Consider the following 55,158-nt stretch of genomic DNA (forward strand, 5'->3'; position numbering starts at 1 on the left):
GAAGGCCGTCGTCGATCCGACAGGAAGCGAGAACTACGGCTTGGCGATCCTGACCGGAAAGGCGAAAGGAGCAGATGCAACCGTTAGTCACATCTGCGTTTACGACAAGAAGACCAAGGCCGTGGAGCTCGGCAGCGAATTGTCGGCCGATTCCGTCAAGGTCGAGCTTCCTGGCTCCACCAAGCCCTGACAGCCTGTTCAAGACTTTTCGCTCGTCTAACGAACAGAGTGAATTCAAGAAGCGGAGCGCTGCTTACGTAAAGCACGTAAGCAATGGCGATCATTGGATAGAACTTTAGATTTACACTCTAGGCGTTCTGTCCGCCTCGCCCAATGGTCGCTGCATGAGAACGATGTCCAGCCAGTGGCCGTGCTTCCAGCCGACGGATTTCAGGGTTCCCACCATCTCGAACCCAGTGGCGCGGTGAACGCCGATAGAAGCGGCGTTCTCGGAATCGCCGACAACCGCCACCATCTGGCGAAAACCCCTTGCCGCCGCCTCTTCGATCAGTGCAAGCAGCAGGGTCTTGCCGATCCCCAAGCCCTTTCTGTTCGGATCGACATAGATGGAGTCTTCCACCGTTGCTCCATAGGCCGGGCGGGCACGATGGGGTCCGGCATAGGCGTAGCCGACAACCGCACCTTCCATTTCCGCGACGATATAGGGGAAGCCGCCGGCAAGGAGCGTTCTCCAGCGCTCCCGCATAGCATCAGCCGTCGGCGGCTCGATTTCGAAGCTGGCGCTGCCATAGAGAACGGCGTCGCGGTAGATTTCAACGATCGCAGGGATATCCCCCTCTTCGCAGGGGCGGATGATCATGGCGGTTCTTGTGGCGGAAGTCATTGCAGAAAATCCTGAAGGGGTATGCGGGTCGCTGCAATCTGCACCAGACACATATCAAAATAAAGATTATAGATCTTATGCAGAGCATAAGGGATTCTTTGATATGGATTTCGACCTCCGACAGTTGAAGAGCTTCATTGATGTCGCGGATCTCGGTAGTTTCTCCGCGGCGGCGGAGAAGGTTGGACTGACACAGCCCGCCATCAGCCTCCACATTCGGTTGCTTGAAAAGCAGCTTGGCGTTCGGCTCATCGAGCGCGTAGGGAGACGGGCGCAGCCAACGCCCGCAGGACGCGATCTTCTGGTGCATGCACGGCGCATTGCCGACGAAGTGTCTCAGGCCATCGAGACCGTCGCGCCGCATCGGGGCGGCCAGAGCGGACGCTTGCGCATCGGTACCGGTGCGACAGCCCTCATCTACTTTCTGCCGACGATCTTGCGAGAGATCCGTCGGCACATGCCCGGAATCGAAATCCGTGTGGAGACCGGCAACACGCCGGATATCGTCCGCCTCCTGGAAAACAATGAGATCGATGCCGCGATCGTCACGCTTCCCGTCACCGGTCGCAGCCTCGATCTGCGCGAACTTCACCGCGAAGAACTGGTCGCGGTCTTCCCACCGGACGTGTCTGCCATCCCGGAAGACATTGACGCCGATTATCTCTGCGGCCAGCCCTTGCTCCTCTATCAGGGTGGCAATACCCGAAAGCTTGTTGATGGGTGGCTGAAAGACAGCAGCAGACGAGTCCAGCCCGTCATGGAGCTTGGCAGCGTGGAGGCGCTCAAGACATTGGTCGAGTCAGGCCTTGGTGTCGCCATTGTACCCGCCATGGCCGTTCGTGACGCGGCTTCGAAAGGGCTACAAACGCGCTCGCTCATGCCGAAACTGGAACGTCATCTGGTGCTGGCAATGAGGCGCGACAAGCACATGACGGCGCCGCTGCGCGCACTTGTCGCTGCCCTTAACCGCCAGTGAGAAGTGTGAGTGCGATTAGCCACATGACAAGCGCAATGACGCCTTCCAGGATGCGCCACGCCGCCGGATTGGCGAAGACGGGGCGCAACCAGCGGGCTCCATAGCCGAGCGAGAAGAAGAAGACACATGACGCCGTGGCGGCACCTGCACCGAAGACCGCTTCCTTGCCCGGAAACTGCGTCGAGATCGTGCCGATCAAAACGACGGTGTCGAGATAGACATGCGGGTTCAGCCATGTCAGCGCCAGACAGGTAAGAAGTGTGGGAGCAAAGGGCGTGACCGTGCCGGATGCAGCGGCCAAGGCCTCTGAGGACCGAAGTGCCGACTGCAGGCTCTTTGCGCCATACCACACCAAAAACGCGGCACCCGCATAGCGCATGGCGGGTTCGATCGCCGGCATGACCATGGCTATCTGCCGGAAGGCAGTCACGCCGATGGTGATCAGGATCGCATCCGAAAGCGCGCAGGCCAGGCAGACGGCGAAGACATGATCGCCGCGAAGGCCCTGGCGCAACACGAACGCATTTTGCGCGCCGATGGCCATGATAAGCGTCAGCCCCATAGTGAAGCCTGTGAGATATACTGAAAATTCCATACGATGCCCCTTAAGCCCTTGCACCGAATAGGTGGCGGCAACGGTTTAATCCAGTTAAAGATGCTTATCTCGATTAAGCAGGGCTAACCCTATGGATTACGCAGGGCTTCGCGCGGTGGCGATGGTGGTGCAGACCGGCAGTTTTGAAAAGGCGGCACTGGCGCTACACGTCACGCCGTCGGCCATCTCTCAACGGGTCAAACAACTCGAGGAACGGCTGGGTGCCGTTCTCATCCTGCGTGGCAATCCCTGTACGGCGACGGAAAAAGGCGAATGGGTCTGCCGCCACATGGAGCATGTGGGCATGCTGGAGTCTGAGCTTTTCAGCCAGCTTCCCGCTCTTCTATCTTCCGACGAGGTCAGCAGCCGCGTGACGCTGCACATCGCAACCAATGCCGACAGTCTCGGCACATGGTTCCTAAAGGCAGTTTCCGCTTTCACACATCAGTCGGGCTTTCTCCTGAATGTGGCGGTGGATGACCAGGATCACACGGCGGAATGGCTGCAGCGCGGACGCGTCCTCGCGGCGGTGACCAGTCTTGAAAAGCCGGTTCAGGGCTGCCGTGTCACGCCGCTCGGCCTTCTGCGCTACCACGCAACAGCAAGCCCCGCTTTTATCGACCGATACTTTCCCAAGGGCGTGACGGAAACCGAACTTGCACAAGCTCCTGCCCTCACCTTCAACCAGAAAGACCGGCTCCAGCAGCAATGGATCAGCCAGGTTTTCGGCGCGTCCATCGTCCACCCGACCCACTGGCTACCATCTACCCAAAGCTTTGTGGATGCCGCGCTGCTTGGCATGGGTTGGGGCATGAACCCGGCACTTCTGGTGCGCAATCATCTGGCGGAGGGGCGATTGGTGGAGCTTGTGGCGAGAACGCCGTTCGACGTCCCGCTGTTCTGGCAGGTCAACCGGCTGGCTGCGGATCGGCTAAAGTCGCTGACGGATGCGGTGATAGAGGTGGCGCGTCATGAGTTGGTGCAGATCAAGAGCGAATAGAACTCCCTGGGACACCGTAATCATGCGACATCCACAAGGAGTTCCAATGTCGTCTTTTTACTCAGCCGACACCGTCGATTTGGCCCAGTCCATGTAAAGGTCCAGCGCCTTGCGCGCCACAGGGCCGGCCTGGAGTTCGCGTTCGTCGAGCTTGATGACTGGGGAAACCTTGGAATAGTTCCCGGAGCAGAAGATTTCGTCGGCGTTGCGGAAGTCTTCGACGGAGAGCGTTGCCTCACGCACATCGAAACCAGCCTGGCGCAGCAACATCATGACGCGAGAGCGGGTGATGCCTGCCAGAAAGGTGCGGTTCGGCATCGGCGTATAGACGATGCCATCCTTGACCATGAAGACATTGGAGGATGCGGACTCGGCCACATTGCCGTTCATGTCGCGCATCAGCGCGTTGTCGAAGCCGCGCGAGCGGGCTTCAATGATGGCACGACCGCTATTGGGATAGAGGCTACCAGCCTTGGCATCGGTCATGGCCGTTTCCGGCGATGGACGGCGCAGCGGCGAGACGGTCAGCGTCAGTGGCACGCCAGCATCCATCGGTGCCTCGAACAGGCAAAGCGCGAAGCGGGTGGACTCCGCGTCCGGAGCGACGACGGAGCCACGCATGCCATGCTCGGCCCAGTACATCGGCTTGATGTAGATCGCCATATTGCCATCGAACTTCTTCACGCCTTCCAGCGCCAGTTGCTCGATCTCCTCAGGCGTCATGGTCGGCTTCATGCCCATGTTGACGGCAGAGCGGTTGACGCGCTGGCAGTGCAGATCGAGATCGGGTGCCAGGCCATCGAACCAGCGTGCGCCATCGAAGACGGTCGAAGCGAGCCACATGGCGTGGGAGGTGGGGCCGATCAAGGGAGGATTGCCGGGAAGCCATTGACCATCGACGTAGGTCCAGGTTGTGGAACGGGGTGCGGTATCGACGGACATGGCATTCTCCTTCTTGAATGCAGCGGAATGAATGCCCGCTCGGCCATGAGGTCAAGATGAAATTCCCCGCGACGATCAAAAGGAAGGAATATTGCCCGAGGATTGCCGTGAAAAGCGCATTTATTGCGTGCAGCCAAGAATATGGTCCCCGCGTTGCTACGCCAATCGAGGTGATCTGGCAGTCGTGAGGACGCTGTGGCATCTTCAATAAGACATAAGCGCAGGGAGGCCTGAAATGGCATGGTCGGCACAGCAATATCTGAAATTCGAGGACGAGCGGACGCGGCCAGCGCGTGACCTTCTGGCACAGGTCCCACTGGAGCGGGTCATGAAGGGCTTCGACCTTGGCTGTGGCCCCGGAAACTCCACCGAGCTTCTGACGGAGCGCTATGGTGTCAACGTCATTACCGGCGTCGATAGCGATGAGAATATGCTGGAAGAAGCCGCACTCAGGTTGCCGACGACCGAATTCGTGCAAGCCGATCTATCATCCTGGATACCGGATGCGCCTGCCGATCTGTTATATGCCAATGCGGTATTCCAATGGTTGCCGAACCACATCGACCTTCTCGACAGGCTGATGGACCATCTGACCCCCGGTGGCGTCCTTGCTATCCAGATGCCGGACAACCTCAATGAGCCGGGTCACTTGTTGATGGAGGAAACGAGCCGCTCCGGTCCATGGCGTCAGAACTTCGAAGGGCGACAACTGCGTCGCAAGCCGCTGCCTTCCCCCGCTGACTACATCGATCGCCTGTCGCCGAAAGCGCTCCGCGTCGATGTATGGCACAGCATTTACAATCACCCCATGGCGGATGCCGGGGCGATCGTGGAGTGGGTGAAGGGCACAGGTCTTCGTCCTTATCTGGCAGTTGCTGGCGCTGAACATCAAGAGGCGTTTCTGGAGGATTACCGACAGCGTATCGACGCCGCCTATCCGCGACTTGCGGATGGACGGCGCCTTTTGCGATTTCCACGACTGTTCATCGTCGCAGTGCGCGGCTGATCGTGAAGGGACAGACATGGCTCGATGCCTGTCCGTTCAACGCGTCGAGACGTCAGCCGTGAAAGGCGTAGACGCGCAGCCGGTAACCATCCGGATCTGCCGCCAGGAATGTGCGGCCGAAGTCCATGACGGTTGGCTCCTGCAGGATCGGCAGGCCCTTGTCGGTCCACGCGCGATGGCAGGCATCGACCTCACCGTCCGTCTCTTTGATGAAGGCGATCTCGGCGGCGTTGCCGTCGGAAGACAGTGGCGGCTGAACGGTGTGGCGGGACCAGAGACCAAGGCGCATGCCGCTTTGCAAATTGAATAGAGCGAAGGTGTCGGAGAGTTCGACAGGCTCTGCGCCGAGCAAATCGCTATAGAATGCAGCGCTATGGCGCGGGTCGTTGACAAAGAGAATGACGAAGTTCGGGTGGTTCATGTTGGTCTCCTTTTGTTGATGAGGAGACCTTAGCCAGGCGTAGTGTCAGTTTCTGTCAGCAGTCTCCTGGCGTGCCTTCATCATCTGCCGCCAACCTTTCAGCAGGACTTCGCGGCGTTTGGGATAGCGCGCGTCCAAGAGCGTGAAGCAAGAAATGCGATCGGCGCGAAAGCTGCGGTAGTCCTGTCTCAACTCACACCATGCCAGCAGCACACGAACCTGATCGAAAAACGCCAGCGCAAAGGGCCAGACAATCCGGCGAGTGTCGCGCCCGCGCTCGTCGGCATAGTCGATCTCGATTTTCGCCTGACTTCTGATGGCGCTGCGAATATTGCTAAGATCGATATGCGGCATATCGATCACCTTTCCGGGTCCCACGAGAAGTGTGGAATTGTCCAGTTCCTCCGCCAGCGTCTTTGGCAGAACTGCGGCGATCTTCGCAAGCCCGGCGCGCGCGGCATCGGCCAACGCGCCATCCGCCCTGCCCGCCACCCAGCGGGAGCCCAGAACCAAAGCCTCGATTTCCGCTTCGGAAAACATCAGAGGCGGCAGAAGATAACCCGGTCGCAGCACGTAGCCGACGCCGGCCTCGCCTTCGATATTGGCGCCTTGCGCCTGGAGGGTCCCGATGTCGCGGTAGAGCGTACGCAGACTGACACCTGTCGCGGCAGCCAATTCTGCGCCACCCACCGGATTGCGATAGCTTCGTAACAATTGAAGCAAATCAAGCAGGCGTTGCGCGCGTGACATGCATTTCCCCAGGCAACAGGCCCGCCCTATGAGTTTTAATCATCTATTTATACGTGTTGTGTAAAACCTTAGCGATTAAAGCCACCTGTTATTATTCATTTTAAGCCATCTATTCTCGATATCAGGTCGCGACAAAGCTTCATAAGATTTTTCAGAGGCACCAATGCTTAATTTTTGGCGAGACAAAGGCGGCAATTTTGCCATTCTGACTGCACTCCTGGCCGTACCGCTGTTTGGAGCGGCAGGCCTAGCGTTAGACTTCAGCCAGGCGCTCGCCGTCAAGGAAGATCTGCAGCAGACGGCGGACGCCACCGCACTCGGCGCCGTCTCCAAAGATTCACCATATGTGGCGGAGGCACGCAAGATGAGCGGAGATGGCCCCATCACCGTTCCTGGTCATTCCGGCCTGGATTTCGGCAAGAAGGGGGACGGCAAGAAGAACGACTTCGAGATCGAGAACGCCACCCTGCTTGTCAAGAAGACCGGAAATATCGTTGAATCGTCCTTGGAATTGAAGGCCACGGTCAATACCACGCTCTCAGCGATTTTGGGTAAGGACTTCTTTACCGTAAGCATTAAATCCACGGGTCGATATCAAACAGAGAAGTACATGAACTTCTATCTGTTGCTGGATAACACACCATCCATGGGTGTGGGTGCAACGCCCCAGGATGTCGCAACCATGGTGACGAATACACGCGATCAATGTGCCTTCGCGTGTCACGATGTTCAGAGTGGCAAAAATAGTTACTACGAGCTTGCGAAAAAACTGAAAGTGACCACGCGCATCAATGTGGTGGGGAAAGCAACGGCCTCCCTCATGGACACCGCAGCGGGCACCCAGACCGTCTCAGACCAATTTAGAATGGCAGTCTATACCTTTGGTGAAAAAGCCGAGGACACAAAACTTCTCGAAGTTGTACCACTCACGTCCAATCTCTCCGACGTAAAAAACAGGTCGAACAAGATCGACCTCATGTCCATTCCGTATCAGGGCTACGATAACGACCAGCAGACAGATATCGACCGCGCCTTGACGCAGATTGCCACGAAGATGGGCCCGCAGGGGAACGGCAACAGCTCGGCCACGCCGGAAAAAGTCCTCTATTTCGTATCCGATGGTGTCGGGGACAGCTACAAGCCGACAAGCTGCACCAAAAAAACCACGAATGGCCGCTGTCAGGAGCCGATCGACACCCGGCTGTGTACCGCCTTGAAGAGCCAGGGCTACCGTATCGCCGTCCTTTACACGACTTATCTGCCACTTCCGACGAACGGTTGGTATAATGACTGGATCCGCCCCTTCCAGTCCGAAATCTCCACCCGTATGCAAGACTGCGCTTCTCAAGGTCTGTTCTTCGAGGTGAGCCCGACGCAGGGCATCAGCGATGCCATGTCGGCACTGTTCAAGCGGGTGGTTTCCTCTCCTCGCCTGTCGAGCTGATCAACTCGGTTCGATTCTTTCAACGAGGAAATCGATAAAGGCGCGGATGCGGGCAGCCAGATGCTCGTGTCCGGCGTAAACCGCATGGACGAGTTCTGTGTCGCCGCCGTTATAATCCTCCAGGATCGGGACAAGCTGGCCCGCCTCGATATCGGGGCGGACATGAAATTCCCCAATCCGACCGATGCCGACTCCCAGCAGGCAGAGTTGCCGTTTGATCGAGCCGCTCGATACCTGAATGTTGCCGGTGATGGCCTTGATATATGCGCTATCGGAACCGGGATCGCGAAACGGCCATTCGTCGAGGCTTCGCCGGAAGTTAAAGCCGATGCAGTTGTGCTGGTCGAGGTCTTCCGGAGTCTTCGGCGTTCCATGCTTCTTCAGGTAGTCAGGCGAGGCGACGATGACGCGGCGACTGGAAAACAGGCGCCTCGCCATCAGTGAGGAATCCCGCATCGGTCCGACGCGGATTGCGATATCGGTACGCTCCCCAATGAGGTCGATTACGCCATCGGTCAGTGTCAGATCGAGCCGCACCTTGGGATGACGTTCGGCGAACTCCCCCAACAGCGGCAGGATGCACCGCTCGCCAAAGCCGACCGAGGAGTTGACGCGAAGCAACCCCCTCGCCTCCTCACGGCCGCCGGCGACCAGTTCTTCCGTCTCGTCGATCTCTTTGAGAATACGGCGGGCGCGACGAAGATAGATGTCACCTTCGGGCGTGAGTTCCAGTGTTCGCGTCGAGCGCACCAGCAGCCGCGTACCAAGCCTCTCCTCCACTCTCGAGACAAGCTTGCTGACAGCGGAGGGCGACAGCTTCAAGCGTCGTCCTGCCGCGGAAAAGCTTTTCAACTCGGCGGCCAGAACGAAGACTTCCATTTCGCCGGCGCGATTGTTCATAACGTCACCTATGACTTCAATTCAAAGATGATTATCGATTAATCGGGATTATCAAACAAGTGCCAGGTGCCGATATTCAGGCTCGAAACATCAACACCTTCGGGACGGCCATTAGAGTGGCCGGAAAGGCACAACCATGCCCCTTGCTCTCTTTGCCTTGACGATTGCAGCCTATGCAATCGGCACCACGGAATTCGTCATCGTGGGTCTTTTGCCCACCGTCGCCAACGATCTTCACATCACGCTGCCGCTTGCCGGCCTCATCGTGTCCGTCTACGCACTCGGCGTTACCTTCGGTGCGCCCATCCTTACCGCACTGACGGGCCGCATCGAGCGCAAGCCGCTCATGCTCGGCCTGATGGGTCTCTTCATCCTTGGCAATAGCGCCGCAGCGCTCAGCCCCGGTTACGAGATGCTGCTGGTCGCGCGGGTTATTTCCGCCTTTGCCCACGGCGTGTTCTTCTCAGTCGGCGCAACCATTGCCGCGGGTCTGGTGGCAGAGGATCGCAGAGCTTCGGCCATTGCCATGATGTTCATGGGACTGACGGTTGCTATCGTCACCGGCGTTCCGCTCGGCACGCTCATCGGTCAGATTTTCGGCTGGCGCGCCACCTTCTTCGCTGTCGCCGCACTCGGGGTCATTGCCTTCATCGGCATTGCAGCACTGCTGCCAGCGACGCTTCAAAAGGCGCCGGCCGCCGGTCTCATGGAGCAGGTTCGTGTTCTCGGCTCTGGCCGTCTTCTGCTGGCCTTTGGCATGACGGCGCTCGGTTATGGTGGCACCTTCGTGACCTTCACCTTTCTCGCCTCGATCCTGCAGGATCTGACCGGCTTTGCTGAAAGCACCGTCAGCCTTGTTCTGGTCCTCTATGGTCTGGCGATCGCTGCCGGCAACCTCGCCGGAGGACGGATTGCCGACCGCAATCCAGCGAAGGCTCTCGGTTGGCTTTTCGGGCTCCAGGCGCTCGTTCTGGTGATCTTCACCTTCACCGCTCCGTCCGCCCCGGCTGCTCTGGTAACGCTCGTTGCACTCGGCTTTCTGTCCTTCGCCAATGTACCGGGCCTCCAGCTTTACGTGGTGCAGCTTGCAAAGCGCTTCAGGCCAAACGCGATCGATGTCGCCTCGGCGCTCAACATTGCCGCCTTCAATCTTGGCATCGCCGTCGGCGCCTGGATTGGCGGTCTGGTCGTCGCCTCGCCGCTCGGTCTTGGTGCAACACCATGGGTCGGGGCGCTGCTGGTTTCGGGAGCACTGGTTCTGACGCTGGTCAGCAGCAGTCTCGACCGCCGCCAGGCAGATCTTGCCCAGACCGTGTGAACCAAATCACGTCCTCAGCACTTAGGGTGAGGACCGTTCTGCCCCGCGGACTTGCGGGGCTATCATCCGCAATGGAGACAAACACGATGCAAACAGTCAACGCCAACGGCGCAAACATTCCTGCTCTCGGCTTCGGCACATTCCGCATGCCGGAAGAGGACGTCCACCGCATCCTGCCGCAGGCGCTGAAGCTGGGGTTCCGCCATGTGGACACGGCGCAGGTCTATAAGAACGAGGCGGCAGTCGGCGATGCTATCGCAAAGTCCGGCGTCTCGCGCGGCGACATCTTTCTCACCACCAAGGTGTGGGTCGATCAGTACAAGCATGATGACTTCATCCGCTCCGTGGATGAGAGCCTGACGAAGCTGAAGACGGACTATGTCGATCTGCTTCTTCTGCACTGGCCGAAAAGCGATGTGCCGCTGGCGGAGCGGATTGGCGCGCTGAACGAACTGCACAAGGCGGGCAAGGTGCGCAACATCGGCATCTCCAACTTCAACGTGGCGCTGATGGATGAATCGGTCCGACTCTCCGACGCTCCGATTGCCAACAACCAGATCGAGTACCACCCCTATCTCGACCAGACGAAGGTGATCGAGGCTGCCCGCAAGCACGGCATTTCGATCACCGCCTACTATCTGATGGCAGATGGCAAAGTGCCGAAGGATGAGGTGCTTCGTGATATCGGCGCCAAGCACGGCAAGACCGCTGCCCAGGTCGCGCTTCGCTGGGCCGTGCAGCAGCCGGACGTGATCGCCTTGTCCAAGACGGCGACGGAGAGCCGCCTTCCCGAGAACTTCGATATCTTCGACTTCGACCTGTCCGACGAGGAGATGAAGGCGATCTTCGCGTTGGCAAAGAAGGATGGACGCATCGTCAATCCCGGCCATCTGGCGCCGGAATGGGATGATTAAAGCGCCGGGCGTCCTAGTGGACGCACAAGGGACGCACCCTTTCTGAATCGACGCATCGGCTGAAAATCGAGTCCGGTTTTTGGGCCGATGCTGCAAGCCACTCAGCGCTGCACGAAGGCCAGTTTCAGGCCAAGTGCAACAAAGGCTGCGGCAAAACTGCGCCGCAGCCAGACAAGTACGGAAGGCCGCGACACGATCTCGCGCCTGACAGAAGCGGCAAAGCAGCCATAGACCGCAAAAACTACAAATGTCATCGCCATGAAGACGAGACCGAGAGCGGTCATTTCGCGGGTCGATGATGAGGAGTCTGCCGCAACGAACTGCGGCAGGAAGGCAAAGAAGAAGATCGACAGCTTTGGATTCAACAGGTTGATGAGGACAGCCTCGATCACAATGCGGCCAGGCGTTCTTGCAGGCTGCGTCTCGTCGACGCGCAGAGCGCCATTTTCTTTCAGTGTGTTCCAAGCCATGTACAGCAGATAGGCCACCCCGGCATATTTGATGAGGGTGAATGCCGTCGCACTCGCATGAAGGATTGCAGCAAGCCCTGTGATCGCTGCCAGCAGATGCGGGACGATGCCGAGTGTGCAGCCAAAGGCGGCGATCAAGCTTGCGCGCGCGCCCTGCGTCAGACCGGCTGCCAGCGTGTAGACCACGCCTGTGCCAGGAGATGCCACGACGATGGCCGATGTGAGGAGAAATTCGAGTGTCATGAGGGCCTTCCTTGAAAGAAGGCGTCACTCTGCTGCGATTGGACGGATCGGTCTTGGACGAAATTGCACGTTTCGATCAGGAGAGCGCGCGGCTGTAGAGGGCGGGTGTCGTGCCGAAGTGCCTTACAAACACACGGTTTAAGTGGCTTTGATCGCAAAAGCCAGACGCGTAGGCCGCTTCGGCGGCGGGAATGCCTTTTGCCAATGCTTGCCGCGCCAGATGCAGGCGGCGCTGCATCAGATAGCTGTGCGGCGTCAGCCCCGTAACCGAGGAGAAAGCACGCAGAAAGCGGAAGCGGCTCATTCCCGCTTCTGCCGAGAGTTCGGCGAGACCGAGGGGCGTCTGTGGTGCCTCGTCCATCATCTGCCTGACGCGATACAGACCAGCGGTGGATGCGGCCTGATGACGCACAGCGCGGGGGCGCTCCAGCGTTTGCGACAACAGCAGAAGAAGGGCTTCCTCCCCCGGCAAAGCCGCCCGTTGCGATGTGATGGCTTGAAAGAGTGCGCGAAAGCGATCGGCGAGCGGTCTCGGATCGACGGGATAGACGAACTCGAAATCGCGGCTATCGCGTTCGCGAATATCCGACAATGCGGCATGCACGACTTCGGGATCGAAATAGAGCATCGTCCAGGCCCGCCCGCTTTCGCCAAGCGCTATACCGTCATGCACCTCACCCGGATTAACGGTGATGACGCGCCCTGCCCCGGCCTCCACGATGCCACGTCCGCTCGCCGATTTCTGCGCGCCACGTTCGATAACGCCAATGCCGAATTGATCATGCATGTGACGGGGAAAGCTGCGGTCGCTGTCAGCGATCACCGCAGCCACGCCCGGCATCGTCGTTTTCGGCATCGTGAACTGGTGTTTGCCCATAGACCCTGCGCCCCTATCAGGAGCGCAAGCCTATCACGGTCGATCCGGTTCAGGAATGCAGGCTGTTCACCATGCCGAAGACCTGATCGAAATTGCCGTTCTCGGCGGCAAATCGCAATGGCTTGCAGCGCTCCACGATCACTTCCGTTGCATCGGGTCTGTTGGTCAGGATATCCATGACTTCCGTGATGAAGGCATCCAGTGGCATGGCGCGCTCGTCCTTCGCCTGCTTTTCACCCTGAAGCGTTGTCTGCACATAGGGCGGCGCAATCTCGATCACCTCGACAGAGGTGTCCTTCAACTGCTCGCGCAGCGCCATCGAATAGGCGTGAATGGCGGACTTGGTAGCGCTGTAGGTCGGCGTTGCTACCATGGGCACGAAAGCAAGGCCGGATGACACGGTGAGGACGGCAGCATTTTCTTTTTTGAGAAAATGCGGAAGCAGGGCCGCGGTCAATCGGATCGGGGCAAGCAGATTGGTGGCAATCGTTTCCTCCGCGATCTCCAGATAGTCCGGGGCCGCGGTGATGTCCTCGTTCTTCATGATGCCGGCGTTGTTGATGACGACATTGAGATCCGGATAATCGCGCGTCAGCGTTTCGGCAAAGGTCCGAATGTTCTCCGCCTTTGTCGCATCGAGCACGGCCGATACCATGCCGGGGTTGGCGCTGGTCACTTCGTCCAGCGCGGACTGGCGTCTACCGGAAATGATGACCTTGTTGCCAAGTGCATGGAAGGCTTCGGCAAGCGCGCGGCCGATACCGGAACCACCACCGGTGATGAGTACTGTGTTTCCTGTCATCTTCATCTGGTTATCCTCTCTTGTTGGATGAAACCAAGTTAGCTACGATACTCTCCAATCGAAAGTAGGCACCCGAAAGATTTATACTTACCCAAAGGAGAGTGTCGGAATGAAAAGGCATCTGGCAGATCCCGTCATCGAAGAGAAGCGCGTTCACCCGCCGCCGGAAGAGACCGATCCCGTCATTGAGGCGCTGGTTCAGGACATCATCGCCAAGGTGGCGGACAAGTGGACGATGTTGATCCTTGAGGCTCTGGAGGAGCACGGGACGATGCGCTTTACGCAAATCGGCAAGGTCGTCGGCGATATCAGTCAGAAGATGTTGACCAAGACGCTGAGGCAGATGGAGTGCGATGGGCTGGTGAAACGCACCGTGCACCCGGTCATCCCGCCACATGTGGATTACGGCCTGACGCATCTTGGCAAGACGCTGGGCAGCGCCTTTTGCGGCGTGTGGATATGGGCCGAGACGCATCACGCGGAAATAGAAAAGGCGCGGAAAGCCTTTGAAGAGCAATCCCCACGCCTCAAATAATGGGCCTGAAATAATGGAAGCGCTTCCCATGGGAGCGCTTCAAATTGTCTGGCCGATCAGGCGAACTGGCTGAGGCCCGGTACGGACGCGATCACCTTGTCCACGACCTCGTCGCCGGCATGCTGGCGCGCAATCGAAATGGTGGTCTTGGCAAGTGCCGAGATTTCACCCATGCCGAGGCCCTGGCTCATCAGCTGCTGGCCAAGACCCATGATGCCACCGCCACCAATGGCGCTCATCAGGCCGCCGAGCAGGCCACCGCCGCCCTGGCCTTCGCCATTGAAGCGAGCGACGAGATCCGGCCCGCCGGGGATCGATTCGATCATCTTGGCAACGGCCGCGTCATCGGCTTCGCGCTGGAGGAAACCCAGCATCATGCCGAGAGCCTTTTCCGCCTTGTCTGGCGCAATGCCCACTCTATCTGCAACCTGGGTTACGATTTCGCTCATAAACTTCCTCCTGAATGCGAAATTACGTTCACGTCAACGTAAAACAATTGAAACACAGACTCAAGACCGCGCAGCCCCTTGAAACAAAGGTTTTTCGATCCGCTCTTTTCAACCTTATCAAACAGTTGTTGAGGGCCAAAACAGTTCCTATAAGTATAGTGCGGAAATTGAAAACAGGGCGCCGCTGCCCGGATCGTTGGGAAGGATCGCCATATGCTGCAGGACGGAAAGCTTTATATCGGCACGAGCCGCAACCCGGACGACAGCCTCAACAAGGGCGAATATCTTGACCTCCGCTTCGGCAACCGTCATGGGCTGATCACCGGCGCCACGGGCACGGGCAAGACTGTTTCCCTGCAGGTGCTGGCGGAAGGTTTCGCCAAAGCCGGCGTCCCGGTTTTCTGCGCCGATATCAAGGGCGATCTTTCCGGCATTGCCAAGCCCGGCGAAGCCAAGGACTGGGTGACGAAACGGGCTGAACAGATCGGCTTTTCCGACCTCTCCTTCGAGCAGTTTCCCGTGATCTTCTGGGATCTCTATGGCGAAAAGGGCCACCGTGTCCGCGCCACCATCGCCGAGATGGGCCCTCTGCTTCTCGCCCGGTTGATGGATGCCTCGGAAGCGCAGGAAGGCGTTCTCAACATCGCCTTCAAGATCGCCGACCAGGGCGGCCTGCCGCTGCTCGATCTGAAGGATCTGCAGTCACTGCTGAATTATATGGGCGAGCACGCAAGCGAACTCTCCAGCCAGTTCGGGCTGATTTCGAAGTCCTCGGTCGGCTCGTTGCAGCGCGGTCTGCTGGTGCTCGAACAGCAAGGCGCAGAGCACTTCTTCGGTGAGCCGGCGCTGAAAATTGCCGACATCATGCGCACCACCAGCGACGGGCGTGGGGTGATTTCGGTTCTCGCCGCCGACAAATTGATGATGAACCCGCGCCTCTACGGCACCTTCCTGTTGTGGATGCTTTCCGAACTCTTCGAAGAGCTGCCGGAAGTGGGCGATCCCGCCAAGCCGAAGCTCGTTTTCTTCTTCGATGAGGCGCATCTTCTCTTCAACGATGCGCCGCGCGTGCTGATCGAGCGCGTCGAACAGGTGGTCCGCCTCATCCGCTCCAAGGGCGTTGGCGTCTATTTCGTGACGCAGAACCCGCTCGATGTCCCGGAAACGGTTCTCGCACAGCTCGGCAACCGCGTGCAGCATGCGCTGCGCGCTTACACGCCGCGTGAGCAGAAGGCAGTAAAGACAGCCGCCGACACATTCCGCCAGAATCCGGCCTTCAGCACGGCTGAGGCGATCACCACACTCGGTACCGGCGAGGCGCTGGTCTCCACCCTTCAGGATAAGGGTGCACCCTCTATCGTGGAACGCACGCTGGTGCGTCCGCCATCCGGTCGAGTCGGCCCCGTGACCGACGATGAGCGCCGTAGCCTCATGGCCTCCAGCCCGGTGGCCGGTCTTTACGACCAGGATATCGACCGCGAATCCGCTTTCGAAATTCTGGGCGAACGCGCCCGCAAAGCCGCCGAGGCGGAAGCTGCCAAGCGTGCGGCAGAAGAGCAGGCAAGCGGGCAGCCCGACAGTGCCGCGGGACGCTGGAAACTGCCGGGCTTCGGAGACGAGGAGCCGAAGCAGGCATCGACGACCGGCGGCAGCAGACGCACCAGCGGTTACCAGCGCGAAACGGTGATCGAGGCCGCGATGAAGAGTGCCGCTCGCTCCGTCGCGACATCCGTCGGACGCGCCTTGGTTCGCGGCATTCTGGGAAGCCTGCGCCGCTGATTTCGCGCTTCCCTTCCACAGACATGTGAGGAAACGCCGGGGTCCGCTTGTCCAAGCTCGCCCCGGCCACCAGATAGGCCAAGGCCTTTATTGCTTCCAAGCGGGTCGCGATCTTTCAGATTCGCGCCTTACACTTCAGTTTGTTTTTGTAGCATGTCCTTATCGCAAAACCGCTGCACGGTTTTGCCCGCGCCATGCTCCAGGGAGACGCATGATCACGTCCATCTTGCTTCCAATGGAAACCGAGCGCCTTGTTCTTCGCCGTTTCATACCTGCCGATTTCAGCGCCTATGCCGATTATCACAGCCGTTCTGAGGTCTATCGGTTTCTCTATGCAGACGCGCCAAGCGGCGATGCGCTAAGGACGCAATTCGATACCGTCCTCTCGGCCCCGTTCGGTAAGGACGGCGATGTTCTGCGGCTGGCGGTGACGCGTCGCGACGATGGCGCGCTCCTCGGTGAAGTTCTTCTGAAGATCGCCAGCACGGAGGCGTTGCAGGCAGAGGTCGGCTATATCTTCGACCCGGCTTATGCGGGCAAAGGTTATGCCACGGAAGCGGTGCGTGCCATGATCGACCTCGGCTTTGCGGACCTCGGCTATCACCGGATTTTCGCGAGACTGGACGCACAGAACCAAGGCTCGATCGGCATTGTCGAGCGGTTGAAGATGCGCAAAGAGGCCCACCTCATTCAGAATGACCGCTTCAACGGGGTGTGGGGCGATGAATTCATCTACGCCATTCTCAAATCGGAATGGAATGGACTTGCGTCGCGATGATTGAGGCGATCCGCGTCGTCGCGGGTTAGACCTTCAGAAGTCCTGCAATCCGCGGATCGGCGGAGAAATCGTTCAAGGAAAACCCGATACGCTGGACCGGCTGCTCGCACAGCGCCTGTATGCCCATTTTCGACAGGCGAATGCGCCAGCTGGAGCGAGCCACTGGGCGCCTCGACTTGAAGCCGAGTGGCGTCAACAGCGCGATGTTCTTGCCTTTTCCAGGATCGCGCACCGAGCGATAGAGGATTGCCTGAAGGTCCGCCTCCCGCGCCGCATCTGCCAAAGCCTGGCATGGTGCGTAATCGTTGAGGTCGGTCCAGAGAGAAGCATCGCGCGATAGCGCAGGCCTGGTCAAATCGATTGCCGCACCTGTCTGAATGTCGGCGGCAAAGGCGGTATACTCCGCCGCATTGACGGGCAAGGGCGTTGCAGGTGACTCGACGTAGAACAGCAAGCGGTAGAAAGCCATTTCGGCCAGCGCTGTCTCTATTCTCTTGGCGGCGTAAAAGACGCCCTTGGTAAAGCCTGCTCGACGGAAGCGGGAGCCGTAGGGATAGGCAGAATCATAGCGGAAGGGTGTCGCCAGCAGATAATCGAGGCCTTCGCATTCCGGCGGAAAGCGCCGCTTGCTGCTTTCCAGAATGTCTTCGAGCAGAGATTGCTCATCAACGGTATCGACGAGCTTCATGGTCGATACACGGTGCTGCGCCTCGACGAGGCGCCACCAGCGTCCTGATGACGAGCGGCTTTCAGAGCGGAGCGCGTCTGGCGTCCAGGTAGGAAAGGACATCGAGCAATCCGGTGATCGAGGTAAGTTTTTCGGCAGGCACGCCCGCGAGCGCATCATTGTGGTTTTGAAGCCAGGCACGCGAGACTGTGTCATCCCCGCCGACGATGGCATCGAGCGAGCGGAAAACACGGATCAGAAGCACGGCAAGTTCGAACGGCTTGCTGCCAGGCTCCAAACAAAAATCCTGCCTCTTCATCCTCGATACCGTGGGCGCGGAAATGCCGAGAATATCTGAAAGGCGTGCTGCGGTTAGGCCAAGTCGCTCCGACGCCGCAAGAGCGGCTTTCGTGATAACCCTTCCCTCATGGGAGGCCGCCGTGGGCTTGAGCTGAATGTTCATCGCCAAATCCTTTCCTGAGAAAGAATATAACGGATCTCTTTCAGAAAACAAGAACGGCCGGTTGGGGGCAACCGGCCGCTCGAGCAAACGCCACCAGCTGAACGGTGGCAGTCAAAGCCTTTATTCAACCGAAACCGGCACTTCCGTGGAGGTGCGCAGAGCGTGCGAATATGGGCAGACGATGTGTGCCTTCTTCACGAGATCTTCCGCGGTTGCCTTGTCGAGGCCTGGGATGTTGACCTTGAGCGACACGTCGATGCCGAAACCGCCACCATCTTCGCGTGGGCCGACGCCAACGCTTGCCGTCACGGCCGTATCATCGGGCAGCTTCACCTTTTCCTTGCCAGCGACAACGCGCAGAGCGCCGAGGAAGCAGGCAGAATAACCGGTTGCGAAAAGCTGCTCTGGGTTGGTGCCGTGAGCACCGTTACCACCGAGTTCCTTTGGAACCGTCAAGGTCACGTCCAAAACACCGTCTTCGGTCTTGGAATTGCCTTCGCGTCCGCCACCGGTTGCGGTCGCCTTGGTTGTGTAAAGAATTGGCATGTCATGTACTCCCTTGGTTTGCGTTGGGTATCTTGTAGCGCGTTATTCAATTGCGCGCAATACAATTTTGCGCATTGAAAAATTTTCTTGTCTCTGCGATAAGGTTAATAAGATTGCTCGGCCTTCGCATGCAGCAGGAACCGAGTGACGGGATAAAATGTTCCCTAGAGCGCTTCCCTGCCGCGCGGAATTGCTTCGCCGGAACGGAATTTCGCAGAATGGAAAAACATCGGCAGTCGATCTCCAAGAGATGGACGCCAAGGATGCTTCTATTCTGGCGAAACTCTTTCCGATGAAGACTGTCCGAGCAGCAGGAGAGCGCTTCAACAGCGCATTTTGGAGCTCACACGAATGGACGACGGGACAATGGAAGGCCTTTTAAGGCTGGACGTGCAGATATGTTTCGCGCTTTACGGCGCAGCCCATGCGTTTACGCGGGCTTACAAGCCGTTGCTGGAGCCGCTTGGCCTCACATACCCGCAATATCTGGTAATGATGGCGCTGTGGGAGGAAGACAACGCCACGGTGAAGGCACTTGGCGAAATACTCGGCCTCGACTCAGGCACCCTATCCCCTCTCCTGAAACGGCTGGAACAGGCAGGCCTCATCACCCGCAAGCGTGGCAAGCAGGACGAACGGCAGGTCGTGATCAGCCTGACGCCGGAGGGCGCCGACATGAAGAAGAAGGCAGTGCACGTCATGCGCTCCATCGGCGAAGCGACAGGATGCAGCCTGGAAGAGCTCGGGCAAATTCGGGATCGGTTGAATTCTCTGAAGGACAATCTGGCGCGGGCGTAATGTCGATCGCGTCGCCCCTCGTCGCAGCACCTTTTCGCCATTCAAGCTGGCGAAGACGGGAACACGCCTGTGCTGTTGCAGGACCTGTTTGCACCACCCTCAAAGCCGAAGCATGAGGGTGGTGGATGATCGAAACGAGCCGGCTTATTGCCAGACGACCACACGCGCCTTGTTTGGAACGCGGTCATAAAGGTCGATAATGTCCTGGTTCATCAGGCGAACGCAGCCAGACGACACGGCCTTACCAATGGAGTTCCACTCCGGCGAGCCATGCAGACGATAGAGCGTGTCCTTGCCGTTCTGGAAAATGTAGAGCGCGCGTGCACCGAGTGGGTTTTTCAGGCCAGGCTCCATGCCGCCATTCCTTGCGGAATATTTGACCAGTTCCGGCTGACGCGCCACCATCTCATCCGGCGGCGTCCACTTCGGCCATTTCTGGCGCCACTGAATGACGCCCTCGCCCGACCAGGCAAAGCCTTCGCGACCGATGCCAACGCCATAACGCATCGCCGTACCGCCTTGCTCCACCACATAGAGGAAGCGCGAGCGCGTATCGACGACGACCGTTCCCGGACGCTCGCCTGTTGGGTCCACGACCCGCTGGCGGTAATAGCGGCGATCGATTTTCTGATACGGCACTGCCGGGATAACGAAACCGCCATCCTCAACCGTGCCATACATCACCGCCAGCTCAGCGTCCGAAATACCGGAGGAGAACATTTGGCGGAAATCATTGGCAACGCCACCGGCGAAACCGAGCGGCTGCGTGCTGTCATAGGGGCCGACACCGGATGATGCACAACCCGCCAACAGCGACGCGGAAGAAAGGCCCAGAAGGGAAAGGAAAGTCCGTCTTGAAAGATCTCTGTCGGTGCTCATCATAAGTCCGGTTTTCTCACATCGGAGGCGAAGAGGGAGGCACTGTACCGAAGCGTGCAGAGCCTGCGTTTCAATCTCGCCGTACGTCGTTTGTTCCACGATACATCAGCTATTGCTATAGTGGTTAAGACATACTGAAAACCAGTTGCAGCCTTGCAACATTCGCACCGGCGGGATGCTTTTACCGGTGGTCGTGTTCACATCACCACAATCGGTGCGCCCTGCGGCACGCGATCGTAAAGATCGATCACATCCTGATTGAGCATTCTGACGCAACCGGACGAGGTCGCCTTGCCGACCGATTGCCAGTCCGGCGTTCCATGCACACGGTAGAGCGTGTCCTTGCCGTCCTTGAAAATGTAAAGAGCCCGCGCACCGAGCGGGTTGTTCAGACCAGGAACCATGCCGCCGCGCGCCGCCGAGATCGACGCGAGCTCCGGTTGTCGCTGCACCATTTCATCGGGTGGCGTCCAGCGCGGCCACTTGGCCTTCCACTGGATGGCACCTCGCCCTGACCAGGCATAGCCCGATCGCCCAAGCCCGACACCGTAGCGAACCGCCTTGCCGCCCGGCTGCACCAGATACAGGAAATGCTGTCTCGTATCGACGACGATGGTGCCCGGCGCTTCCGCCGTCTGGTAGCTGACCTCCTGACGCAGAAACCGCGGATCGATGCGACTATAGGGAATGGCGGGCAGCGTATGGCCGTCATCCGACAGCACGTCATACATGGCGCGATGAAGAGGATTGGAGACCGGCAGGCCGTATCCCATCGTCCTGTCGCGATAGGCAGGAGATAGCGCCGGCCCAGGGCGTGCCGTCGTTGGCGGGCCGTAAAGCTGCTGGAATTGGGATCGGAAAAGATCCGGCGGCCGGCTGTTGATCGAGCCTGGCGTCTGCGGCAGCGGCTCGCGTGGGATGGAGCCGACATTGTTGTAGTTGAAGACGGGTGCCGTCTCCTTCACGAAGACATCGGCGTTCATGCGGCTGGTGTCGGTGATGAACAGGCAGCCGCTCACAAGCGGGGCTGTCATCAACACGCAGGCAAATCGACGGAGGGTCTTCAGGGCAAATACTATCATCGAACCGCTTCAAAGTAGATCACTGGCGGCACAATGACTCGCGCGGCTGGCGCCAGGCTGGATAGATGGGTGATGACGGCGTCGCGCTAACCGCGCAGGACTTCAGACGAAGTTGTTGAAGAAGCGGATGCTCTCGTCCACCGCATGCGGCACGACGCCATTATGCGTGCCGGGCAGCAGCCTGTGGCTGATTTTGGCACCCACGGCCGTTGCGCGTTCAACGAGAAGCTTGTGATCAGCGTCGAACGGTCGCTCCTCTGTGCCGCGCAGCAACAGGGTCGGGCATTTGAGGCTATGACCGAAACAGACCGAGGAGCGCATGATGAACTCCTGCTGATTGCTCTCGTCGAAACACAGTTCATCCGTATAGCGGTTGAAGTAGCGCCAGGAGTTGACACCCGCCGAGACCGGTACGGCTGCGCGGAATTTCCGCGTCATCGCTGCGAGCAAGGAGAGCGTGCCGCCATTGGAGTGACCGGCCAGGAAGAAGCGATCCTTGTCGATGCCAGGCAGGTTTTCGAGAAACTCGGCGGCCGATAGCGCGTCTGAGGTCTCGTCATAGAAGCCGGAGTAATACCCCTTCTGGCCGTTTTCGCCGCGGAAGGATGGCAGCATCACCACAAAGCCTGCCTCCCAATAGGGCTTCATCAATGCCCAGTGACCATCGCCAGTCGCGTTGCCCCCATGAAGGAAAAGAACGGCGGGCTTGAGCTTCTTCTCCGGAACATATTCCGACAACCAGGCAACAAGCTCTATGGAGCCGTTCGGGCCACCGGGATAGGTCACGCGCCGTGCACCAGGTGGTGTGCCGAGCGGCTCGGATTTTTCAGGCGCAGACATTTTGCGCAGCAGGTGCGTTTGAAATCTTTCGCGCGCCCTGGCGTAGTCCTCATTCTCCAGCGGCAGGACTGGCGGCAGATCCACTTCAGAATGCGCGCCTTTCGGCATCAGAGCCGCTGCACCCAACCCGAATGTACCCGCCAGCAAGGCGCGGCGTGTGGGGGAAAAAGGAAAAATCTTATCCATGCGCTTGTCTGTCATGTGGGAATCCGATCAGCGTTGCACAGCACAATTTCAGCACCGGAATGTCCAATTGTCTACTTAATGTTTCTCTTTAATAACATCATCTGCATTCAAGCCTCCCGTTCATCGACCATCGCCATCAGAGTGACCAACCGATCGGCTTCGGAGGGAAGTTTGTCTGCACGCAACCGTGCGATTCGTGGAAAGCGCATCGCCACGCCGGATTTATGGCGAGCCGAGCGATTGATGCCCTCAAACGCAACTTCCAGAACGAAACCGAAGGATGGCGTGGCGCGCACGGCGCGCACCGGACCAAAGCGTTCTACCGTGTTGTCGCGGACGAACTTGTCGAGAACCTCAAGCTCCGCATCGGTGAAGCCGAAATAGGCCTTGCCGACCGGCACGAGCTGTTCGCCGTCTTCACCATCTGCCCAGACGCCGAAAGTGAAATCCGAATAGTAGCTTGAGCGCTTTCCGTGGCCGCGCTGCGCGTACATCATCACCGCATCGATATTGAAGGGGTCGCGCTTCCATTTGAACCACGGACCCTTGGCGCGTCCCGCCTGATAGACGCTGTCCTTGCGCTTGATCATCACGCCTTCGATCACGGGGTCAGGTGGCGCTTTGCGCAGATCGTCAAGTTCCTGCCAGCTGGTGAAGGGTACCAATGGTGAGAGATCGAAGCGGTCGTGAGGGGCGGTTTCGATGAGATCGGTCAGGTGCTGGCGTCGCTCGAGATAGGTCTCGCCGCGGATGTCCTCCTCGCCTTTGAAGAGCAGGTCATAGGCGCGGATGAAGGCGGGATACTCCTCCATCATCCGACCGGTGACCGTCTTGCGGTTCAGCCGCTGCTGAAGGTCTGAGAAGGTTCGCGTGGCGCTGTTGGAGCGCGCCGTTCCACCGATCAGAAGTTCGCCGTCGATCACGCCGTCGAAATTCGCAGCTTCGAGAATATCCGGGAAGGCGCCTGAAATGTCGTCCCCGGATCGCGAGTAGAGTTTGCGCGTGTCGCCAGCGCGGGAGAGTTGGACGCGGATACCGTCCCATTTCCACTCCGCCGCGAAATCCTGAGGATCGAGATTGGCAAGATCATTGTCGCCGACCGGTGTGGACAGCATGACGGAATGAAAGATGGCAGGCGTTGCCAGAAGTGGCCTGTCGGTCTTTCCCTCAAGCCAGGCGAAGAGCGGTTCGTAAGGCGGCTCCAGACCATGCCAGAGCGTTTCGATCTCGGTAATGTCCTTGCCGGCGAAGTCCGCAAGCGCCTGCCGGGCAAGACGCGCAGACACCCCGATGCGCAAACCGCCAGTGACGAGCTTCAAAAAGGCGAAGCGCGAGGATGTATCCAGCCGATCCAGAAGCTCTCGCACTGCGCCGCGCACTTCCGTCTTGCCGAGCGCGTTGATCTTGCGCACGACTTCGCCGAGGCTCGGATCGTTTGCCTGGGGCAGATCGGCGTTCTGACTGGTATCCCAGACGAGCGAGATCGTTTCGGCCAGATCGCCGACATAGTCGTAGGAGTAGCGGAACAGCACCTCGTCCATGCGCTCCAGAACCAGTTCGCGAAGCAAGGCCGGTTTGACGCTTTTCAGGTCGAGGGTGCCTGCAATCGCTGCGAGCCCGTATCCGCGATCAGGATCGGGCGTATCACGGAAGTAATCCGTCAAAAGCGTCAGTTTGCCGTTTCTGGATGGTGTGAGGACAAGACGGTCGAGAAGGGTCGCAAAAGCTTTCACGCTCAATCCCCCTCATCTTCATAGCCGACGAGATGCAGCGGACGGGCCGGAATGCCCTGAAGTTCGCACCAGCGCACAAGTGCTTCCTCACGGCCATGCGTGACCCACACTTCCGATGGCGCGACTTCCTTGATAGTTTCCAAGAGTTCGGGCCAGTCGCAGTGATCGGAAATGACCAGCGGCAATTCGACACCGCCCTGTTTGGCGCGCTGGCGCACCATCATCCAACCCGAGGCAAAGGCAATGAGCGGTTCGTTGAAACGACGCGCCCAACGTTCCTGGAACGCCGAGGGCGGTCCGACGACGATCGCACCCTTGAACTGCGCCGGGTTGCTCTTCTCCAATGTGGCAGGGCGGATGTCGCCTAGATCGATGCCTTGGGAGACGTAGTAGTCGCAGAGCTTTGCCAGCGCGCCGTGAATATAAACCGGCCCGGAATAGCCGTTGTCGCGTAGCAGTCGCAGCACGCGCTGCGCCTTGCCGAGCGAATAGGCGCCGACGAGATGCGTACGCTCCGGGAACTGGCGAATAGACGTCAGAAGCTTGGCAATCTCACGGGCTGGCGCCGGGTGATGAAACACCGGGAGCGCGAAGGTGGCCTCTGTGATGAAGACGTCGCAGGGAACCGGCTCGAAGGGTGCACAGGTGGGATCAACGCCGCGCTTGTAGTCCCCCGACGCGACGATGCGCAGACCGTCATATTCGATGGAGATCTGGGCGGAGCCGAGTACGTGTCCGGCCGGATGGAACCCGACGGTCACGCCATTGACTTGCGCGGTCTCTCCGAAGTCGATGGCCTGTTCGCTGACGGTAAAATCCTCGCCATACCGCAAGCGCATGATGTCGAGCGTCTGGCGCGTCGCCAGCACCTTCTCGTGCCCCGCCCGCGCGTGATCCGAGTGACCATGGGTGATCAACGCCTTCGGCACCGGCTTCACCGGGTCGATGTAAAAGTCACCCACCGGGCAATAAAGCCCCTTCGGTGTCGGGCTGAGCAGTTTTTCTGGTTTCATGGCGTCGGGATCGACCGAAATTTACGATGCTTCAAAACTTCTTGCGCAAGACAAAACGAACCGTGCGGAATAAGGTTCATTCTGTGCGAAACGGTTTGGCGGGGGAAGCGGTTTTGCCGACAAAAGGGGTATCGGCGCAATGAAGGGATTCTGGTCACGCATCATCTTTCGCGCCACGCTCGCAGCTGTCGGATCTCTGGCGGCGTCCCTAGTGATCGTTTCAGTCCTCGTTCCGCAGATGGGTGGCACCGTGGAAGGTGTCGGTCTCTTGATGGCAGTCATCTGCCCGATCGCCATTGCCGGACCAGCCAGCGGCGTTCAGTTCTATCAGCTGGAGCGTTTGAAACAGGCCCGCGCCGCCCTCACCCGCTCTCATCTGGAACTCGATAGTCTGCATCGCGATCTGGTTGCCGCCCATGCTGCCGCCATAGAGGCGTCCCTGCGCGATCCCATGACCGGGGCCTATAATCGTATCGGCTTCATGCAGCGCATGAGCGAATGTGCTAGCACCGAAGGCACCGTGCTCTTCATTGACGCGGACCACTTCAAGTCCATCAACGACCGTTTCGGCCATCGGACCGGGGATCAAGCCTTGCAGACGATTGCCAAGGCGCTGCGAAAAGGTCTGAGACCAGAAGACTTTCTGGGTCGGATCGGCGGCGAGGAATTCGTCATCTTCCTCGATGGCGTCACTTCGCCGGCGGAGATTGACCGCATGGCCACCGTGTTCCTGAAATCGGTGTCCTCGACACCACTTCTGACGGAGTCCGGCGCGATCGTAGAGCTCAGCATCAGCATTGGGACAGCGAGTTTTTCCGCGCTTTGCGATGCGGAGGTCCTCCTCAAGGAGGCCGACTTGCGCATGTATGAGGCCAAACGAGACGGTCGCAACCGGGCCGTCATAGGTCGGGACATATCGATACCGATGCCGCCAGATTTCAGTCTTGCGGCACCTTCTGTTCCATGCTGATCGGCAGCCGGACATTCTTCAGCATTACCGCAGCGACCAGACCGATCACCGCCGTTGCAGCCGCGACGAGGAAAAGCGGGGTGAAAGCGGCGGCATAAAGATCGGCCACGGCGTGCTGCGAGGCGGCAGGCAATTGCGCCAGCATTTTGGGTGTCAGTTCCTGAATGTTGCCAACCCCTTGAATATCGGCGCTGGTCCCCTTGAGACTTGAGGATATGACCGCACCGTAGATGGAGATGGCAAGTGCCGCACCGCCCATGCGCGTCAGGGTAACGGCCCCGCTTGCCGCACCGATATCGGCTTTGGCCGCGGAATTCTGCACGCCGATGATCGGCGCCTGCTGGCCGAGGCCGACACCAAGTCCCTGCAGCAACAACAGTGCAGCGATGATCGCCAGGGGTGTACCAACGTGGACCTGCGAGAGCGACAGCATCGCAACCACGGCAATCGACAGGCTGATGATCGAAAACGGCTTGTAGCTTCCCGTCTTCGAAATCAGCCGGCCTGCCGTCAGCGATCCCATGACGATGCCACCAGTGACGGCGATGAAGAAGAGTCCGGCTTCAGAAGGCGAAAGCCCGGTCGTCGTCTGCAGGAAGAGGGCGTAGTAATTGACCATGCCGATGCCGAGACCACCGCTGACGATCGAAATGATCATTAGCAATGGAAAGGTCGAATCCTTGAACAAGCGCAGCGGCACGATCGGCTCAGGCGCGCGCTTCTCCACCTGTACCCAAAGAGTGGCGCAGACAATGGCGAAGGCAATGATCGCAAGGCTCTGCCAGGCAATCAGCGAGCCGAAGAGTTCAGCACTGTCAGCCCAAAGCACTACGCTCGAAATTGCGGCGGCGAGAAGAACCGCACCGATGTAATCGATTTTCGGCTGACGGTCGGGTCGACGATACGGCAGGAGAAAGGCAAGACCCAGCAGCACGACAATGCCGATGGGCAGGTTGATGAGAAAGATGGAGCGCCAGCCGAAGAGATCGCTCATCGTGCCGCCCAGGATCGGTCCGACACTGCCGGATGCCATGATCACGAGGCTCGAATAGCTCTGGTAGCGGGCGCGTTCACGCGGGGCAAACAGATCGGCATTGACGGAGAAGATCGACACCATGATACCGCCGCCGCCAAGGCCCTGAAGAACACGGGCAGCGATCAGCGAATCCATCGACCAGGCCAGGCCGCAGGCAAGCGAACCGATGGTAAAGAGGACGACGGCAAAGATCATCACATATTTGCGGCCAAAGAGGTCGCCGAGCTTGCCATAAACCGGCATGACGGCGCTGGTGGCCAGGAGATAAGCGGAACCGACCCAACCGAAGCGTTCAAGCGCGCCGAACTCGCCCACGATGGTCGGCAAGGCGGTGGAGACGATCTGGTTATCCAGCGTCGCCATGAACATAGCCAGCATCAGGAATAGAAAGACAACAAGTCTGCGACGGGGCTCCGTCACGAGTGGAGCCGCAGAGTTCACCGACATATCCATGGAAAGGCCTCGCGTTAGGCGTCAATTTATGTGCTTATGGCATATATATGTCAATGGCATCTTTCGAAGGATTATTGTATGTTGTATTCGGTTAGGAGCGAGGGCATCACATGAACAATCAGATCCTCAAGCGCGCCGATAGGAGCGTGTCCGTTCAAGACGACGTGCTGGCTATCAGCCACACGATGACACGCATGCGCATCATGATCGGCCGGCGTGTCATCGGTCGTACGGCGATTGCGAAGTTAGCACCAGGGCTCGATCTTTCGCATCTTGATGTTCTGGATGTGGTGCATCGGACACAAGGTGACGCGACAGTCGGGTCGATTGCCGAAGGCATGCGGCTTGATCCATCACGTGGAAGCCGTCTGGTCGCAGATATGGTTGGCAGGGGATTGCTGCAACGGGATGTGTCGCAGGAAGACGGCAGGCGCAGCGTGATTGTTGTCACGGCACTGGGCCGCAGTATTCTCGAAGATATGCGCGACGCCAAGATCGCAACCATCCAAGATGTGGTCAGTGACTGGCCGCAGGAGGATGTGGCCGCTTTCGCCGCACTTTTCGACCGCTTCATCGGACGCTTCGAGACGCGCCTTGCTCCGGATGCGCGCCCCTAGAGCGCTGGCCGTCCAAGGCCTGATACGTCTTTCGCGTTATGCGGCGTTTCCAACCTCTGGCCCGGCTTTCGCAGCGTCTCGACCAGCCCTCTTCGCCTCGTACATGGCGGTATCAGCGCGGGCCAAAAGGTTCTCCGGCGTCGTTCCATCGGTCGGATAGAACGCCGTTCCCATCGAGCAGGTCACCGTAATCGCGCCTGTTGAAATTGCGATCGGCTCCTGCACCGCTTGGCGAATGGCTTCAAGCCGCGTCATCACCCCGGCTTCATCTCGTTTGGGATTGCTGAAGATGATGGCGAACTCGTCACCACCAAGGCGCACCGCAATATCCGAAGCACGAACGTTTTTGGTGATACGTTCGGCGATGGCACGAAGAACATCGTCCCCTGCTGCGTGTCCGTGAAGATCGTTGATCTGCTTGAACTTATCGACATCGAGATAGGTGATTGCCACCAGACGACCCTCCCGCTTCGCCTCGTGAAGAGCTCGGCGGAACTGGCCCCAGAAGAGATTGCGGTTCGACAGACCGGTCAGCGGATCGTGGTGGGCCATGTAATGCACACATTCTTCGGCGCGGCGGCGGTCGATCGCGATCCCGGCAATATTGGTTGCCATGTCGATGATTTCTTTTTCCGTCTCAGTCGGCATGCGAACCGCTTTGGAGTAGAGCGCGAATGTTCCGAGCAGAACGTTGTTGTTGCCTATGACAGGCGTGGACCAGCAGGAGCGAAGGCCATGGGGTTTGACCGCTTCGACATAATTGGCCCAGAGCGGATTTTCCAGCGTGTCGCTGACATAGACAGGCTCTCTGCGGAAGGCGGCCGTGCCACAGGAGCCGTTGGTCGGCCCGACGGGAACACCATCCACTTTCGACACGTATTCTTTCGGTAGCGACGGTGCCGCGCCATTGTGCAGCAGGGCGGTCTTCTCGTCCAGCAACAGGACGGAACCGCAGACATGGTCCAGCAGGCTTTCGACCTCGCGCACCACGGCGGCGAGGATATCCTTGAGAGGCTTTCCCTTGACGATCATTTCCAGGAGAGCAGCATGGCTTTTGCGCATGGTTTCTTGACGCTTGGTCAGGGTGATCTCGCGTGAAACGCCGGCAAGCCCTACCGGCGTACCCTCTTCATTGCGTAGAATGATGCGTGTGCCGGAGTACCAGCGTGTTGTTCCGTCGTCTGCGGCGATCGGCTCTTCGGCATCGTAGACATTGGTATTGTTGGAAAGGATGCGGCGATCCAGGCGATCGATACAATCAGCGACTTGCTTCGGCGCGAGGTCGAAGATCGTCAATGTGCGCCCGTCCAGGTAATCCCGCTCGTGGCCCAGCGAGGCAAGGGCGGCAGCGTTCATATACTCGTACCGGCCTTCGCAATCCTTGATGAAAACCATTTCGGGTACGTTATCGAGCAAGAAAGTCAGACCGTGCCGGTGGATGTAAGACATCGGGATTTGGAGAGATGGCGCCGATGATGTTGACGGTATTGGACCGTTTTCTTCACGCATCTTATGAAACTCCATTAAAATTCTTCAGTCTGGTGCATTTGCTTATGATCGATGGTCAGCACAAACGGGCTGGAGAGCAATGGGATTTAGCCTATAGAAGATATACTTATACTGAATTAACAAAATTCAGTCTCTACCGTCTGCCGTCAACGCGGCGCTCTCCTAGTAATACTGTCAATATTGCATACTTTTTATTAGAATGCCTACATATATCAGAATCTCGCCAGCTGAACTACACCTCCTGTCGAAACGTGACATAAACGTTGGATTCGGCCAGAAATGACTCTAACGTCCTATAAACATCAGAGGGTTTTGCAGTGCTGACAATTTATGGCGTCTATCGCTCCCGGGCCACGCGGACATTATGGCTTGCAGGAGAACTTGATATTGCGTTCGACCATGTGCCCGTCATCCAGGCGCGGCGGCTCGCCGATCCGATGGCAGCCGATGCGCCGCTCAACACGCTGACGCCCTCCTATCTGGCCATCAACCCGATGGGAACGATCCCCTGCATCGACGATGACGGCATGGTGCTTTACGAGTCTATGGCGATCAATCTTTATCTGGCGCGGAAATACGGCACGTCCGTCGCGCCAAACGACGCGGCGGAAGATGCGCATATGCTGCAATGGTCCTTCTTCGCCGCGACGGAAATCGAGACGACTGCGCTGAAGATTTCCTCGACCTTTGCCGAGGGCCTGGCCGACAGCGAAACCGGCAAAGCCGTCATCGAGGTAGCAGCGCGCATGTTGCGCCGGCCCTTCCGCGTGCTGGAACAGCACTTGGCGGACAAAGACTATCTGGTCGGCGACCGCTTCACCGTTGCCGATCTGAACGCTGCGGAAGTGGTTCGCTACGCGCAGGCGCACGCGCCGCTTTTTGATGCGCATCCTGCCGTGAAGGCATGGCTGGAGCGTTGCCAGTCCCGCCCGGCCTTCAAGGCAATGTGGGATGCGAGAGCTGCCGAACCGGCTTAAGCGCTCAAGCATCGATCCGGAAATCGGAATCGATTTCCGGAAAGTACGATCCGTTGAATCAAAGCGTTAGAGCCGACGTTACACGGATGTCACCGACATAGATGCCGTTCCAGTTCCTCATGGAGCGGTTCGCGATCGCGTCGAGAGCATGCGCTTCCACGCTCTCCTTTTCGACGTACCGCGCCAATAGAGCGGCAATCATCGCCTCGGCGGCACGGGTCGTGCCGTCCTCGCATTTGACCGCGATGGCCAATCCCTTCTCCGGCAGGATGCCGACGAAAACCCCTTCCGCACCCGTCTTGGCGAAAATCTTACCCGGGGCGATTTCCATGAGCTTTGCGCAGGTGCGGCCCGTTCCCGCGACGTAAAAGGGCTCTGCCATGCAAGCCTCGATCAGGCGGCGCGAGGCCAGAGCGCGGATCGGCTCCAGCCCTTGCCCGGTCGCCATCTTGGCAAAACCGTGCGCCAGCGATTTTAGCGGTACGGCATAGGCCGGGATGGAGCATCCATCGATGCCGCAACTGTCCTCGGCGATGGCAGCGCCCGTGAGGCTTTCCATCGTCGCGCGGATTTCGCGCTGCAACGGGTGCTCGGCATTGACGTAACCTTTCGTCTCGATGCGATTATGGCTGCAGGCGCAGATGAAGCCGGAATGTTTGCCGGAACAGTTGTTGTGCAGCGCCGTCGGCTTCTCCATGCTGCGCGCCTGGCCTATCAGCGCCTTCTGGTCGAGCGACCAGTGCGCACCACATTCCAGCGCGCTGAGATCATGGCCCGCCCGTGCGAGCATCGATGCCGCCAACTCCACGTGCGCCTCTTCTCCCGAATGGGATGCGCAGGAGAGTGCAAGCTCTCGGTTGCCGAAACCGTAAGCATCGGCAGCACCGCTTTCCACCATGAACAAGGCCTGCATGGCCTTACATGCGGAACGCGGGAAGACCGCGCTCTCGGCATCGCCTGCCGAAAAGACAACCTTGCCATCGCCATCCACCACGACGGCCATGCCTCGATGGCGGCTTTCGACGAGGTTGCCGCGGGTGACCTCAACGGTAACGGGGTTGTGCATGATGCCGGCCTCAAAAAATTCGAAATGCGATCCCTATCTAACCCTATTGTTCGCATCATGCACGGGGCACTCCATTGAAATTTGCCAAGCGGTTTCTGGCCGTCGTTTTTCTCGTTTATCTCCTGCCTGCCCTCGCCTCTGCGGGTCTGTGGGTGATGAAAGACCATCCCACCGGCTACCGCAATGCGCGCTGGTCTTCAGCTGGCATTCTGCCGGAAGCGGCAGCGGACAAGCCTGCGGCGATCTATGTCTACTCGGCCATGACCGGCGGCTTCAAAGGCTCGATTGCCAGCCACGCCTGGATCGTGATGAAGCCGGAAGGTGCTGCGAGCTATGAGCGCTACGACAAGGTCGGCTGGGGCTCGCCCATCCGCCGCAACGCCTACGCGCCGGATGCCTACTGGTATTCGAACATGCCCCGCAAGGTTCTGGAAATGCACGGTGAAGAAGCCGAGGGGCTGATCCCGAAAATCCACCAGGCGATCGCCGACTATCCTTACGCCAAGGCAGGCGGCTACCGGATTTACCCTGGCCCCAATTCCAATACCTTTATTGCGCATGTTCTGCGCAGCGTGCCGGAACTCGGCGTGGTGCTGCCACCCGACGCCGTCGGCCGCGACTACCTGCCGAACGGCGAGTTCGTCCATATTGCCGAGGATTGGAAGGATGTCAGCATTTCACTGGGTGGACTGTTTGGACTGTCCGCCGGTTTACGCAGCGGCTTTGAAATCAATTTCCTCGGCCTCGTCGCTGGCATCGACATCCAGAACCCCGGTATCAAAATCCCGGGGCTCGGTTACTTCGGCGTCAACTCGTTCGAACCGGCGCCGGAGCACGCACCCGGCTCTGCCTGAGTATCGCTTTCGTGGTGCTCGGCTTCGCTCGCGCGCCTCGCCCTGATTCCCTGCGCGATGAAGACGCGCGACAGGCCGTGGTAGAGGGGCTCAGGAGAGATCATTCGTGAGGTCAGGTAGCCCAGCATCGACGCGGCCATGATCGCGATGACGCCATCATGATTGCCCGTCATTTCCAGAATAATCACGAAAGCCGTCATCGGGGCCTGAACGACACCGGCAAAATAACCTGCCATGCCAAGGATGGCGCCGAGCGCGATGCTGCTGCCAAGAAGAGAAGAAACGGTGCTGCCGAAGCCCGCACCTACGGAAAGCGATGGGGCGAATATGCCGCCGGGAATGCCCGACAGCATGGCAAGGAATGTCGTCATCAGCTTCTCGGCAAAGAACAACATCGGCGCGGGCTCACCTTCGACGGCCGCCCTCGCCTGCTCATAGCCGGTGCCAAAGGTCGCACCACCGCTGAGGACGCCGATGATGGCTGAGGCCAAGCCGCAGACGGCTGCAACAATCAGCATGCGCTTCAACGGAACCGTGTGCGCCCAACGGCGAATACGCTGCGAGGCGCGGAGCGCGCCCAGGCTGAAGATGGCGCCCAGAAAGCCGCCGCCGATACCGCAGATTAGAACGAGGCTCCAATCCTTCCCCGTTTGCATCATGACGGTGCTAGTGCCGAAATAGGTGTAGCTGCCGACTAGTCCGAGCGAAGCCAAACCCGAGAGGATGACGGCGGTCAGCACCAGGCCGTTGGCGCGGGACTGATAGGACCGGCTCATCTCTTCAATCGCAAAGACGACGCCGGCAAGTGGTGTGTTGAAGGCCGCAGCGATCCCTGCTGCCGATCCGGCGAGGATCAGACCCCTCGCCTGCGCCATGCCGCCAACCCGTGCGGCCAGAAGCATGATCGAGGCGCCGACCTGTACCGTTGGCCCCTCGCGCCCTATGGATGCGCCGGACATGAGACCAACAACCGTCAGCACGATCTTACCGACGGCAAGTTTGATCGACAACAGGCGAGACCGGTCTTCGTCATGATGGAAATGGCGCGCGGCGATGGCCTGCGGAATGCCACTTCCGCCGGAATTTGGAAACACCACCATCGCCAGCCAGGCGCAAAGAACGAAGCCAAGCGGCGTGATAATCAGCGGCAGAAGAAATGCCCACTCGCCTGACGATGGGGTCGCGGCAAAAACGTGCTGCGCCCAATCTGCCGCCTTGGCAAAGGCGACGCTGATCAGCCCTACCGCAATCGCCCCGAGCCAGAAAACGGCTCTTGGCTTCCAGATCCGCCACGATCCCCACATGACGCGGGAACGGCGGACCATTTTCATGTTCTTGTAAGTTGCGGGCATGGTACGTTTCTGCATTTCAAAGGGCAAGATTTCTTATCGGACCCAGGCGCGTCGATTGCAACCATGTCTTTGACAAATGCCATGGAAAGGCGCAGATTTACGTATCGCAATTGCAATGCAGGAGCCATTTCAATGAAAAGCGCGACGCTGCCACCCCTTCGGGTCGAGCCAGAATTTCGAGAAAAAGCACAAAGCGTCCTCAGAAAGGGCGAGACCCTGTCCAGCTTCATCGAAGAGGCGGTGCGCAAGCAGGTGGAAATTCGCAAATCGCAGGCGGAATTCATCGCTAGAGGTTTGGCGGCGCTCGATGAATCCGAACGAACCGGGACGTTTTATCCTGCAGAAGAGGTTCACGCAGAACTACGCGCTATGCTCGCCGCGAAAAAAGCAGAGCGACAAAAGTGACGTTCAAAGTCTTCTACACGATCGAAGCGCGAGCGGATATCAAGAGACTATATGCATTTCTCTTGGAGCAAGATTACGAGACCGCGGAAAGAGCAATCGACCGCATCGTTATGGCGGTCGAAAGTTTGCGAGACTTCCCTTTCGCTACGAGAAAGGTATCTGGAGATGACGCATTGCTTCGCGAGTTGCTCATTCCATTCGGTTCTTCCGGTTACGTCGCTCTCATTAAGATCGAGGATGCGGAAACCGTGTCGATCCTGGCAATACGCCACCAGCGCGAAGACGACTATCATTGACCCCTACGCGTCGTGGTTTCAAAGAGACAGAGCATCCTTAGTAGATGCAAAAGGACGCACGGCGCTCAAAAGCGTGTCGCGATCTTTCAGATTCGCTCATACGATTTAGGTCCTTTTCGCCGCATGTCGCTATCGCAAAACCGCTGCACACTTTTGCGTGGACCACGCTCTAGCGATCGCTGACCGCCGCCCGCGGATTGACCCAAGGCTCCTGATTTGACCGCGGCAGTGGCTGTCGACCGAGAATATGATCGGCGGCCTTTTCTCCTGTCATGATCGACGGTGCATTGAGGTTGCCATAGGTCACATGCGGGAAGATCGAACTATCTGCCACGCGCAGGCCTTCAACCCCAATGACGCGGCACTCCGGATCGACAACGGCCAAAGGATCGTCCTTGGCGCCCATCCGGCAGGTGCCGCAGGGGTGGTAGGCGCTTTCCAGATGTTCACGCAGGAAGGCGTCGATCTCCGCATCGGACTGAACCTTTTCGCCCGGCTGGATTTCAGGACCGCGGAACTCGTCGAAGGCTTTCTGGCTGAAAATCTCGCGCGTAAGGCGCACGCAATGGCGGAATTTCTCCCAGTCTTCTGCATGGCTCATATAGTTGAAACGGATCACCGGGTCGTCCTTCGGATCAGACGATCGAAGCTTAACGTCGCCGCGGGATTTCGACAGATTGTAGCCGACATGCACCTGGAAGCCATGGCTCTTAGCGGCAGCCTTGCCGTCGTAGGAAATGGCGACGGGGAGAAAATGAAACTGGATATCCGGCTGCTTCAATCCTGGTGCGGAGCGCAGGAAGGCGCAGGCCTCGAACTGGTTGGAGGCACCAAGCCCACCCTTGGTCATCAGCCACTGCGCACCCGCCACGCCCTGCCAGAACCATGGTAGCCATGAATAGAGCGATACAGGCTTGGTCGAGACCTGCTGAAAGTAGAATTCCATATGGTCCTGCAGATTGGCGCCAACGCCCGGGCGGTCCACTTTCACCTCGATACCCATGTCCTGCAAATGCTGCGCCGGACCGATGCCGGAGAGCATCAGGAGCTTCGGCGAGTTGAAGGACGAGGCCGCAACGATCACTTCGCGGTTTGCGCTTATCGTCTCGACGGCACCCTTGCGTTCAATCTCGACGCCTGTCGCGCGGCCATTGGTGATCACGACCTTGCGCGCAAAGCCGTGCACGAGCGTAACATTGCCGCGCTTCAGAGCCGGCCTCAGATACGCGTTTGCCGCGGACCAGCGGCGACCGTCATGGATCGTCTGCTCCATCAGGCCGAAGCCCTCTTGCTTCGAGCCATTATAGTCGTCTGTCAGTTCAAACCCGGCCTGTGCGCCCGCCTGAATGAAGGCATGAAACAAGGGGTTCTTCACTGGACCACGCTGCACATGCAGAGGCCCGTCCGTACCGCGCCAGCCTTGCTCACCGCCATGGCTATGTTCCATGCGCTTGAAGTAAGGCAATACATCCGCATAGGCCCAGCCCTGCGCACCCCGTTCTTCCCAGCGGTTGAAGTCTTCCGCGTGACCACGGACATAGACAAGTCCGTTGATGGAGGATGAGCCGCCAATGACCTTGCCGCGGGGTGCGGTGATGCGGCGATTGTTGAGGTTCGGCTCCGGCTCGGAGAGATAGCCCCAATTGTAGCGCTTCATGCTCATCGGCCAGGCCAGTGCCGCCGGCATCTGGATGAATGGCCCGAAATCCGATCCGCCTGCCTCGATGACGATGACAGAATACTTGCCGTCTTCCGACAGGCGATAGGCCATAGCTGAGCCAGCGGACCCGGAACCGACAATGACGAAATCTGCCTGCGGCATCTGTTATCTCTCTTGGTGTTAATTACCCACCGTCAGGGCCGAAAGGCGACTGGCGGGTAGCCGGATCGATTGGATACTCCCTGAGCAGGGGAGCAGCGCCCCATCAATAGGGCGCTTCGACTTTGCCTGTTGCCACGTAGATCGTCTTCAACTCACTGTAATGATTGAGGGCTGCGGCCGAATTTTCCCGGCCGAAGCCGGATTGCTTGGAGCCGCCGAAGGGCATTTCGACCGGGCACAGATTATAGGTGTTGATCCAGAGCGTGCCGGCCTCCAACTGGTCGACGACGCGATGCGCACGCGACAGATCGGCCGTGAAGACGCCGCCCGCGAGGCCGAATTCGGTCGCGTTGGCGCGGGCAATGACCTCGTCTTCATCGTCGAAATCCAGCACGCACATTACCGGCCCGAAGATCTCCTCGCGGGCAATCGTCATGTCGTCCTTCACATCGGCAAAGACGGTGGGCTGCACGTAATAGCCCTGGCCGGAGACATTGTTGGGAATGCCGCCACCGCTCACGAGCGTTGCGCCTTCTGCCTTGCCCTTCTGCATATAGGCCAGCACCTTTTCCTGCTGCGCCTTCGAGACGAGCGGGCCGATCTGGGTTGTCTCATCCATGGGGTCGCCAATGATCATGGCGTCGGTGCGGTTCTTGAGATTGTCGAGGAAACGCTGTTTTGCACCCCGCTGAACGAAGACGCGCGTGCCATTGGAGCAGACCTGCCCCGAGGAATAGAAATTGCCGAGCATGGCGCCGCCAACCGCACTTTCGATATCGGCGTCGTCGAAGACGATGAGCGGCGACTTGCCGCCAAGTTCCATCGTCACATGCTTCAGATGGCCCGCAGCCGCGGCAGCGACCTTGCGACCCGTCGGAACCGAGCCCGTCAATGACACCTTGGCGATATCTGGATGGTTGACGAGGAGCGGGCCGGTATCGCGGTCCCCCTGAATGACATTGAAGAGACCTTTCGGTAGCCCCGCTTCGATGAGAATTTCGGCGATCTTCAAGGCCCCCAGCGGGGTGTTTTCCGATGGCTTGAAGACCATGGCGTTGCCGGCGATGAGCGCGGGCGCCGCCTTCCAGCAGGCGATCTGCTGGGGGTAGTTCCAGGCGCCGATACCGAAGCAGACACCAAGCGGGACACGCTTGGTATAGGCAAAATCGCCGCCGAGCGGAATGTAATCGCCGTTCAACGCAGATGGCGCGATGCCGCCAAAGAATTCGAAACAATCAGCCCCGGAGGTCGGATCAGCAACGATGGTTTCCTGAATAGGCTTGCCGGTGTCGAGCGTTTCAAGTTCGGAAAGCTCGCGGTTGCGCTCGCGCATAATGTCTGCAGCACGGCGCAGGATACGCCCGCGTGCCGTCGGGCTCATCGCCGCCCATTCTTTCTGCGCGCGCTTCGCCGAGGCAATTGCCCGCTCGACAATGGCAGGGGTCGCCGCATAAAGCCGCGCAATGACTTCACCGGTCGCCGGATAGATGCTTTCGATCAGCGTTCCCTTGTCATCTTCAACATAGTCGCCATCGATGAAGTGCGAGGCTTTCGGCTGGGCTTTCAACGTCATGATCAGTGTCCTCAAAGAATACGGGTGGACGGCTTGTTGTCCAAAAAGCGTTTCAGCTGCACGTCGAAATAATCTTCGACCAGAGCGCCCGCCGCGGAAATGCCAAGCGGTGCGGCATGCAGACTGTGGCGAATATAAAGCCCGTCGATCAGCGCTGCCGCCCCTTCCGCGATCCTTGCCGCGTCGTCGGGCGGGCAAAGACGACCGAGGCTTTGCATGATGTTGGAGCGAAGGCGCTTGGTATAGACGACGAGAAGACGGCGGGTTTCTTCCGAGCGCTGCGCCTCGACATAAAAGGCCAGCCATGCCGCCACCGTTTCCTGGGTGAACTGGTCGCTTTGAAACGACACCCGCACGATGGCGCTGAGGCGCTCGCGCGGGCCGGACGCCCGTGTCAACGCCGCAACCGCATCCCGCCGCAAATCCCGCAACAGGCTGCGGATCGTCTCCAGCAGGAGTTGCTGCTTGCTGCCAAAGTAATGGTGCGCGAGGGCCGCCGAGACCCCCGCCTCTCGTGCGATGTCCGACATCGTCACATTCAGCGAACCATGATGGCCTATGGTGCGTAGAGCTGCATCGACCAGCGCTTTGCGCCGCAATGGCTCCATTCCGACTTTGGGCATACCGATCTCCTTTGGGTCTTTTTTATTATTGATTGACTGATCAATCAATAAAAAATGCGACGGGTTTTCACCTGGTTTGCGCCATGTCAATGAGAGGATCGATCACGTGTTCGAAACTCCTGTGGCTCTGAGTATTTTTAGCGGGAACCAAGAATAACTTCCCACGTTCTATTCGAGCGCCGCCTTGCGGTTCGCAGAATATGCATATGCTGCAAAGTGAGTTTACGACGGCAAATGCGGCTGACGGGAAAAATCCCGCAGCTTGGTAATAGGGAGGACCACCATGCCAGTGTTGACCGTATCGATCTCTCCGGAACAGGCCGCGAAGATGCACGAAGCCGTGGCCTGCGGTGCCTACGCCTCAAGCAGCGAAGTCGTGCGCGCCGCGCTGAAGCTCTGGGCAGAGACACAACAAAGAAACAAGGGCGGTTTTGTCGAGCGACGCAAGATGGATAGCGAGGCCGTCAATGTGGCGGAGCTTTATGCCTTCCACAACACACATAGACGCTGAGCGACATCCGCTTTGACGCCGCGTGACCGGACATGAAACTGTCACCAAAGTTTCATCTGCCGTAAAGTTTTCATTTAGGAGTTCTCTCCACACTCCCGCCTAAAAACATAGGGTCGGGCAGGATTGCTGCAAACGATCGATCCTGCAATGGTGGAGAAAACGCCTGGTGTCGATAAGTGCCGAGCCAAATATCATAAGACGGTTTTCCAGCGGCCAGATGATTTCCATGGCAAAGCTGGTGCTCGAATGCGCCTTCCAGCCGATCGTCGAAGCGACGACCGGCACGGTCTTCGGTTATGAATCCCTGATGCGCGGCTATGACCGCATCGGCTTTTCCAACCCTCTCGAACTTCTCGATCATGTCGAAGCGGACGGCCAGCTCATCGAACTGGAGAAGATGATTGCGAGCCGCGCGCTCGCCAAGTTTTCCACGCTTCCGGATTTGGCCTCCGCCACTCTGTTTCTCAATCTCGATGTCAGGCTCATTCCCCACGGCGACATCATTGTCGACAAGCTGCTGGAACAATTGGCGCAGGCAAAGATCCCGCCCTCCTCCATCTGCTTCGAGCTGTCGGAACGCTTCGACAATACCAGCGTGCCGGAATTCAGCACCCTCATCAACCGTATGCGCAAGGAAGGCTTCAAGCTCGCCATCGACGATTTTGGCGTCGGCCACGGCGAGATGAAACTGCTTTGCGATTTCGACGTCGATTATCTGAAAATCGACCGCTACTTCATCCAAGATGTCGAGCGCAATCCGCGCAAGCGGCACATGGTCAAGAACATCGTCAACATCGCCCATGTGCTCGGTGTGCGCGTCATTGCCGAAGGCATCGAGACGGAAGGGGAATTCCTCGCCTGCCGGGAGATGGGTGTGGATCTGGTCCAAGGCTGGTTTGTCTCTCGCCCTACGACCTTCGTCAAGGAATTGCAGACATCGTTTCCGCATCTCCAAATTCTCGGCGAAAACCGGCGCAACCGTCAGACGCTCGATGAGATCCTGATCCGTCGCCAGATCGAGCATCTGCCCACTGTCTATGAGAACGACAGCATCGACAGCGTGTTCGAACTCTTCCGCCGCAATCCGGAGCAGGCTTTCTTCCCCGTTCTCAACGCCAATGGCGAACCGCGCGGGGTGATCAACGAGTATCACCTGAAGGAATACATCTATCAGCCCTTTGGCCGCGATCTCTTGAAGAACAAGGTCTATGAGCGGACGATCTCGCATTTCGTCGATCGCGCCCCGATCGTCGGGCTGGATGCGGATGCGGATCGGCTGATGAATATCTTCGCCAATATGGGCGGCAGCGCCTGCGTGATCCTCACCGAAAACATGCGCTATGTCGGCGTTGTCTCGGCCGCATCGCTGATCAAGGTCATCAACGAAAAGCAATTGAAGCTGGCACAGGAGCAGAACCCCCTGACGGCGCTTCCCGGCAACCGGGCGATAAGCGGCTTCATCGAGGAATCCTGCCGCGACAGCGATGAGGATCGCTTCTTCTGCTATTGCGACTTCGACAACTTCAAACCCTTTAACGACAAATACGGCTTCCATGTCGGCGACCACGCGATCAGCCTGTTCTCGGCGCTGATGAAACGATACTTCTTCTCCGGCGATTGCTTCCTCGGCCATATTGGTGGCGATGATTTCTTCATCGGCGTTCGTGACTGGACGAAGGACGAGGTGACGGAAATCCTGGAGCGGTTGCTCAGCGATTTCCACGACGATGTCATTTCGCTGTATTCGGAAGAAGATCGTCTCGCGGGACAGATCACGGGCTTCGACCGCTTCGGCAACGAGCGGGAATTTGCCCTTCTGCGTTGCTCCATCGGCGTCCTTCAACTGCCAAAGGGCATGTTGATCGGCAATCCCGAGGGGATTGGCGCCGAAATCGCCAACATCAAGAAGGCGGCCAAGGAAAGCGATGCCGGTCTCGTCATTTGCAGCCATGGCGAAATGAAATAAGGGGAGCGGCATTACGCCTTCTTTCATAAGCCACACGGGTCACCTAAGTTTAGCGGACCGTAAGAAAGCTTCGAGGAGGCCACCCGTGTCAATGCCGTCCACCATGCGTTTTGTCGATCTGCCGAGCTTTGGCGGACCTGAGGTCATGACGTTTTCAAACGGGCCTTTGCCCTCACCCAAGGCCGGGGAACTTCTAGTCAAGGTTCAGGCAGCAGGGATCAACCGACCGGATGTGGCGCAGCGTCAGGGAAACTATCCCGCGCCGAAAGACGCAAGCCCGGTTCTTGGTCTTGAAGTCGCCGGTGAAGTCGTCGCGCTCGGTGAAGGCGTCAGCGATTTCCAAGTTGGCGACCGGGTCTGCGCGCTTGCCAATGGCGGGGGCTATGCCGAATATTGCGTCGTGCCCGCTGGCCAGGCCCTGCCCTTCCCCAACGGTTACGATGCGGTCAAGGCGGCAGCGGTGCCTGAAACCTTTTTCACCGTATGGGCCAACCTTTTCCAGATGGCGGGCCTGACCGAAGGCGAAAGTGTTCTGATCCATGGCGGCAGCAGCGGTATCGGCACCACGGCAATCCAGCTTGCAAAGGCCTTTGGTGCCGAGGTCTACACCACGGCAGGCTCGAAGGAGAAATGTGACGCCTGCGAGAAGCTCGGCGCCGAGCGTGCGATCAATTACAAACAAGAGGACTTCGCCGCCGTCATCAAGGATGCGACCGGCGGCAAGGGTGTGGATGTCATTCTCGACATGATCGGCGCTTCCTACTTTGAAAAAAACATCGCCTCGCTTGCCAAGGACGGCTGCCTGTCAATGATCGCGTTCCTCGGCGGTACGATTGCCGAGAAGGTGGACTTACGCCCCATCATGGTCAAACGCCTCACCGTCACCGGCTCCACCATGCGGCCACGCACGGCTGACGAGAAACGCGCCATTCGCGATGAACTCGTCGAGCAGGTTTGGCCGCTGCTCGAAGCTGGCAAGGTGGCACCTGTCATCCATGACGTGATCGACTTCGATCAGGTTTCGGAAGGCCATAGGCTGATGGAAAGCAGCAGCCATATCGGCAAGATCCTGGTGCGTATCAGCGAGTAATATCAGAGATTTGAGCTTGTCGCTGGCGGGCTTGGCTGCTTTTCCGGCGCCGCACTGCCGTTTGCGGCTACAGCATCGGCCCGACAATCGGAGTCGATTCTCGGAAAGCACGATGCGTAGATCAAAAAAGATAGAGCGTCCTTTGCGCGTCCAATAGGACGCAGGGCGCTCCATCGCGGCTTGTTCGGCTGGCGGCATCGTTATAAACGCGCCCTCTTGCAATCGGCGCGAATCGGATTACCTTCATACTATGTTCAACGTAGAGAAAGGAAGGTGATCCAATGTCTAATGAGATTTCGGTCTTGGCAGCAGGCAATGGAAAGGATTTGATTTTGACGAGGCAGCCCTCGGCCTGATCCGCCTTCCCTTCGAAGCGTTGCAAAACGTTTCGGGTCTGAGACAATGACCAAACTCATGGAAGGGCCGCTCAAAGCGGCCCTTTTCCTTTTCTACTTTTTAAGTTCTGAAAACCCGCCAGCGTGTGGGACGAAAGCGCACGTCGTTGCCAACGGAAACAGAGGCATCCAGCGGCACCTCGATTTCGAGATGATAGGGCTCGTGCCCATTATTGGCGATATCGATTTCGGCAATGCGCGTGCCGGCCAGGCGGCGACAGGTAGTCACCTTGCCATAAAGTGCGTCGCGCTCATTCGTCAGCACCACGTCTTCCGGACGGAAGAACAGGTCGCCCTCCCCGTCTTCGGTCTCAGCGAGGCCGATGCTCTCTCCCTGAAACACGACTTGGCCGTTCTGGATCTTGACCGGAAGGTTGGACGATTCGCCAATGAAGGAGAAGACGAAGGGGGAATTCGGCGTGTCATAGACATCATCCGCCGTGCCGACCTGTTCGATCTTGCCTTGGCTCATCACCACCACGCGGTCTGCCAGTTCCAGGGCCTCCTCCTGGTCATGGGTGACGAAGACGGTCGTGTGGCCGGTGCGGTCGTGAAATTCGCGAAGCCAACGACGAAGCTCCTTGCGCACCTTGGCATCCAGCGCACCGAAAGGTTCGTCCAAAAGCAGGACCCGGGGTTCAATGGCAACGGCACGGGCGAGCGCAACACGCTGGCGCTGGCCGCCGGACAACTGGTTGGGATAGCGCTTTTCCAGCCCGGACAGATGCACCATGTCCAAAAGGTCCGAGACGCGTTTGCGGATTTCCGCCTTGGCCGGTCTCGTTGCTGAGGGTCGCACCTTCAGGCCGAAGGCGATGTTTTCCGCCACCGTCATGTGACGAAAGAGCGCGTAGTGCTGGAAAACGAAGCCGACATTGCGCTCCTGGACGGAGCGGTGCGAGGCATCCTCATCGCCAAAGAAAATCTGGCCGGCCGTCGGCTGCTCAAGGCCCGCGATCAGGCGCAGAAGCGTCGTCTTGCCGGAGCCGGAAGGACCCAGCAGTGCAATCAACTCGCCGGAGCGGATGTTGAGCGACACGTCGTTCAACGCTGGAAAGCGATCAAACTGCTTGGTGATGCCGGAAACTTTCACTTCCATGAATATGCCCTTCAATGCTTGCCGGCAGCGTTGCCCGCGCCAAAGCGTATTTCGAGAATGGTTTTGAGTACAAGGGTGACGAGCGCCAGTCCCGCCAGCAGTGTGGCCACCGCAAAAGCGGCGCCCATATTGTACTCGTTGTAAAGAATTTCGATATGCAGCGGCATGGTGTTGGTTTCGCCGCGAATATGACCCGACACTACTGAAACGGCACCGAACTCGCCCATGGCGCGGGCGTTACAGAGAAGCACGCCGTAGAGCAGACCCCATTTGATGTTGGGCAAGGTGACATACCAGAAGGTCTGCCAGCCAGAGGCACCAAGCGAAATCGCGGCCTCCTCGTCTCCGGTTCCCTGATCCTGCATGAGAGGGATCAGTTCGCGGGCAACGAAGGGAAACGTGACGAAAATGGTCGCAAGGACGATGCCGGGCACGGCGAACAGAACCTCGATGCCATAGCTCTTCAGCCAGGGCCCGAGCACGCTGTGGGACGAAAACAGGATGACGTAGACGAGACCGGAAATCACCGGCGAGATCGAGAATGGCAGGTCGATCAAGGTGATGAGGAAGGCCTTGCCCTTGAACTCGAACTTGGCGATAGCCCAGGCAGCTGCCACGCCAAAGATCAGATTGAGCGGCACGGAGATGGCCGCGACCAGAAGCGTCAGGCGGATGGAGGCAAGCGCATCCGGCTCTACGATCGCCTCCCAGAAGGATTCCATACCTTTGCGGAAGGCTTCGACGAAGACGGCCACCAGAGGCAATACGAGAAAGAGCGCCAAGAACAGGAAGACGACAAGAAAAAGGGCGAGCTTTGCCGGCAGCCCCTCGCTTGCCGGATCGCGGAACGGCCTGGACGGGAGGGTTTGAGCTTTATCAGGCATAACCATACCTCTTACGGCTCCAGGCCTGAATGAGATTGATGACGAAGAGCATCGCAAAGGAGATGATCAGCATGATGGTGGCGATGCCGGTCGCGCCCGCATAGTTGAACTCCTCAAGCCGGATGACGATCAGGAGCGGAGCGATTTCCGATACATAGGGGATGTTGCCGGCGATGAAGATGACGGAGCCATATTCCCCAACACCGCGGGCGAAGGCGAGCGCGAAACCCGTGAGAATGGCGGGAACGAGGCCCGGCAGCAAAATGCGGGTGATCGTCTGGAAACGGTTTGCACCGAGCGTCGCTGCAACCTCCTCAACCTGCCGGTCGATTTCTTCCATGACGGGCTGAACCGTACGCACGACAAAGGGCAGGCCGATGAAGATCAGGGCGATGACGATGCCGATCGGCGTGAAGGCGATCTTGATGCCGAGCGGTTCGAACAGCGAACCGATCCAGCCGCGATTGGAGTAGAGAGTCGTGAGCGAAATGCCGGCAACCGCGGTCGGCAGCGCGAAGGGAAGATCCACGATTGCATCGACAAAGCGGCGTCCCGGAAAGCGATAGCGGACCAGAACCCAGGCGATGATGACGCCGAAAAAGGCGTTGACGAGCGCTGCGATGAAGGCCGTGCCGAAACTGACCCGAAGAGCATTCAAGGTTCTGCGATCGGTGGCAATGGCGACGAACTCGGCAAATCCGAGATGGGCGGTGGACCAGATAAGGCCACCGAGGGGAATGAGAATAATAAGAAAGAGATAGGTAATCGTGTAACCGAGCGTCAGGCCGAAACCTGGCAAGACGCTAGACTGACGCCACTTCCATCCGCTTTGCGATGGGGTATTGCTCATCGATGCTCCGGGTAAACGAATGGCTTGAACCAGCCATCATACGCGCTTTCGACCGGCGGTGAAGCCAGTCGATCCATTCTGCTCCAGGCCGGGCGGCACTTGGCCACCCGGACGTTCGCACATCATCCACTTACTGGGCGGGCTTGTAAATCTGGTCGAAGATGCCGCCATCGCCGAAATGTTCCGGCTGCGCCTTGGCCCATCCGCCAAAGATCGGATCGTCGATCGTGACGAGCTTGATATCCGGCAGTTGCTTCAAGAGATCCTTGGAGACGACAGATGGGTTGCTTGGGCGATAGAAGTGCTTGGCCGCAATATTCTGACCCTCGTCGGAGTAGAGATATTGCAGATAGGCCTCTGCCACCTTGCGCGTACCCTTGGCATCGACATTGGCGTCAACCACGGCAACGGGCGGTTCCGCCAGGATCGAGATCGGCGGGACGACGATATCGAAGGCGTTTTCGCCAAATTCCTGGCCCGCAAGATAGGCCTCGTTTTCCCAGGCGAGCAGAACGTCACCGATCTGACGCTGTGCAAAGGTGACGGTCGAACCGCGAGCACCGGTATCGAGCACCGGGGCACGCTTGTAGAGATCGCCGACATAGGCCTTGATCTTGTCCTGGTCGCCCTTGAATTCTTCATTCGCCCAGGCCCAGGCCGCGAGATAGTTCCAGCGTGCGCCACCTGACGTCTTGGGGTTCGGCGTGACGATCTGCACATCGCCCTTCACCAGATCACCCCAATTGTGGATGCCTTTCGGGTTGCCCTTGCGGACGAGGAAGACGATGGTGGACGTGTAGGGCGAAGAATTATGCGGCAGGCGGGTGCGCCAATCGGGATTGATCTTGCCGCTGTTCTTGACGATGGCGTCGATATCGCTCTGGAGCGCCAGCGTGACGACATCGGCCTCAAGTCCGTCGATGACCGAGCGGGCCTGCTTGCCCGAGCCGCCATGCGACTGCTGGATGCTGACATCCTCACCCGTATCGGCCTTCCACTTCTTGGCGAAGGCCTCGTTGAAATCCTTGTAAAGCTCGCGCGTCGGATCGTAGGACACGTTCAAGAGCTTTGTGTCGGCCAGTGCCGGCCCGACTGCACCCAATGTGACTGACAGGCTGAGCGCAATGGCGCTGAGGCTGGAAAGAAATTTCGACATCACTACCCTCCTGGATGCGTACGGCTTCACAGTAGCGTTTAAGAACTGACGGTCAATCAGCTGCGATTTATTCGCAAAAGTGTTTCCCTGTGGCATGCTACGGCAATAAGAAAAACGCCGCGATCCGAAAGATCGACGCAACAACTCATGCGCGGAAATCCCTCAACGCGCAAAACCAGTTCGCAATCTTGCCCTCTTTGACGACTTCTTGCACGCAAAAATTATGTTACCGGAATGGTATTGCGCGAAAATGGGCTGGTCGCCGACGCCCTCAAACGAAAGAATGAGGGCCGCAGGCAGCAATATTCTATAAAAATTACAGAAAATATCTTGATCCTCTTGCAATTCGAGACGGTTGAGGTTTTATTGCCAGGATTGGTTTGGGAGCTATCTTGTCCTCTTGGGAGTCTTTTGCGCGTAACGTCGTCGCAGGAGAGATATTTGCTCGCGAGCGACCGAGAGAAGCACGCGCGTTCCTGTAAAAGATGACGCCTTTCGAAGATTATCGAGACAGTAAAGTTTCGGAATCGAGAAATGACGATCAACACGCCTCCGCAGACCCTTTCCCTACAGGATGTGAGCTCGCTCGATGCGACCTTGAAGGATCTCTCCCTCGCGGAGAGACTGGCCTTCGTCGCGGGTCTTGGATCGCGTTCAGTCTTTACAACCAGCCTCGGCATCGAAGATCAGGTGATTACCGCAGCGATCGGCACGCATCGTCTGCCGATCGACGTGGCGACGCTTGAGACCGGGCGTCTCTTTGCCGAAACCGTCCGCCTGATCGAAGAGACCGAGGATCGGTATGGGATCACCATTACCCGTTTCTACCCGGAACAGGACGACATCGACGCCTATGCGGAGAAATACGGGCTGAACGGCTTCTATGAAAGCGTGGAAGCGCGTCACGCCTGCTGCCATGTGCGCAAGCTCATTCCCCTTGCCAAAGCGCTTGAAGGCGCCGGTTTCTGGATAACCGGCCTGCGCCGGGGGCAATCAGGCAATCGAGCCTCAACGCCGTTTGCCGAGTATGATGCCGAGCGCAACCTCATCAAAATCAACCCGCTTGCGGACTGGGACATCGATGCGATCAAGGCCCATGTCGCGGCGGAGAATATTCCCGTCAATCCTCTCCATGCACGCGGGTACCCGTCTATCGGCTGTGAGCCCTGTACCCGCGCCATCAAGCCCGGCGAACCAGAGCGTGCCGGTCGCTGGTGGTGGGAAAATGACGAGAAGCGCGAATGCGGTCTGCATGTGGCCGAAGCCGCGCAAAGCTCGATCAGTCCCGCCCCACAAAACTAACAGTTCAATTCAGTACATTGCCGGAGTTTAAAATGTCCAATGCAGTTCCGGAAACGGAAGGCACCAGCGTCAGCACACCCAAGCAGCCGCTCGATCCCCATCTGAAAGCCCTCGAAAACGAAGCCATCCATATTTTTCGTGAAGTTGCCGCAGAGTTCGAGCGCCCCGTGATGCTCTACTCCATCGGCAAGGATTCCTCCGTGCTGCTGCATCTGGCGCGCAAGGCGTTCTTCCCGGGCCGCATCCCCTTCCCGCTTCTGCACGTCAATACCGGCTGGAAGTTCAAGGAAATGATCGAGTTCCGCGACAACATCGTCAAGGAATACGATCTGGATCTGATCTCGCACACCAACCCGCGTGGTGCCGCAGAGAATGTGACGCCATTTACCCATGGGTCTGCGCTCTACACCGACATCATGAAGACGGAAGCACTGCGTCAGGCGCTCGACGCCGGCAAGTTCGATGCCGCTTTCGGCGGCGCGCGCCGCGACGAGGAAGCCAGCCGCGCCAAGGAGCGCATCTATTCCTTCCGCACGCCGGACCACAAATGGGATCCGCGTAATCAGCGTCCGGAACTCTGGAACATCTATAATGGCATGGTGCGCCAGGGCGAGAGCGTGCGCGCCTTCCCGCTCTCCAACTGGACGGAAGTCGATATCTGGCGCTACATCCAGGCGGAAAACATCCCGCTCGTTCCACTCTACTACGCCAAGGAGCGCCCCTTTATCGAACGCGACGGCATGATGATCCTGGCCGAAGACGAACGGCTGGAACTGCAGCCCGGCGAAGAAGTGAAATATGATTCGATCCGCTTCCGCACACTCGGCTGCTTCCCGCTGACGGGTGCAATCCATTCCGAGGCCACGACGCTGGACGAGGTCATCGCCGAGCTTGAGATCGCTACCGTCTCCGAACGACAGGGCCGCGCCATCGACCGCGACCAGTCGGGTTCCATGGAAAAGAAAAAGCGCGAGGGCTACTTCTGATGACACAGACCTCCACGGCGCAATCCGCCACCATCCTGCCCTTCGTCGAGCCGGCGAAGGCCGTCAAGGATACAAGACCGCTTCGCCTCATCACCTGCGGCAGCGTAGACGACGGAAAGTCGACGCTGATCGGCCGTCTGCTCTGGGACACCAAAGCGGTGAAGGAAGACCAGGCCGCGACGCTAAAACGCGACAGCGGTAAACAGAACGACCTCGGCCTCCCCGATTTCGCGCTGCTTCTCGACGGTCTCCAGGCCGAGCGCGAACAGGGCATCACCATTGATGTCGCCTACCGCTATTTCGCCACCGACAAGCGTGCCTTCATCGTCGCGGATACGCCCGGACACGAGCAATATACCCGTAACATGGCGACCGGCGCTTCCACCGCCGATCTCGCTGTGCTTCTGGTGGATGCCCGCACCGGCATTCTCGAACAGACCCGCCGTCACGCCACGATCGCGGCGCTGATGGGCATTCGCCAGTTCGTGCTCGCCGTCAACAAGATCGACCTGACCAATTACGACAAGGCCGGTTTTGAGCTGATCGCGCACGACTTCAAGGAATTCGCGCTGTCGCTCGGCATCAAGCAGATCGTCGCGATTCCGATGTCGGCGCTGAAGGGCGAGAATGTCGTGCTCTCCGGCAAGGCCTCCATGCCTTGGTATGATGGCCCGACGCTTGTCGAGACGCTGGAGCTTGCAACGGTTCGCTCTACCCAGACCGGCGGCTTCCGCCTGCCCGTCCAGCGTGTCTCTCGCCCAGGCGAAAGCTTCCGTGGCTACCAAGGCACCGTGGCCGGCGGCGCTGTGAAGCCTGGTGACTCTGTCGTCATCCTGCCATCGGGCATAGTGGCCAACGTCAAGCAGATCGTCACCTTTGATCTGGTGCGCAATGCCGCCGTTGCCGGTGACGCGATTACGCTTGTTCTCGATCGTCAGGTCGATGTCTCGCGCGGCGACATGATCGTTTCCATCGACGCCCAACCACAAACGGGTCTCGCTTTCGACGCGCAGATCGTCGCATTGCAGCCGGGTGGCATCGAGCCGAACAAGCGCTACTGGCTCAAGAGCGGCAGCCGCCGCCAGCGCGTCAGCGTTCAGCCGGTCACCCAGTTGGACCTGAAGAAAGGTCACTGGCAGGCCCATGCCGAAACGCTGCCGATGAACGCCATCGGCAAGGTGCGCCTGAGCTTCGACGAAACGGCGATTTTCGACCCTTACGAGCAGAACCGCTCCACGGGCTCCTTCATCCTAATCGATCCGGACACCAACAACACGGTGGCGGGCGGCATGATTGTCGGCAAGCGCAGCGATACGGGCAAGATTTCCGACGGCGAACGCGTCATCCTCTCGCTCCCCGCCGACCTGGCTGAAGCGTTGCTCGCTGGTGAATTGCTCTCATCGCGGCGTGATGAGATCGAAATTCGAAGGACGAATGCAAAATCCGCATCCAGACTTCTGGACGAGTTGGAATAAACGAAAAGGCGCCGGATTGTCCCGGCGCCTTTTTCGATTCCATGATCGTCTCTGTGGTGCTTAGAATACAAACATCCAAAGCAGAACGACGACAAAAAACGGGACGCCCAGCGCCCACAACAGCAATCCTTTTAGCATGACATCTCCTCATGTTTGTCGAGGGGAGAACGTCTGCGACTTCTGCGTGTTCCAAAAAGAATCGATATCTCCCATACCCGATGGATGCAACTGTCCGGCAAACCTATTGTTGGATGCCACAGAAGGAGAAGCGACTCGTACGTCGCAGGCATTAAATGCGCTACGCAACACGGCGCTATGGATTGTGTTCGCGCGGATTATCACGAACCCCAGAGCAGCAGCGCGCGTCCCACCTATTATAATCGACGCATCGTGCTTTTCCGAAAATCGAATCCGATTCTGTAGCAGATGTCAGGTTGGCGAGGATCTAAAGAGCCAAACAAGTCCAGCGCGGTTGAGAATATCCAACAAGTCGCACTGGTCTTGCTTGGTTCATGAGGTGATTATGCAATTCTGCGGACAGAGAATTTTGCACCTTCAATGTTTTGAACACCCAGAGTGTTGCCGTCTGCGCCGAGCGACAGCAGATCGACCATGTCCCGGCCGTTCCACTTCATAGCTCCCGCTCCGTTGGCCATTGGGAACCATGCACCTGCGGGCGCACCGCCGACACTGAATGAATAGTTGTTGGAAAACGTGATTTCTTGTCCAGTGTCTGTTTGCCAACTTCCAACCAAAGGACCGATCTTCGGGAAGAATTTTTCAGTTCCAGGCATGTTGGTAATAACGCAGGCGATGCGATCTGGGCGACCTGGACGAGTAATGGTAGCGACCAGACGATACTCATGAGAAATCGCCTTGAATAATCCGAGCCACTGGCCCGGATGGAAGACAGAGCAATGACTATGGCCATCGTCGTAGCAGGCGATTACGTGGTAGTTATAGCGCGCAGCCTGATGAAGCTTCTCCAACAATGGCGGCAAGGCGCTAGGCTCGAAATGCTCCAGTACGTCAGCGGAGACGCACACGTCGCCTTGCGGAATTTCGTCCTTCAGAACGTCGGCCGTTCTAAATTGAACGTTGTCCGGAATAACCGAAAGTTGAGGAGAGCGCGCCCAGTCCAAGCCAATTACATTCGGGACCATAGGGGAAATCTTGCGTAGAAATCGACCGTTGCCGCAACCGACCTCGATGACCAATCCAGGCCTCGTCGATGCGACGACATCGCAATGATCGACCAGCCAGTTATTGTCCTGATAGCCACGGTCAAAATCATGCAGCTTTTGATAATCGGAGGCACTGCGATTTTTGTGCGCAAGCGTCGGATCCGTACCAGCGGCGTATCCGGATATCAGCATTTCCGACTCAACCTGGCCTTTCAACTCCGGTGCTTGCATGGCGGTGATAGCCATATTCGCATAGGCTGAGTAGGCTGAACGGATTGTTTCTGCGAGAACGGTCTCACCGACACTGGCAGCCATGGCGCCGCCATAGAGAGACTTCGACACCGCTATCGCTTGGCCCAAATTCTGAGCAGCGTTGCGCGATTGAGCGCCCGATGTGTCACCGGATTGTTGCTGCAGCCGGGTTGCGAGTTCTACCGCTTGCGTGGCGACTGTACGAAGGTGGCTGTTCTCTGATTGTGCGCTTTTGAGAGCGGACCGTAGCTGCTCATTCTCCTGCAGGAGAGTTGCGTCATCCGATGCGGGTTGAGCCTGAACGCCAGAGATACTTGCAAGCACACGGCCAACCTGTCGTTGTACCGTTGCGGTGTCGTAGATGGAGAAGCAGCACTGCTCCAAGTAGTAGTATAAATACTGCGCCGCGCGAACCGAAGTGTCCGGAAGCTCCGCCGCGAAGGCAACCTCCAACTCTTGAAGTGAAGTGATCGGGGTCGTTGCAAGCTCATATTCACTGGCAGCGAAAGAGAATACCGGCTTTGCGTACATCAAAGCCTCCATGCCAACGCCCGAATTGGCTACGATCACAGATCGGCATCCATTCAGATGCTGATGGATTGATGCGTTGGAAATAATAACCGATGGAAAAGCCTTTTGAATTTCGTGAAGAACCTCGGCAACTTCCTGAGAGCGACATAGTGGATGACGCTTCACCACGAGCGGATAGCCACTCTCTTCCGCCAGCTCTGCGGCCTTCACCATGACATCGAAGGGGTTGATACGGCAAAACTCGCTGACAGGATCGTCGATCAGTTGCAATGGAAAATATACATATGGCTTATCGACGTAAAACTCTTCCGACGACTGACTGTACTTGGAGACGTTTTTGCGCTGGAGTTCTTCTCTCAGGTGCGAGACATAGGCGCGACTGATGCTTGGGTCCAGCGATTGCATACGAGCCAGGTGAGGTGCCGGAAACTTCGCAAGTGAACTCCAACCCGAAAAGCCATTCGCATCAACCGAGTACCAACCCGCAATCGGCGTTTCCTTGATCCGCCAGACATTTGGCTCTGTACCAATCGAGTGATAGGAAAACACCACGCCATTCGGCCGCGCAAGGCGTGCTACATGATGCATACCATGCGCCACGGGCTTGAGGTGGACATCCAAGTGATGGGACGCGAGCACGGTGCAAAGCTGCGCAAACATCGCCCGATGACGCTCGCCATCTAGAACCGAGGGAAACCAAGTCGTCGGAACTTCAAGATCGACTGGGATTCTCTGCAATCTGACTTCACCCATCGGCAGATCGGCAGACGCTGACGCGAGAGGGGAGTTCAACTTCATTATCGCTTCCATAAACAACTTCTCCATCCGCGAGATACCGACGCAGTTAACAGACCAGCCTTGCACAGGACTGGCGACATGCGTTCATCAAATGAACTGATCGAGATAGGTGGAAACGTCGAAGCCCGCATCGCCGCGTTTCATCGGCTCACCAAAGTTCGGGTCCATTCGCAACCATGCATGAGGACCGCTTTCGCTGGCGGGTATCTGCCGTGTCAAGCGTCCCTTCAGACTTGCCGGCAACAGGTTGACGATCTCGTCGGTAAGCATCGGGTCGACAATAACCGGCTGGAGGCTGTAGGCTTCCGCCTCTTTGGTGGCGACGAACAGGCCGGCCAGTTTCTTGATCGTGTCCGGCGAAGAGCCTGAAATCGGCAGGTTCGCGTAAGCCGACATGCGGTGGTAGAGGATGTAGGCCTCCGGCCAATTCCCGGTTTCGATATGCAGCCTGAGCGCGACGCCCTGGCGGTTGATCATGAACTTTATCAGCTTTCGCATAAACTCTTCGCGTTCGAAGGAGGATGGCGTTTTATCGCGCCACATCAGCGATGCGAGGTATTCCAGCCCGCCGCGATAGGTGTCCCACTGGAACATGCATTCATTGTTGCCCTGCTGCATGCGTGGGTCGTCGGATACGGCTGTCACACGCGCGAATGGCTCGGGCATGAAGAGGATGTCGGTCTTGTCGAGCGCTCGTCCGGTATAGAGGTAGGCCCAGAAAATGAAGGGCGTCGCACTGGAGATCGATTTTGCCAAAACGTCGCGGCGAACGATCAGGAATTCCGGGAATGCGTGATTGGCGAAGATAAAATTGAGAAAGGCGGAGTAATCACCTTGCGAGATCCGCGTGGGCCCAGGGACGCGGTAGAAGGGCCCGACGTCTCGTTGTCCACCGCGTGCATCCACCAGCATCCACGGTGCCTGCACCATGCCGATACCAGGATCGCGCTCCATGATCTCCACATATTCCTTGACCTTTTCCGGGATCAGCAGGTCGTCATCGCCGAGAAACACCGCATAGCGCCCACGGGCGCGGCGCATGGCGAAGGCGTAATTGCTGACGAAGCCCGAATTCTTCACCCGGCGATAGGCATTGATCTCGGGGATACCCTCGAGAGACTGGATATAGGCCGCAGTGTTATCCGTCGAACAATCGTCGACGAGGACGATTTCGAAAGGCACCTGCAGTTCCCGGAATCGCTCCAGATGGAAAGATACATTCCGCTCCAGCAGGAACTGGCGATTATAGGTGGGAACACAGATAGACAGAAGAATTTCAGAATTCGACATCGCGACGACCGCCTGCAAACAACGATGACATCGACCAACAGGACGAATTCTCCTTGAGGCAGGAACACGGCTTCAACGCCTCAACTGCCGGGGAAATTCGCAAAGCCCGAAGACGGATGCGGATTGATCTTTGGTCCGACCCACCCTCTTTCGCCCCGTAACAAAAGCGGGAAGACGGATCATCAAGACAGCCATAGCGCGTCCGGCTTTTGCGAAACTTATGGTCCTGTTTTCATGCATTTTCGCTGATCTGCAATCGCGGTAGCCCTTGCAGATGCGGCGACATTTGAGGATTCGATTAAAAACGACCGCCCTGCTTGGGAGCTCCGCCCTTACCTTTTCCTTATTGGGTGCCGCCCAATTCGCAATCGAAATCCTACGTCGATCAGCCCTAGATCAGGGTCTGTTCAACAAAAGTGAATTTCATGGCACACGGCGAACTCTCACTGTTAGATCTGAATGATCGCATTCTTCTTGGCGGGAAAGTGCGGGAAGAGCATGTCTGGTCCTATGTCAAACTGAGCGAAAGTCCCCTCTCGAACCGGCATGACCCATCCAGCAAGCGCTTCGGCGCACTACTGGATGC

The 55,158-nt window shown here is 58.2% G+C and carries 55 protein-coding genes (2 of these 55 running past the window's edge); 24 read left to right on the plus strand and 31 right to left on the minus strand.

Annotated elements, in window-relative coordinates:
- Positions 1-190, plus strand: the 3' portion of a protein-coding gene (locus tag ACTJK5_RS08220) for a hypothetical protein (protein WP_112952234.1). Its footprint begins 149 nt before the window's first position; only the last 190 of its 339 coding nucleotides appear in the window; its start codon lies beyond the left edge, outside the window; its stop codon occupies positions 188-190.
- Between the two features lie 111 nt (positions 191-301).
- Here the strand turns inward: ACTJK5_RS08220 and ACTJK5_RS08225 are convergent, their stop codons facing one another.
- Positions 302-844: a GNAT family N-acetyltransferase gene (locus ACTJK5_RS08225; protein WP_062425802.1), complete on the minus strand. Its 543-nt coding sequence runs from the start codon at positions 842-844 to the stop codon at positions 302-304.
- A 103-nt stretch (positions 845-947) separates the two neighbouring features.
- Here ACTJK5_RS08225 and ACTJK5_RS08230 point away from each other — a divergent pair, with 103 nt between their 5' ends.
- On the plus strand, positions 948-1,820 hold the full coding sequence (locus ACTJK5_RS08230; RefSeq protein ID WP_062425803.1) for a LysR family transcriptional regulator: 873 nt from the start codon (positions 948-950) through the stop codon (positions 1,818-1,820).
- On the opposite strand, the gene ACTJK5_RS08235 is transcribed toward ACTJK5_RS08230, so the two are convergent.
- Positions 1,807-2,415, minus strand: a complete 609-nt coding sequence (locus ACTJK5_RS08235; protein ID WP_062425804.1) for a LysE/ArgO family amino acid transporter — start codon at positions 2,413-2,415, stop codon at positions 1,807-1,809. The two genes, ACTJK5_RS08230 and ACTJK5_RS08235, sit on opposite strands and share 14 nt — an antisense overlap.
- 91 nt (positions 2,416-2,506) lie before the next feature.
- Here ACTJK5_RS08235 and ACTJK5_RS08240 point away from each other — a divergent pair, with 91 nt between their 5' ends.
- A complete protein-coding gene (locus tag ACTJK5_RS08240) occupies positions 2,507-3,415 on the plus strand; it encodes a LysR family transcriptional regulator ArgP (protein WP_440612156.1) in 909 nt (302 codons plus the stop codon).
- Between the two features lie 57 nt (positions 3,416-3,472).
- On the opposite strand, the gene ACTJK5_RS08245 is transcribed toward ACTJK5_RS08240, so the two are convergent.
- On the minus strand, positions 3,473-4,357 hold the full coding sequence (locus ACTJK5_RS08245; protein ID WP_112952233.1) for a branched-chain amino acid aminotransferase: 885 nt from the start codon (positions 4,355-4,357) through the stop codon (positions 3,473-3,475).
- A gap of 235 nt (positions 4,358-4,592) precedes the next feature.
- On the opposite strand from ACTJK5_RS08245, the gene tam reads away from it, so the two are divergent.
- Positions 4,593-5,363 (plus strand): trans-aconitate 2-methyltransferase, encoded by a 771-nt coding sequence (gene tam, locus ACTJK5_RS08250; RefSeq protein WP_062425807.1) that lies wholly within the window; start codon positions 4,593-4,595, stop codon positions 5,361-5,363.
- Positions 5,364-5,415: 52 nt separating this feature from the next.
- Here tam and ACTJK5_RS08255 read toward each other — a convergent pair whose 3' ends face one another.
- A complete protein-coding gene (locus ACTJK5_RS08255) occupies positions 5,416-5,784 on the minus strand; it encodes a VOC family protein (protein WP_112952231.1) in 369 nt (122 codons plus the stop codon).
- A 45-nt stretch (positions 5,785-5,829) separates the two neighbouring features.
- Positions 5,830-6,534 carry a helix-turn-helix transcriptional regulator gene (locus ACTJK5_RS08260; RefSeq protein WP_062599517.1) on the minus strand — a complete coding sequence of 235 codons (705 nt, stop codon included), beginning with the start codon at positions 6,532-6,534 and terminating at the stop codon, positions 5,830-5,832.
- Positions 6,535-6,697: 163 nt separating this feature from the next.
- On the opposite strand from ACTJK5_RS08260, the gene ACTJK5_RS08265 reads away from it, so the two are divergent.
- Positions 6,698-7,978, plus strand: coding sequence for a TadE/TadG family type IV pilus assembly protein (locus tag ACTJK5_RS08265; RefSeq protein ID WP_113226727.1), 1,281 nt, complete (start codon positions 6,698-6,700; stop codon positions 7,976-7,978).
- On the opposite strand, the gene ACTJK5_RS08270 is transcribed toward ACTJK5_RS08265, so the two are convergent.
- The gene (locus ACTJK5_RS08270; RefSeq protein ID WP_112952229.1) at positions 7,979-8,878 is read right to left on the minus strand and encodes a LysR family transcriptional regulator; all 900 of its coding nucleotides are present in this window, start codon (positions 8,876-8,878) and stop codon (positions 7,979-7,981) included.
- A 136-nt stretch (positions 8,879-9,014) separates the two neighbouring features.
- Between ACTJK5_RS08270 and ACTJK5_RS08275 the strand changes: the two genes are divergently transcribed.
- Together ACTJK5_RS08275 and ACTJK5_RS08280 are read left to right on the plus strand one after the other, a co-directional pair.
- A complete protein-coding gene (locus ACTJK5_RS08275; RefSeq protein WP_112952228.1) occupies positions 9,015-10,196 on the plus strand; it encodes an MFS transporter in 1,182 nt (393 codons plus the stop codon).
- An 86-nt stretch (positions 10,197-10,282) separates the two neighbouring features.
- A complete protein-coding gene (locus ACTJK5_RS08280) occupies positions 10,283-11,110 on the plus strand; it encodes an aldo/keto reductase (protein WP_113179320.1) in 828 nt (275 codons plus the stop codon).
- 101 nt (positions 11,111-11,211) lie between these two features.
- Here ACTJK5_RS08280 and ACTJK5_RS08285 read toward each other — a convergent pair whose 3' ends face one another.
- The 3 genes from ACTJK5_RS08285 to ACTJK5_RS08295 all read right to left on the minus strand — a co-directional run bounded on the left by ACTJK5_RS08285 (position 11,212) and on the right by ACTJK5_RS08295 (position 13,508).
- Complete coding sequence (locus tag ACTJK5_RS08285) at positions 11,212-11,823, minus strand: LysE family translocator (RefSeq protein WP_113179319.1); 612 nt, start codon at positions 11,821-11,823, stop codon at positions 11,212-11,214.
- A 76-nt stretch (positions 11,824-11,899) separates the two neighbouring features.
- Complete coding sequence (locus ACTJK5_RS08290) at positions 11,900-12,700, minus strand: AraC family transcriptional regulator (RefSeq protein ID WP_438371858.1); 801 nt, start codon at positions 12,698-12,700, stop codon at positions 11,900-11,902.
- Between the two features lie 49 nt (positions 12,701-12,749).
- Positions 12,750-13,508 (minus strand): SDR family oxidoreductase, encoded by a 759-nt coding sequence (locus tag ACTJK5_RS08295; RefSeq protein ID WP_062425816.1) that lies wholly within the window; start codon positions 13,506-13,508, stop codon positions 12,750-12,752.
- Between the two features lie 103 nt (positions 13,509-13,611).
- Between ACTJK5_RS08295 and ACTJK5_RS08300 the strand changes: the two genes are divergently transcribed.
- Complete coding sequence (locus ACTJK5_RS08300) at positions 13,612-14,037, plus strand: winged helix-turn-helix transcriptional regulator (protein WP_062425817.1); 426 nt, start codon at positions 13,612-13,614, stop codon at positions 14,035-14,037.
- 56 nt (positions 14,038-14,093) lie between these two features.
- On the opposite strand, the gene ACTJK5_RS08305 is transcribed toward ACTJK5_RS08300, so the two are convergent.
- The gene (locus ACTJK5_RS08305) at positions 14,094-14,486 is read right to left on the minus strand and encodes a DUF937 domain-containing protein (RefSeq protein ID WP_062425818.1); all 393 of its coding nucleotides are present in this window, start codon (positions 14,484-14,486) and stop codon (positions 14,094-14,096) included.
- Positions 14,487-14,699: 213 nt separating this feature from the next.
- Here ACTJK5_RS08305 and ACTJK5_RS08310 point away from each other — a divergent pair, with 213 nt between their 5' ends.
- Positions 14,700-16,265 (plus strand): helicase HerA-like C-terminal domain-containing protein, encoded by a 1,566-nt coding sequence (locus ACTJK5_RS08310; RefSeq protein ID WP_274103887.1) that lies wholly within the window; start codon positions 14,700-14,702, stop codon positions 16,263-16,265.
- Positions 16,266-16,476: 211 nt separating this feature from the next.
- Positions 16,477-17,043 (plus strand): GNAT family N-acetyltransferase, encoded by a 567-nt coding sequence (locus tag ACTJK5_RS08315; RefSeq protein WP_113179316.1) that lies wholly within the window; start codon positions 16,477-16,479, stop codon positions 17,041-17,043.
- Between the two features lie 25 nt (positions 17,044-17,068).
- On the opposite strand, the gene ACTJK5_RS08320 is transcribed toward ACTJK5_RS08315, so the two are convergent.
- The 3 genes from ACTJK5_RS08320 to ACTJK5_RS08330 form a co-directional block, all read right to left on the minus strand.
- The gene (locus tag ACTJK5_RS08320; protein ID WP_113179315.1) at positions 17,069-17,833 is read right to left on the minus strand and encodes an RES family NAD+ phosphorylase; all 765 of its coding nucleotides are present in this window, start codon (positions 17,831-17,833) and stop codon (positions 17,069-17,071) included.
- On the minus strand, positions 17,793-18,173 hold the full coding sequence (locus tag ACTJK5_RS08325; RefSeq protein ID WP_144621103.1) for an MbcA/ParS/Xre antitoxin family protein: 381 nt from the start codon (positions 18,171-18,173) through the stop codon (positions 17,793-17,795). Before ACTJK5_RS08325 ends, ACTJK5_RS08320 begins: the two co-directional genes overlap by 41 nt.
- A gap of 120 nt (positions 18,174-18,293) precedes the next feature.
- Positions 18,294-18,719: an organic hydroperoxide resistance protein gene (locus ACTJK5_RS08330; protein ID WP_062425823.1), complete on the minus strand. Its 426-nt coding sequence runs from the start codon at positions 18,717-18,719 to the stop codon at positions 18,294-18,296.
- Between the two features lie 351 nt (positions 18,720-19,070).
- Here ACTJK5_RS08330 and ACTJK5_RS08335 point away from each other — a divergent pair, with 351 nt between their 5' ends.
- Positions 19,071-19,517 (plus strand): MarR family winged helix-turn-helix transcriptional regulator, encoded by a 447-nt coding sequence (locus tag ACTJK5_RS08335; RefSeq protein WP_440612157.1) that lies wholly within the window; start codon positions 19,071-19,073, stop codon positions 19,515-19,517.
- 144 nt (positions 19,518-19,661) lie between these two features.
- Here the strand turns inward: ACTJK5_RS08335 and ACTJK5_RS08340 are convergent, their stop codons facing one another.
- The 5 genes from ACTJK5_RS08340 to ACTJK5_RS08360 all read right to left on the minus strand — a co-directional run bounded on the left by ACTJK5_RS08340 (position 19,662) and on the right by ACTJK5_RS08360 (position 25,250).
- Positions 19,662-20,399, minus strand: coding sequence for a L,D-transpeptidase (locus ACTJK5_RS08340; RefSeq protein ID WP_082447247.1), 738 nt, complete (start codon positions 20,397-20,399; stop codon positions 19,662-19,664).
- A 194-nt stretch (positions 20,400-20,593) separates the two neighbouring features.
- Entirely contained in the window at positions 20,594-21,478 is an 885-nt protein-coding gene (locus ACTJK5_RS08345; protein WP_062425825.1) for a L,D-transpeptidase, read from the minus strand.
- 102 nt (positions 21,479-21,580) lie between these two features.
- Positions 21,581-22,519 (minus strand): alpha/beta hydrolase family protein, encoded by a 939-nt coding sequence (locus ACTJK5_RS08350; RefSeq protein ID WP_062425826.1) that lies wholly within the window; start codon positions 22,517-22,519, stop codon positions 21,581-21,583.
- A gap of 92 nt (positions 22,520-22,611) precedes the next feature.
- Complete coding sequence (locus ACTJK5_RS08355) at positions 22,612-24,237, minus strand: cisplatin damage response ATP-dependent DNA ligase (RefSeq protein ID WP_440612158.1); 1,626 nt, start codon at positions 24,235-24,237, stop codon at positions 22,612-22,614.
- A gap of 2 nt (positions 24,238-24,239) precedes the next feature.
- Positions 24,240-25,250 carry a ligase-associated DNA damage response exonuclease gene (locus tag ACTJK5_RS08360; protein ID WP_062599502.1) on the minus strand — a complete coding sequence of 337 codons (1,011 nt, stop codon included), beginning with the start codon at positions 25,248-25,250 and terminating at the stop codon, positions 24,240-24,242.
- Between the two features lie 139 nt (positions 25,251-25,389).
- Here ACTJK5_RS08360 and ACTJK5_RS08365 point away from each other — a divergent pair, with 139 nt between their 5' ends.
- Positions 25,390-26,220, plus strand: a complete 831-nt coding sequence (locus ACTJK5_RS08365; RefSeq protein ID WP_113179312.1) for a GGDEF domain-containing protein — start codon at positions 25,390-25,392, stop codon at positions 26,218-26,220.
- On the opposite strand, the gene ACTJK5_RS08370 is transcribed toward ACTJK5_RS08365, so the two are convergent.
- The gene (locus tag ACTJK5_RS08370; RefSeq protein WP_113179311.1) at positions 26,189-27,709 is read right to left on the minus strand and encodes an MDR family MFS transporter; all 1,521 of its coding nucleotides are present in this window, start codon (positions 27,707-27,709) and stop codon (positions 26,189-26,191) included. The genes ACTJK5_RS08365 and ACTJK5_RS08370 overlap by 32 nt on opposite strands.
- 110 nt (positions 27,710-27,819) lie before the next feature.
- Between ACTJK5_RS08370 and ACTJK5_RS08375 the strand changes: the two genes are divergently transcribed.
- A complete protein-coding gene (locus ACTJK5_RS08375) occupies positions 27,820-28,326 on the plus strand; it encodes a MarR family winged helix-turn-helix transcriptional regulator (RefSeq protein ID WP_440612159.1) in 507 nt (168 codons plus the stop codon).
- Between the two features lie 36 nt (positions 28,327-28,362).
- Here ACTJK5_RS08375 and ACTJK5_RS08380 read toward each other — a convergent pair whose 3' ends face one another.
- Entirely contained in the window at positions 28,363-29,850 is a 1,488-nt protein-coding gene (locus tag ACTJK5_RS08380; RefSeq protein WP_113179310.1) for a diguanylate cyclase domain-containing protein, read from the minus strand.
- Positions 29,851-30,152: 302 nt separating this feature from the next.
- Here ACTJK5_RS08380 and ACTJK5_RS08385 point away from each other — a divergent pair, with 302 nt between their 5' ends.
- Positions 30,153-30,812, plus strand: coding sequence for a glutathione S-transferase family protein (locus ACTJK5_RS08385; protein ID WP_113179309.1), 660 nt, complete (start codon positions 30,153-30,155; stop codon positions 30,810-30,812).
- A 58-nt stretch (positions 30,813-30,870) separates the two neighbouring features.
- On the opposite strand, the gene ACTJK5_RS08390 is transcribed toward ACTJK5_RS08385, so the two are convergent.
- Positions 30,871-31,878, minus strand: a complete 1,008-nt coding sequence (locus tag ACTJK5_RS08390; protein WP_440612160.1) for an asparaginase — start codon at positions 31,876-31,878, stop codon at positions 30,871-30,873.
- A gap of 74 nt (positions 31,879-31,952) precedes the next feature.
- On the opposite strand from ACTJK5_RS08390, the gene ACTJK5_RS08395 reads away from it, so the two are divergent.
- Positions 31,953-32,732 carry a DUF3750 domain-containing protein gene (locus ACTJK5_RS08395; RefSeq protein WP_162740952.1) on the plus strand — a complete coding sequence of 260 codons (780 nt, stop codon included), beginning with the start codon at positions 31,953-31,955 and terminating at the stop codon, positions 32,730-32,732.
- Here ACTJK5_RS08395 and ACTJK5_RS08400 read toward each other — a convergent pair.
- Positions 32,675-34,084, minus strand: coding sequence for a chloride channel protein (locus ACTJK5_RS08400; protein ID WP_440612161.1), 1,410 nt, complete (start codon positions 34,082-34,084; stop codon positions 32,675-32,677). The genes ACTJK5_RS08395 and ACTJK5_RS08400 overlap by 58 nt on opposite strands.
- Before the next feature lie 132 nt (positions 34,085-34,216).
- On the opposite strand from ACTJK5_RS08400, the gene ACTJK5_RS08405 reads away from it, so the two are divergent.
- Entirely contained in the window at positions 34,217-34,489 is a 273-nt protein-coding gene (locus ACTJK5_RS08405; RefSeq protein ID WP_113179307.1) for a YlcI/YnfO family protein, read from the plus strand.
- Positions 34,486-34,785, plus strand: coding sequence for a type II toxin-antitoxin system RelE/ParE family toxin (locus tag ACTJK5_RS08410; RefSeq protein WP_062599492.1), 300 nt, complete (start codon positions 34,486-34,488; stop codon positions 34,783-34,785). Before ACTJK5_RS08405 ends, ACTJK5_RS08410 begins: the two co-directional genes overlap by 4 nt.
- A gap of 169 nt (positions 34,786-34,954) precedes the next feature.
- Here the strand turns inward: ACTJK5_RS08410 and betA are convergent, their stop codons facing one another.
- The 3 genes from betA to betI form a co-directional block, all read right to left on the minus strand.
- Entirely contained in the window at positions 34,955-36,607 is a 1,653-nt protein-coding gene (betA, locus tag ACTJK5_RS08415) for a choline dehydrogenase (RefSeq protein ID WP_113179306.1), read from the minus strand.
- 103 nt (positions 36,608-36,710) lie between these two features.
- Positions 36,711-38,174 (minus strand): betaine-aldehyde dehydrogenase, encoded by a 1,464-nt coding sequence (betB, locus tag ACTJK5_RS08420; RefSeq protein ID WP_440612582.1) that lies wholly within the window; start codon positions 38,172-38,174, stop codon positions 36,711-36,713.
- A 17-nt stretch (positions 38,175-38,191) separates the two neighbouring features.
- Complete coding sequence (gene betI / locus ACTJK5_RS08425) at positions 38,192-38,803, minus strand: transcriptional regulator BetI (protein ID WP_113179769.1); 612 nt, start codon at positions 38,801-38,803, stop codon at positions 38,192-38,194.
- A gap of 283 nt (positions 38,804-39,086) precedes the next feature.
- Between betI and ACTJK5_RS08430 the strand changes: the two genes are divergently transcribed.
- From ACTJK5_RS08430 to ACTJK5_RS08440, 3 genes are all read left to right on the plus strand, one after another.
- On the plus strand, positions 39,087-39,314 hold the full coding sequence (locus ACTJK5_RS08430; protein WP_440612162.1) for a ribbon-helix-helix domain-containing protein: 228 nt from the start codon (positions 39,087-39,089) through the stop codon (positions 39,312-39,314).
- A 217-nt stretch (positions 39,315-39,531) separates the two neighbouring features.
- Complete coding sequence (locus tag ACTJK5_RS08435; protein WP_440612583.1) at positions 39,532-41,280, plus strand: GGDEF domain-containing protein; 1,749 nt, start codon at positions 39,532-39,534, stop codon at positions 41,278-41,280.
- 91 nt (positions 41,281-41,371) lie between these two features.
- On the plus strand, positions 41,372-42,370 hold the full coding sequence (locus tag ACTJK5_RS08440; protein ID WP_440612584.1) for an NAD(P)H-quinone oxidoreductase: 999 nt from the start codon (positions 41,372-41,374) through the stop codon (positions 42,368-42,370).
- Positions 42,371-42,826: 456 nt separating this feature from the next.
- Here ACTJK5_RS08440 and ACTJK5_RS08445 read toward each other — a convergent pair whose 3' ends face one another.
- From ACTJK5_RS08445 to ACTJK5_RS08460, 4 genes are all read right to left on the minus strand, one after another.
- Positions 42,827-43,864, minus strand: a complete 1,038-nt coding sequence (locus ACTJK5_RS08445; RefSeq protein WP_440612163.1) for a sulfate/molybdate ABC transporter ATP-binding protein — start codon at positions 43,862-43,864, stop codon at positions 42,827-42,829.
- Positions 43,865-43,875: 11 nt separating this feature from the next.
- A complete protein-coding gene (cysW, locus tag ACTJK5_RS08450; protein WP_112952207.1) occupies positions 43,876-44,748 on the minus strand; it encodes a sulfate ABC transporter permease subunit CysW in 873 nt (290 codons plus the stop codon).
- Complete coding sequence (cysT, locus tag ACTJK5_RS08455) at positions 44,741-45,598, minus strand: sulfate ABC transporter permease subunit CysT (protein ID WP_062438305.1); 858 nt, start codon at positions 45,596-45,598, stop codon at positions 44,741-44,743. The genes cysW and cysT overlap by 8 nt, the downstream gene beginning before the upstream one ends.
- Positions 45,599-45,728: 130 nt before the next feature.
- The gene (locus ACTJK5_RS08460; RefSeq protein WP_113226381.1) at positions 45,729-46,754 is read right to left on the minus strand and encodes a sulfate ABC transporter substrate-binding protein; all 1,026 of its coding nucleotides are present in this window, start codon (positions 46,752-46,754) and stop codon (positions 45,729-45,731) included.
- Positions 46,755-47,288: 534 nt separating this feature from the next.
- Here ACTJK5_RS08460 and ACTJK5_RS08465 point away from each other — a divergent pair.
- From ACTJK5_RS08465 to cysN, 3 genes are read left to right on the plus strand one after another with little or no spacing between them, the layout of a single operon-like run.
- A complete protein-coding gene (locus ACTJK5_RS08465; RefSeq protein ID WP_113260069.1) occupies positions 47,289-48,056 on the plus strand; it encodes a phosphoadenylyl-sulfate reductase in 768 nt (255 codons plus the stop codon).
- Between the two features lie 32 nt (positions 48,057-48,088).
- Complete coding sequence (gene cysD, locus ACTJK5_RS08470) at positions 48,089-49,042, plus strand: sulfate adenylyltransferase subunit CysD (protein WP_144621125.1); 954 nt, start codon at positions 48,089-48,091, stop codon at positions 49,040-49,042.
- Entirely contained in the window at positions 49,042-50,517 is a 1,476-nt protein-coding gene (cysN, locus tag ACTJK5_RS08475) for a sulfate adenylyltransferase subunit CysN (RefSeq protein WP_440612164.1), read from the plus strand. Before cysD ends, cysN begins: the two co-directional genes overlap by 1 nt.
- A gap of 521 nt (positions 50,518-51,038) precedes the next feature.
- Here cysN and ACTJK5_RS08480 read toward each other — a convergent pair.
- Both ACTJK5_RS08480 and ACTJK5_RS08485 read right to left on the minus strand, forming a co-directional pair.
- Positions 51,039-53,282, minus strand: coding sequence for a capsular polysaccharide export protein, LipB/KpsS family (locus tag ACTJK5_RS08480; protein ID WP_162236278.1), 2,244 nt, complete (start codon positions 53,280-53,282; stop codon positions 51,039-51,041).
- 87 nt (positions 53,283-53,369) lie between these two features.
- Positions 53,370-54,572: a glycosyltransferase family 2 protein gene (locus ACTJK5_RS08485; protein ID WP_440612165.1), complete on the minus strand. Its 1,203-nt coding sequence runs from the start codon at positions 54,570-54,572 to the stop codon at positions 53,370-53,372.
- A 425-nt stretch (positions 54,573-54,997) separates the two neighbouring features.
- Between ACTJK5_RS08485 and ACTJK5_RS08490 the strand changes: the two genes are divergently transcribed.
- Positions 54,998-55,158, plus strand: partial view of a hypothetical protein gene (locus ACTJK5_RS08490; protein ID WP_440612166.1) — the 5' end (the start) only. Its footprint extends 238 nt past the window's final position; 161 of the gene's 399 nt are visible here — the first part of the coding sequence; the start codon lies at positions 54,998-55,000; the stop codon falls past the right edge of the window.

It is taken from the genome of Agrobacterium sp. 22094, from assembly GCF_052046015.1.
In the GTDB taxonomy this organism is placed as follows: domain Bacteria; phylum Pseudomonadota; class Alphaproteobacteria; order Rhizobiales; family Rhizobiaceae; genus Agrobacterium; species Agrobacterium cavarae.

What these genes read in the sequence shown, in the direction of transcription:
- ACTJK5_RS08225 (WP_062425802.1), bottom strand. Translation starts at nt 844, where the DNA reads ATGACTTCCGCCACAAGAACCGCCATGATCATCCGCCCCTGCGAAGAG.
- ACTJK5_RS08230 (WP_062425803.1), top strand. Translation starts at nt 948, where the DNA reads ATGGATTTCGACCTCCGACAGTTGAAGAGCTTCATTGATGTCGCGGAT.
- ACTJK5_RS08235 (WP_062425804.1), bottom strand. Translation starts at nt 2,415, where the DNA reads ATGGAATTTTCAGTATATCTCACAGGCTTCACTATGGGGCTGACGCTT.
- ACTJK5_RS08240 (WP_440612156.1), top strand. Translation starts at nt 2,507, where the DNA reads ATGGATTACGCAGGGCTTCGCGCGGTGGCGATGGTGGTGCAGACCGGC.
- ACTJK5_RS08245 (WP_112952233.1), bottom strand. Translation starts at nt 4,357, where the DNA reads ATGTCCGTCGATACCGCACCCCGTTCCACAACCTGGACCTACGTCGAT.
- tam (WP_062425807.1), top strand. Translation starts at nt 4,593, where the DNA reads ATGGCATGGTCGGCACAGCAATATCTGAAATTCGAGGACGAGCGGACG.
- ACTJK5_RS08255 (WP_112952231.1), bottom strand. Translation starts at nt 5,784, where the DNA reads ATGAACCACCCGAACTTCGTCATTCTCTTTGTCAACGACCCGCGCCAT.
- ACTJK5_RS08260 (WP_062599517.1), bottom strand. Translation starts at nt 6,534, where the DNA reads ATGTCACGCGCGCAACGCCTGCTTGATTTGCTTCAATTGTTACGAAGC.
- ACTJK5_RS08265 (WP_113226727.1), top strand. Translation starts at nt 6,698, where the DNA reads ATGCTTAATTTTTGGCGAGACAAAGGCGGCAATTTTGCCATTCTGACT.
- ACTJK5_RS08270 (WP_112952229.1), bottom strand. Translation starts at nt 8,878, where the DNA reads ATGAACAATCGCGCCGGCGAAATGGAAGTCTTCGTTCTGGCCGCCGAG.
- ACTJK5_RS08275 (WP_112952228.1), top strand. Translation starts at nt 9,015, where the DNA reads ATGCCCCTTGCTCTCTTTGCCTTGACGATTGCAGCCTATGCAATCGGC.
- ACTJK5_RS08280 (WP_113179320.1), top strand. Translation starts at nt 10,283, where the DNA reads ATGCAAACAGTCAACGCCAACGGCGCAAACATTCCTGCTCTCGGCTTC.
- ACTJK5_RS08285 (WP_113179319.1), bottom strand. Translation starts at nt 11,823, where the DNA reads ATGACACTCGAATTTCTCCTCACATCGGCCATCGTCGTGGCATCTCCT.
- ACTJK5_RS08290 (WP_438371858.1), bottom strand. Translation starts at nt 12,700, where the DNA reads ATGGGCAAACACCAGTTCACGATGCCGAAAACGACGATGCCGGGCGTG.
- ACTJK5_RS08295 (WP_062425816.1), bottom strand. Translation starts at nt 13,508, where the DNA reads ATGAAGATGACAGGAAACACAGTACTCATCACCGGTGGTGGTTCCGGT.
- ACTJK5_RS08300 (WP_062425817.1), top strand. Translation starts at nt 13,612, where the DNA reads ATGAAAAGGCATCTGGCAGATCCCGTCATCGAAGAGAAGCGCGTTCAC.
- ACTJK5_RS08305 (WP_062425818.1), bottom strand. Translation starts at nt 14,486, where the DNA reads ATGAGCGAAATCGTAACCCAGGTTGCAGATAGAGTGGGCATTGCGCCA.
- ACTJK5_RS08310 (WP_274103887.1), top strand. Translation starts at nt 14,700, where the DNA reads ATGCTGCAGGACGGAAAGCTTTATATCGGCACGAGCCGCAACCCGGAC.
- ACTJK5_RS08315 (WP_113179316.1), top strand. Translation starts at nt 16,477, where the DNA reads ATGATCACGTCCATCTTGCTTCCAATGGAAACCGAGCGCCTTGTTCTT.
- ACTJK5_RS08320 (WP_113179315.1), bottom strand. Translation starts at nt 17,833, where the DNA reads ATGTCCTTTCCTACCTGGACGCCAGACGCGCTCCGCTCTGAAAGCCGC.
- ACTJK5_RS08325 (WP_144621103.1), bottom strand. Translation starts at nt 18,173, where the DNA reads ATGAACATTCAGCTCAAGCCCACGGCGGCCTCCCATGAGGGAAGGGTT.
- ACTJK5_RS08330 (WP_062425823.1), bottom strand. Translation starts at nt 18,719, where the DNA reads ATGCCAATTCTTTACACAACCAAGGCGACCGCAACCGGTGGCGGACGC.
- ACTJK5_RS08335 (WP_440612157.1), top strand. Translation starts at nt 19,071, where the DNA reads ATGGACGACGGGACAATGGAAGGCCTTTTAAGGCTGGACGTGCAGATA.
- ACTJK5_RS08340 (WP_082447247.1), bottom strand. Translation starts at nt 20,399, where the DNA reads ATGATGAGCACCGACAGAGATCTTTCAAGACGGACTTTCCTTTCCCTT.
- ACTJK5_RS08345 (WP_062425825.1), bottom strand. Translation starts at nt 21,478, where the DNA reads ATGATAGTATTTGCCCTGAAGACCCTCCGTCGATTTGCCTGCGTGTTG.
- ACTJK5_RS08350 (WP_062425826.1), bottom strand. Translation starts at nt 22,519, where the DNA reads ATGACAGACAAGCGCATGGATAAGATTTTTCCTTTTTCCCCCACACGC.
- ACTJK5_RS08360 (WP_062599502.1), bottom strand. Translation starts at nt 25,250, where the DNA reads ATGAAACCAGAAAAACTGCTCAGCCCGACACCGAAGGGGCTTTATTGC.
- ACTJK5_RS08365 (WP_113179312.1), top strand. Translation starts at nt 25,390, where the DNA reads ATGAAGGGATTCTGGTCACGCATCATCTTTCGCGCCACGCTCGCAGCT.
- ACTJK5_RS08370 (WP_113179311.1), bottom strand. Translation starts at nt 27,709, where the DNA reads ATGGATATGTCGGTGAACTCTGCGGCTCCACTCGTGACGGAGCCCCGT.
- ACTJK5_RS08375 (WP_440612159.1), top strand. Translation starts at nt 27,820, where the DNA reads ATGAACAATCAGATCCTCAAGCGCGCCGATAGGAGCGTGTCCGTTCAA.
- ACTJK5_RS08380 (WP_113179310.1), bottom strand. Translation starts at nt 29,850, where the DNA reads ATGGAGTTTCATAAGATGCGTGAAGAAAACGGTCCAATACCGTCAACA.
- ACTJK5_RS08390 (WP_440612160.1), bottom strand. Translation starts at nt 31,878, where the DNA reads ATGCACAACCCCGTTACCGTTGAGGTCACCCGCGGCAACCTCGTCGAA.
- ACTJK5_RS08400 (WP_440612161.1), bottom strand. Translation starts at nt 34,084, where the DNA reads ATGCCCGCAACTTACAAGAACATGAAAATGGTCCGCCGTTCCCGCGTC.
- ACTJK5_RS08405 (WP_113179307.1), top strand. Translation starts at nt 34,217, where the DNA reads ATGAAAAGCGCGACGCTGCCACCCCTTCGGGTCGAGCCAGAATTTCGA.
- betA (WP_113179306.1), bottom strand. Translation starts at nt 36,607, where the DNA reads ATGCCGCAGGCAGATTTCGTCATTGTCGGTTCCGGGTCCGCTGGCTCA.
- betI (WP_113179769.1), bottom strand. Translation starts at nt 38,803, where the DNA reads ATGCCCAAAGTCGGAATGGAGCCATTGCGGCGCAAAGCGCTGGTCGAT.
- ACTJK5_RS08430 (WP_440612162.1), top strand. Translation starts at nt 39,087, where the DNA reads ATGCCAGTGTTGACCGTATCGATCTCTCCGGAACAGGCCGCGAAGATG.
- ACTJK5_RS08435 (WP_440612583.1), top strand. Translation starts at nt 39,532, where the DNA reads ATGATTTCCATGGCAAAGCTGGTGCTCGAATGCGCCTTCCAGCCGATC.
- ACTJK5_RS08440 (WP_440612584.1), top strand. Translation starts at nt 41,372, where the DNA reads ATGCCGTCCACCATGCGTTTTGTCGATCTGCCGAGCTTTGGCGGACCT.
- ACTJK5_RS08445 (WP_440612163.1), bottom strand. Translation starts at nt 43,864, where the DNA reads ATGGAAGTGAAAGTTTCCGGCATCACCAAGCAGTTTGATCGCTTTCCA.
- cysW (WP_112952207.1), bottom strand. Translation starts at nt 44,748, where the DNA reads ATGCCTGATAAAGCTCAAACCCTCCCGTCCAGGCCGTTCCGCGATCCG.
- cysT (WP_062438305.1), bottom strand. Translation starts at nt 45,598, where the DNA reads ATGAGCAATACCCCATCGCAAAGCGGATGGAAGTGGCGTCAGTCTAGC.
- ACTJK5_RS08460 (WP_113226381.1), bottom strand. Translation starts at nt 46,754, where the DNA reads ATGTCGAAATTTCTTTCCAGCCTCAGCGCCATTGCGCTCAGCCTGTCA.
- ACTJK5_RS08465 (WP_113260069.1), top strand. Translation starts at nt 47,289, where the DNA reads ATGACGATCAACACGCCTCCGCAGACCCTTTCCCTACAGGATGTGAGC.
- cysD (WP_144621125.1), top strand. Translation starts at nt 48,089, where the DNA reads ATGTCCAATGCAGTTCCGGAAACGGAAGGCACCAGCGTCAGCACACCC.
- cysN (WP_440612164.1), top strand. Translation starts at nt 49,042, where the DNA reads ATGACACAGACCTCCACGGCGCAATCCGCCACCATCCTGCCCTTCGTC.
- ACTJK5_RS08480 (WP_162236278.1), bottom strand. Translation starts at nt 53,282, where the DNA reads ATGAAGTTGAACTCCCCTCTCGCGTCAGCGTCTGCCGATCTGCCGATG.
- ACTJK5_RS08485 (WP_440612165.1), bottom strand. Translation starts at nt 54,572, where the DNA reads ATGTCGAATTCTGAAATTCTTCTGTCTATCTGTGTTCCCACCTATAAT.